Below are 57,671 nucleotides of genomic sequence, written 5' to 3' on the forward strand. Positions count from 1 at the left end.
ATTTGAACAAGAATTCGGATAAGACGATTTCGGATGCGGTTGCCAAGCAAGTGAAGGTTGAATTTGCCAAGCAATACAAACAAAATCCAAATTTCTTGAAGAATAAAAAAGCACAAAAGGCTGTACAAGAAAAAGTTGTGCAAACAGAGACACAAAAGTATAACGCAGCGTTGAACGCGCAAATTAGTCAGAAATTGAAAGATTGGCATGTTAAATAAATAAATGAACCAAGCAACTAGTCTGTTGTTTGGTTTTTTATTAGATATTAATGAGAAATGTGCTAAACTGGTACTATTATACAAAAACGAGGTGCTGATATGACTAAAGTTCGTAAGCAAGATGATTTGTACGAAGCTGTCAATGGAGAATGGCAAGCCCAAGCGGTGATTCCTGATGACAAACCCCGTACTGGTGGTTTCAATGATTTGAGTGATGAAATTGAAACGTTGATGTTAGACACAACAGATGAATGGTTAGCAGGCAAGAATGTGCCAAATGATCCCATTTTGCTAAACTTTGTAAAGTACCACAAAATGGCTAGCGATTGGGAAACCCGTGATGCCAAGGGTGCAGCACCAGTGACTGATTTGATTGAGCAATATAAGGCATTGGATTCTTTTGCTGACTACAATGCGCATTTGGTTGAATTGGAACAAGCCGGTTTACCGAATGGTGTGCCTTTTGGCATTGCGCCTGATTTTAAAGATGCCCAAACAAATGTTTTGTGGGCAGATAGCTTTGGCACAATTTTGCCAGATACAACATACTATGCCGATGATCATCCACAAAAGCAGGAATTGTTGGATAAGTGGCGTGAAACGCAAACAGCCCTATTCAAGTCTTTTGATTTCTCAGATGCTGAAATTGATGATATTTTGACGAAGAATTTAGCCTTTGATGCCCGGGTTGCTGCGCATGTCATGAGTAATGAAACGGCATCAGAAGTGACGAACGTTTATCATCCATATTCTTGGGACGAATTTGTAAAGTTAGCAGGACCTTTGGATGTGACGACATTGATTCAAGCACAATTAGGTCAAACACCAACTGACATTATTGTTTCAGAAGACGATTTCTGGAAAAATGCGGACCAATTCTATTCAGAAGAAGCATGGCCATTGTTAAAGGCACATTTGCTTGTTGCGATTGTAAATAGCTTTACGGCTTATCTTTCAAACGACATTCGTTTGTTAGCAGGTGCTTACGGTCGTTATGTCTCTGGTGTGCCCGAGGCTAGTTCACAACGTAAGTCAGCCTATTACCTTGCTGAAGCATTTTATGACCAACCATTGGGATTGTGGTATGCCAATGAAAAGTTCTCACCAGAGGCCAAAGCTGATGTTGAGCAAAAGGTTCAAACGATGATTGAAGTGTATAAGGTTCGCTTGAATTCAGTTGACTGGCTTCAACCTGAGACGAAAGAAAAGGCACAACTCAAGTTAAGTGTCATTAATCCACATATTGGGTACCCTGAAAAGTTGCCTGACCGTTTTGCTAAGCGCATGATTGCCAAAGATGATGATCTTGTTTCGGCAGCACGTCGTTTCCGTGAGCAAGCAACTCAAGAAGCATGGGGTCGTTGGAACCAACCAGTTGATCAATCAGAATGGAGTATGCCTGCAAACATGGTAAACGCCTATTATGATCCACAACAAAATCAAATTGTCTTCCCTGCTGCAATTTTACAAGCACCATTCTATAGTCTAGAACAAACATCATCACAAAATTATGGTGGGATTGGGGCAGTGATTGCGCATGAAATTTCGCACGCCTTTGATACAAATGGGGCTGAGTTTGATGAACATGGTAATTTGAATAATTGGTGGACGGAAGCGGACTTCGCGGCCTTTAAGGAACGCACCCAAAAGGTCGTTGATGAATTTGATGGTCTCGACGTTGAAGGCGTTTCCGTTAATGGTAAGCTAACTGTTTCTGAAAACGTCGCTGATTTAGGTGGTCTTGCTGACGCTCTGCAAGCGGCCCAGTTAGAAGAAGATTACTCCGCTGATGAATTCTTTACGAATTGGGCGCGAATTTGGCGTCAGAAGCGTCGCCCTGAATACGCTAAGATGGTGACTGCAATTGATGTCCATGCGCCAAATAATTATCGTGCAAATGTACCGGTAACTAATTTTGATGAATTCTATACAACTTATGATGTAAAACCAACGGATGGTATGTACCGTGCGCCAAGTGATCGCGTGATTATTTGGTAGGTTTTCTCGCTGAAACACGATTTCTTTACAATAGAAATCGTGTTTTTTTGTCGAGAAAGGTATAGACTGAGTGGTGAACAAGAGTATGCTAAATAGAAGTGTTATGTGATTAAAGTCACATACAGAACGCATGCACCGATATGGAATGGAAAAAGCCAGTTTAAACCGTTTTAAAAGAGATTGAAAAAAACTTCACAAGAACTGTTGACACCACTTTGTGAAATGTTATACTAAGTATTGTTGATAGAGATAAAGAAATAAAACCTACATAAAAGAGGAGATCTTACTGATGGCAGAAGCACCTAAGAATAAGAAAAAAGAATTAACTCCAGAAGAGAAGGCTCAAAAGAAGGCCGACGCCGAGGCGCAAACAGAAGCCTTGGTTGAAAAGGCCCAAGTTGCCTTTAACGAATTCAAGACATTTAGCCAAGAACAAGTCGACAAGATCGTTGCCGCTATGGCATTGGCTGGTTCAGAAAACTCATTGCTTCTTGCTCACGAAGCACACGATGAAACTGGTCGTGGAGTTGTTGAAGATAAGGATACAAAGAACAAGTTCGCTTCAGAATCTGTTTACAACGCTATCCGTAACGACCGTACTGTTGGTGTAATCAGCGAAGACAAGGTTAAGGGACAAGTTAAGGTTGCTGCCCCACTTGGTATTTTGGCTGGTATCGTGCCAACAACTAACCCAACATCAACGACTATTTTCAAGTCAATGATGGCGGCTAAGACACGTAACGTGATTATCTTTGCGTTCCACCCACAAGCACAACAATCATCAGTTCATGCTGCACAAATCGTTTACGATGCAGCCGTTAAGGCTGGTGCCCCAAAGAACTTTATCCAATGGATTGAAAAGCCATCAATTGATGCAACTAACGCATTGATTACAAACCATGGCATTGCTTCAATCTTGGCTACTGGTGGACCTGGAATGGTTAACGCTGCTTTGCACTCAGGTAACCCATCAATGGGTGTTGGTGCTGGTAACGGTGCTGTTTACATTGACGCCACTGCTAACATCGACCGTGCCGTTGAAGATTTGCTTATCTCAAAGCGTTTCGACAACAGTATGATCTGTGCCGCTGAAAACTCAGTTGTTATTGATGCATCAGTTTATGACAAGTTCATGGACCAATTGCAAAAGCAAGGTGGTTACTTGGTACCTAAGAAGGACTACCAAAAGATTGCTGACTACGCTTTCAAGCCAAATGCTGAAGGTTATGGTGTTGCTGGACCTGTTGCCGGACGTCCAGGACCTTGGATTGCTGAACAAGCTGGTGTTAAGGTTCCTGAAGGTAAGGATGTCTTGTTGTTCGAATTGGACAAGAAGAACATCGGTGAAGCTTTGTCATCAGAAAAGTTGAGCCCAATGCTTTCAGTATATAAGGCGGAATCACGTGATGAAGCCATCGAAATTGTACGTTCATTGCTCAACTACCAAGGTGCTGGACACAACGCCGCTATCCAAATTGGGGCGCAAAACGACCCATTCGTTAAGGAATATGCTGACGCCGTTGAAGCATCACGTATCTTGGTTAACCAACCAGATACACTTGGTGGAATCGGAGACGTTTATTCAGATGCTATGCGTCCATCATTGACGCTTGGAACTGGTTCATGGGGGAAGAATTCATTGTCACATAACTTGTCTACAGATGATCTATTGAATGTTAAAACTGTTGCTCGTCGTCGTAACCGTCCACAATGGGTACGTCTACCAGAGAACATTTACTACGAATCAAACGGAATTTCATACTTGCAAGATGTTGAAGGTGTAGAACGTGCCTTCATCGTTGCTGACCCAGGTATGGTACAATTCGGATTCGTTGACGAAGTGCTTGATCAATTAGCATTGCGTGAGAAGCCTGTTAAGACTTCAATCTACGGAACTGTTAAGCCTGATCCAACACTTGGACAAACAATCGAAATTGCTAAGCAAATGGCTGACTTCAAGCCAGATTCAGTTATCCTAATCGGTGGTGGATCAGCGCTTGATGCAGGTAAGATTGCCCGTTACATCTACGAATACTCACAACAACATGAAGGTGTCTTGGATGATCCTGAAGCAATGAAGGAACTCTTCCAAAAGTTGCAACAAAAGTTCATCGATATCCGTAAGCGTATCGTTAAGTTCGAAGAGCAACCATTGACAAAGATGATTGCTATCCCAACAACTTCAGGAACTGGTTCAGAAGTGACGCCATTCGCGGTTATCACTGATGATGAAACTCACGTGAAGTACCCATTGGCTGACTATGCTTTGACACCACAAGCTGCCATTGTTGACCCTGAATTCGTTATGACTGTGCCAAAGCGTACGGTTGCTTACTCAGGTTTGGATTCATTGTCACACGCTTTGGAATCATACGTATCAGTTATGGCTTCAGACTTCACACGTCCATGGGCTTTGCAAGCTATCAAGTTAATCTTTGATAACTTGGTTGAATCATACAACTATGATCCACAACACCCAACTAAGGAAGGTCAAACAGCCCGTGCTAACATGCACTACGCTGCAACATTGGCTGGTATGTCATTCGCCAATGCCTTCTTGGGATTGAACCACGCCATTGCCCACAAGACTGGTGGAGAATTCAACTTGCCTCACGGATTGGCCATCTCAATTGCTATGCCACACGTTATTAAGTTCAACGCGGTTACTGGAAACGTTAAGCGTACACCATTCCCACGTTACGAAACATACCGTGCCCAAAAGGATTACGCCGATATCGCACGTTACATCGGTTTGGAAGGTAAGGATGACGCAGCCCTTGTTGACGCATTGCTAGCAAAGATCAAGGAATTGACTGATGCTTTGGATGTTGATACTACTTTGACTGGAAACGGTGTTTCAAAGAAGGCTGTTGAAGAAAGTGTTGATCGTTTGTCTGACTTGGTTTACGATGACCAAACAATCGGAACAAACCCACGTCAACCATTCTTGGAAGAAATCAAGCAACTATTGTTGGATGAAATCTAAGCAAAATTAAAGTTAAACAAAAGCACTCGGAGTTTCCGGGTGCTTTTTTGTTTTTTAAAACCAATAAAAAAAGCTCAAGCAGATGCTTGGGCTTTTTGCTTTAGCTAAGGCTAAAATCTTTCAGGACTAATTGGATCGGGGCGTGATCTTGACGTGCGCCAGTGTCGATGACATCAAGACTAACTAAGTCGTCACCAAGTTGCTTTGAAATGAGGTAGTAATCAATCCGCCAACCGGCGTTGTTGATTTTTGATTGCTTGGCGATTTGTGACCACCATGTATAGACCCCAGTTGTTTCAGGATGCAAAGTCCGGAAAGTATCAAGGTAACCGGCATTCAGCAAATCAGTGAAATCAGCGCGTTCTTCGTCAGTGAAGCCAGCGCTGTGGTGATTGGTTTTAGGATTCTTCAAATCAATCTCTTCATGCGCAACATTAAAGTCACCAGAGAAGATAACCGGCTTTTGTGCATTGAGAGAATCGATATAAGCCATATAGGCTTTGTCCCATTCTTGACGCTCTTCAAGGCGGGCTAGTTCACGGCCTGAATTAGGCGTATAAACGGTCGATACGAACGCGTTTGGGAATTCAAGGGTAATAATCCGACCTTCTTGATCCATTTCGCCAGGTGCCCCAATTTCAGGCATTGTCACGGCGATTGGTTCTGCTTTGGTCAACATCATGGTTCCAGAATAACCAGTACGCGCCGTACTGAAGTTCAAGTAACGGTGGTAATCAGGGAATAGTTCATCTAATGCTGTTGCTTGTTTCTTGGTTAAGCCGGTTGGACGTAGCTTTGTTTCTTGGATGGCTAAGACGTCTGGGGCAAGCTCGGCTAAATGCTGCAAAGTCGCCCAGGTCATTTCGCCACGTGGTGATTTGTGTTCGACGGCAGCATTGATACTATCAATGTTCCATGAGATGAAAGTTGGCATAATATTCCGTCCTTTTTTTCTTATTGTGTTCATTGTAATGTATTTAGGCGATAAAGTGTTAGGAAAAATGATGTTGGGATGTGGGTGATGGATGCATGATTTCATGCGAGACCTTGTGTGAATTGATTTTTTGGCAAAATAAAAAGCGCAACCGAAATTGCGCTCACGTGAGTTGATGACTGATAGCCCAACAGGGAGTCGAACCCTGGATTCCGCGCTGAGAACGCGACGTCTTGACCACTTGACCATTGGGCCATGATGATAGTTTGTAGACTATACCCAAATCGATAGCCCAACAGGGAGTCGAACCCTGGATTCCGCGCTGAGAACGCGACGTCTTGACCACTTGACCATTGGGCCAAAATATCATCACAACAATAGTTAACTATAACAGATGGCATAAATTGTTGTCAATTAAAATTTGGCGGGACGTAGTTAGAATTATGCGCCGCAAAAATGCTATAATAGTGGTAACATACGACAACGAACAACGATGATGAGGAGTGAGCACAATGGCATTTAACTTATACTTAGTACGACACGGTCAAACATACTTAAACAAGTATGGACGGATGCAAGGATGGACGGATGCACCACTAACTGAAAGTGGTCTTTCAGATGCAGACGCAGCAGGAACACGCTTGGCTAATGTGCACTTTGATGCTGCTTATTCTTCAGATTTATCACGCGCGCGCATTACTGCTGAACATATTTTAGAAGCCAACCAAAACAGTGGGGACCTCTTTAAGCCTACTGAAATTTGGAACTTCCGTGAAGTTTTCTTTGGTAGTTATGAAGGCCTACGTGGTGATGTGATTGCACCAGAAATCGCAGAAAAGAAGGGGCTACCGAACGGACAAGTCGATACTTACAGTGATTTGGTGGCTGAATTAGGTGCAGATGGCACAATGGATGCGTGCCGTGAATTTGATGCCTTTAAGGATGCTGAAGATTCAGCAATGTTTTGGAAGCGTTTTGACGCAGGGATGGATCAATTACGTGCCAACCATACTGATGGTGAGAACATCTTGGTTGTCGCACACGGAACAGTTGTCCGCAATGTCGCAGCCCGCTTTGCTGACGAAGATACGGCTAAGGTTGCGCCAGAAAACGGCATGGTTTCAGTTTGGACCGTTTCAGAGGATGATCTAACCATGGAAGCCTATAACGATACAACAACAATTTGGTAAAGATAGGAATTTAAATGATAGAAAATGAAATGGACGAAAAACGCCCGGTAATCTTAGCTGGGTTAGATCGACAAAATGATGATTTCGATTATCAAATGGAAGAGCTGGCTAATTTAGTCGAAGCAAACCATATGGACCCAGTGGCAACCGTCACACAAAAGTTGGACCGTCCAAATCCGGGGACTTATTTTGGAAAAGGGAAAGTGGAAGCGCTAAAAGAAGCGGTTGATTACTATCAAGTTGACATGGTGGTAACCAATGATGAATTGACGCCTTCGCAAATTCGTAATTTAGAAGCAGGCACGGGTGTGACAGTAATTGACCGAACAGCGTTAATCTTGGACATTTTCGCTTCTCGTGCCAAGACGAAGGTTGCTAAGCTTCAGGTTGAAATTGCGCAATTACAGTACCAGTTGCCACGTCTACGTACCTCAATGAATGTGCGTTTGGATCAGCAAACTGGTGGTAATGGTGGTAGCTTTACCAGTCGTGGAGCTGGTGAGACGAAGCTTGAAATGAACCGTCGTCATATTGAACATCAAATTGGTGAATTGCGTAAGGAATTAGCTGAAATTGAAGCGGATGATGCAACGCGTCGTGCCCGTCGTGAAAAAGAAAATATTAAAAATGTGGCCTTGATTGGATATACTAATGCCGGTAAATCAACGATTATGAACGCGTTGGTGCGCCGCTTTGGTGAAAACCAAGATAAGACCGTCTTCCAAGCTGATATGCTGTTTGCGACTTTGGAAACATCAGTCCGTAAATTGAACTTGCCAGATAAGCAAAGTTTCTTGCTTTCTGATACGGTTGGTTTCGTGTCACACTTACCCCACGGTTTAGTTGCGGCCTTTAAGGCAACCTTAGCTGAAGCTGCTTCAGCAGATCTTTTGGTGCAAGTGGTCGACTATTCAGATCCAAATTACAAGGAAATGATGAAGACGACGGCTGATACGCTTAAAGAAATCGGGGTTGGCGATATTCCGATGATTGTCGTTTATAATAAAGCCGACAAGTGCGAAGATGTGCCATACCCTGAACGTGAAGGCGATGACCTCATTCTTTCAGCGCCTGAGGAAAGTTCACAAGATATGTTACTTGATGCGATTCGCCAACACATCTTTTCTGATTTGATTGAAAAGACTGTGTTGATTCCATTTGACCAAGGCCAAGTGGTTTCAGAATTGAACGATCAAGCAACGGTCTTATCAACTGAATATGTTGAGAACGGAACGCAAATGCAAGTGATTTTAACCCCAACACAATTGGGACGATTTGAAAAATACGTGATTGACTAATAAATCAAAACACACCTAATCTTAGGTGTGTTTTCGTTTTTTTAGCTTACAAATGATACAGATTTTTAAATGTGTTGATAACACTAAGGTTTTGCGTGATTTATTAAAATATTGTGATAGAATAAGAACACATGTTAAGGCGCGAAGTATAGGAGAACGATATGGTGAAATTTTTACTCCCATATATTGGGAAATATAGAAAGGATGTCATTTGGGCGGTAGTCACGATTGCTATCGCAGCGATTACATCTTTATGGCAACCAAAGTTGCTACAACAAGTTGTCCAAGCGATTGCTGAAGATAAGATGAATCTTATGATTCCATTGGGAATCCAGTTAATTGTGGTGGCGCTGATTGGACTAGTCGCGGGAGCGATTAATACGTTATTCGCGGTCAAAATTGGAACGGGAACAGCTGCGGATATCCGTGCTGCTGAGTATAAGAAAGTCCAAACTTTCTCATTTGGAAATATTGAACGTTTCTCAACGGGAAGCCTTGTTGTCCGCATGACCAACGATGTGCAGCAGGTCCAAACCATTGTCATGGTCTTTTTCCAATCTCTTTTACGTGTGCCAATTTTGTTTATTGGTGCGTTGGTATTGGCTTTAACGACTTTGCCACGTTTGTGGTGGGTGATTTTGGTCATGGTGGTGCTAGTCGTTTTGATTACCATGGGTGTTTTGTCACCAATGGGTAAGTTGTTTGCTAAGTTCCAAAACCTTTTGGATACAACCAACAACATGGCTAAAGAAAACCTACAAGGTGTTCGAGTGGTTAAGTCATTTAACCAAGAACAAAATGAGGAACGCCGTTTTGATGCCAATTCAAAGCAATTAACGGACATCAATATTAAGATTGGTTACCTCTTTGGTATTTTGATGCCAGCGTTTATGTTGATTGGTGAATTAGCGATTGCCGTGTCAATTATTTTTGTGGCCCGGAATATTGTTTCAGATCCAACAATGCTAGGTGCTTTGACGTCATTTGTGAACTACTTGATGCAAATCATGAATGCCATTGTCATGGCTGGATTTATGTCAATGTTTGCTGCCCGTGGAATTGAATCAACGAAGCGAATTAAGGAAGTGATGGATACCAAGCCTGACCTTACCTTTGATAACAATGCTCCTGAAGAAAAGTTGTCAGGTGATGTTGAATTTGATCACGTTTCATTTGCTTATCCCGGTGATGAGCATGAAGTTTTGAAGGATATTTCCTTTAAGGTCAAGCAGGGTGAGATGATTGGACTGGTTGGAGCCACTGGGTCAGGTAAGTCAACCTTAGCGCAATTGATTCCGCGTTTATATGACCCAACAGATGGTGTTGTTGAAGTAGGTCATGAAAATTTGAAAAAGGTGAATGAAAAGTCGTTACGTAAGGCCGTTGCCTTTGTCCAACAAAAGGCGATTTTATTCTCCGGTAAAATTTCAGATAACTTGAAGCAAGGAAAGTTTGATGCTGATGGTGCTGATATGAAGCATGCCGCCGATATGGCCCAAGCGTCTGAATTTATTGAAAAGTATGATGATCAGTATGAACACGAAGTCGAAGAGCGGTCGTCAAACTTTTCTGGGGGTCAAAAGCAACGTCTGTCAATTGCCCGTGGGGTGATTGGGGATCCATCTGTTTTGATTTTGGATGATTCAACGTCAGCTTTGGATGCACGTTCAGAAAAGTTGGTTCAAGAGGCGCTTGAAGCGGACTTACCTGATACAACAAAATTTGTGATTGCAGAAAAGATTTCATCAGTGATTAAAGCTGATCGTATCTTTGTCATGCAAGATGGTGAACTGATTGCTGCGGGAACGCATAGTGAATTAGTAGCTTCATCACCGGTTTATCGTGAAATTTACGAGACCCAAAAAGCACAGGAGGTGATTGACTAATGCAGAGTTTATGGCATGCAATAAAATTCTTTGCCCGATATTTTAAGCACTACAAGCTAGGGATGTTAATCATTGCTGTGTTTACAATTGTGGCAACGTATTTTCAAGTTAAAGCGCCCGTTTATATGGGAAAGGCGATTCAAGAAATTGCGAACTACCTGATGTTAAAGTCAAACCCAGCCACAGCTAAACAAGCGTCAATGACGCAGATTTACAATGCAGTGGAAATGTTTGTCCTCTTTATTGTGATGATGGGAGTCGGTTTCTTCATTGTTTCAATGGCTCAAGCCGTTGTTTCATCACGTTCAGTGGATGATATGCGAACTGGATTGTTTGCTAAGATTCAACGGATGACAGTGAAGTATTTTGATTCACATCGTGACGGTGAAGTGCTGTCACGCTTTACATCTGATTTGGACAATATCTTCAACGCAATGAATGAAGCCATTTTCCAGCTGTTCGCTCAATTAGTATTGTTAATTGGAGTTGTGATTATGATGTTCCACCAAAACGTACAGTTGGCATGGGTAACCATCGCATCAACGCCCGTTGCGGTATTATTATCAGTGATCATCATTACGAAGGCGCAACACTATGTGAACCTTCAACAGGATGAAGTTGGTCACTTAAATGGATACGTGAACGAACAAATCAATGGTGAAAAGGTGATTATCACGAATGGTTTGCAAGCTGGTTCAATTGATGAATTTATGGAACACAATGATAAGGTGCAACAAGCAACTTATCGTGGTCAAGTTTGGTCAGGAATCCTGAATCCATTGATGATGGGGATGAGCCTGGTTAATACGGCGATTGTGATTTTCTTTGGTGGTTACTTAGCATTGAACGGTAGTTTAGATCGTGCAACTGCCTTAGGGATGATTGTGATGTTCGTGAACTTCTCACAACAATTCTACCAACCAATCAGCCAAATCACGTCAACGTACAACATGTTGCAATTGGCTGTGACCGGAGCGCGTCGTCTTGACGAAGTCTTTGCACAAAAGGATGAAGTCAGTCCAGCCGAGCCCGTTGCTTTTGATGGGTTGAAGGATAAGGTGGAATTGGACGATATTCACTTTAGTTATAATCCAGGTAAAGAAATTTTGCATGGGATTTCAATTGGAGTGGATAAGGGCAAGATGGTTGCTTTGGTTGGTCCAACTGGATCAGGTAAGACGACGGTGATGAACCTATTGAATCGTTTCTACGATGTTGATTCGGGAGCAGTAAAGTTCGATGGTATCGACGTTCGTGATATGTCATTGAAGAATTTGCGTGACCATGTTGGGATTGTGTTGCAAGATTCAATCATTTTCACGGGAACCATTCGTTATAACATCACGTATGGAAAGCCTGACGCCACCGATGATGAAGTCGTTGCGGCAGCTAAGCAAGCAAATATTCATGATTTCATCATGTCATTGCCTGATCAGTACGATACAGAAGTGAGTGATGAAAACTCAGTCTTCTCAACCGGACAAAAGCAATTGCTTTCAATTGCTCGAACAATTTTGACAAATCCAGAACTCTTGATTTTGGATGAGGCCACTTCAAACGTGGACACAGTGACTGAAGCGAAGATTCAAAAGGCAATGGACAACGTGATTGCTGGACGAACAAGTTTTGTCATTGCGCACCGATTGAAGACCATTTTAAATGCTGATAAGATTGTTGTTTTGAAAAACGGAAATATTATTGAAGAAGGTACACATCAAGAGCTCTTAGCTCAAGACGGCTTCTATGCTGAGTTGTACCATAATCAAATGGTATTTGAATAAAATAAAAGGGGACTACAGCGATGCAGTCCCTTTTTTGTGGGGATGGGAAACGAAGATGGTGACAGAGAATCAAAACACGCATAATGGTAAAATTGAAAGCTATCAAACAAGTTTAAAGCGCAAGCAGGTGCCGGAAAAAATTGAAAGTTACGACACACAATTACAACGCCCGACTGTCGAAAATACGGTTGTAGACATGGATGAGTTGGAAATGATGCTGAATGCACCAGATTGCACGATGTATAACCCGCGTTTTACTCGGATGCTGTCAAATTTGAAGGTGTATATGCCTTGTAAGAATAATGGCTATTGAATGAGCCAATACCTTATTATTGGTAATAGTGATTTCTTTGAGGATGCGAATGTTAGTTATTGGGACTGCTACCTTGATAAATCAGAGTATGTTGGTCCACATAAGATGCTTCAATTTTCACTAAAGGGTATATTTTGTAGTTTAAAGCAAGAAAAGCGCTTGATTGATGGTATCTTATTACATATGCGTGGACAGATGTGGTTGATTAAAGCTGAAGAGTTCAGTATTCCTGGTGAGATGGTCGTCGTTCAGCAGGGGGTTTATAAGTTGAAAAAAAGCCTGAAGCCCATGGCTGAGGAATTACGACAATATACACCACACTTACATGACGCATTACTGGTAAATGATAATCATAGCGAAGGGGTAATGATTGCAGATTGTCAGACCAAGGAAGATTATTACGCTTTAGCAAAGTCCATAGAGCGTGTCTTAGGTAAAAATGATATCTTTAAAGGATTGCCTTTTAAAATATATCCATCCAAAAGCCAGATTGGTCGGGTAGTTTTGGAACGGGGTGAATGTATTTTTTAGCTATGTAACCCAGCATATGTGCTAGAATGATAGAAAGAACGCATGAGGAGCTAACATGAAACATTTAAAAGTTGAGCGGAAATGGGCGTTAGTCATTGCCTTGATTCTGACCTTAGCCGCGGTTGTACAAATTACATCAATGGATTTTTCCGATGGTGCGCGTGATGCTGGGAAGATTATTGGAACCTTTGTGATTCCTGGTGTCTTTTATCTACTGGCTTTTGCGCCTAAATCTGATGATAAAAAATAAAAGCAGCAGACCTAAAAGTCTGCTGCTTTTTATTTTGTATAATCGTCTGGATCATTATTTGGATCACGTAGTAGCTTTTCGATTAAATAAAAAACTAAGGCTTCAAATAATGCTAATATGACGAAAGTAATGCGCGCCCACGTCTGCGGAAAGACGAAAACGAGGGCAACGGTTGCAAGCGGTAAAATAATGGTGATAAAGCGCCAAATGACTTTTGCAATCATATTAATTCTCCTGGTATTGTGTAATGATTTTTTGAATCTGGGTCAGTGTCGAACTGCGATATGAACGTTGCGGTTGCATCAGCGCATTGATATCTGCCTTGGTCAGTGACGTTCTGGCTAGAATGATTGGAATTAGCTCTGGCTGTCGACGTAAGGCGTTTGTGATGTGCTGTTGTTGTTTCATATGTTGTGCTTCAAAATACGCAAAAAACAGCAAACATGCCCAAATCGTAATGAGGGTAATCAACAGATTTAATTGGAATAAATGTTGGCTGTTTTGTAACAGTAACAATAAACTAATTAGACTTGCATAAATACTAAAGCGTATATATGGGTTCGTTTTCATGGGTACTTCAACCTCGACATGTCTCTTTGCATTGATTGTAGCATATTTAACCATTGAACGTCTTGTTTGCTAAATCTGTGAGATTTTAAAGACAAAACCAAGTGAAAAGTGTATTATTAACATTATATTAGAATACGGTTAGCTATCATTCATAAACGATGCGGCAAGAGGTGTTAGGTGTGATTCATGTTAAAAAAATACAGAGATTTCAGATATTTATTTTCAGGTAGATTAATTTCCAATTGTGGGGATTCAATCTATATGTTGGTCCTATCATGGTACATCTTAGATGTTACGAAAAGTACGATGTTAGTTGGGGTACTAAACAGTATTATTTTCCTACCAACAGTCTTTGCATTTCTGTTTGGTAAAGCGATTGATCGTTGGAATAAGAAGAAAACGCTCATTTTGCTCGAATTTGTACAGTTGTTAGCTGTACTGGTGATTATTGGTGGTATGGCGATTCATCATCAAGCGCCAACACTTTCACTAGTGATTATTTTCATTGCGGTTTTTGTGGCAGCGACTGCTTCACTCAACACTTATACGGTGCAAGATGCCTATGTCCCTTCGATTATGCAAAAAGAAGATTTACCTAAAGCAGAAATGTATATGTCGTTTGCCTACAATGGAACGGACTATGTCTTTACGTCAATCGCTGGATTTTTATTGGCCGTAATGTCATACATGTCATTACTAGTTGTTGATATCATCACGTTCATCCTGTCAATTCTGACTTTCAGTCGCTTAGATAGTGATAGTGCAACTAAACATGTAGCTGAGCCAACAGCCTCAGATGAAAAAAGTGATATCTTATCTGGATTTAGAGCTTTGATGGACAACCGGTTATTACGGACATTTGCTTTTGGGGCTGCATTTGGAAACCTGATGTTTGGTGGCTTGAATGTGTATACGTTAACCATGGGGAAAGCTTTTGGTGGATCAGCTTACTTTGGTCTACTGACCGCCGGGAGTTCGATTGGCATTATGGTTGGTGGTACTTTCGTTGTGAACCACGTGTTGAAACGCTATAATGTCGGACGCATTCTATGGGTTGCCGATATTATTTTTGGGATGATTTTATTACCAATTTCAATTTTCTCGAATAAGTATATGTTATTGGTCGTTTGGTTTATTGCCTTTATTTTCTTGGGAGTGAGCCAAGTTGTCCAAAAGCCAATTCTTCAAGCCGAAATTCCTCATGAAAAAATGGGTGAAGTCCTCAGTGCCTTTTCAACCATCACGATTTCGACGTTATCAGTGGGTTCATTGTTGTTTGGATATCTCGCTAAATTTATGGATTGGAAAATCTTTATGGTGATTTTCGGAGTGAGTTATATCGGTATTGGTCTGTTATATTTCTCCAATAAGAAATTCAATAACTATTCCGTTAATCAATAACGGTTCTAAAAAAGTTCACCGGGCGCTACCAGTGAGCTTGAGCAAGATAAACTTTTATAACTGTATTACAGTTGATGCAACTTATTTTAGAAAGTATAACCACAAAAAAACCACTGCATGGATAGCAGTGGTTTTTTGTTTAACCTAGAATTTGGTTTGTGTAGTTCATAAAGCGATCAAGATAATCAGCAGTATCAACTTCAACGGCTGCAAAGTCTGTTTTAACAGGATCTAGCGCACGTTCAGGATCACCAATGGTACGTCCGTCTTCGTGGGTAACCATCATGTTAATTGGCAACAATGTCACCAACTTTGGATCAACCGCAACACCGACAGCTAGTGGGTCGTGCAAGGCGGCACCACGCTTATCGATATCCAAACGATCATAAGCCTCAATATAGTAGTCGAAAATGTCAGCAAAGACACGACCCTTCTCTGTCCCTAAGTCGCGCCACTCTTGGGTTTCCTTTTTTGTCAAAAGGGTTTGCATGGTGACATCAAGACCAACCATGACCAAGTGCTTGGCATGCTTATAAACATAATCAGCAGCTTCAGGGTCTTGGTTGATGTTCGCCTCAGTGTAAGGTGTCACATTACCAGGAACGGTCAAGGCACCACCCATGAGGGTAATGTTACCAATTAGGTCGACAATTTCAGGATCTTTTTGCATCGCTGCCGCAAGATTAGTTAATGGACCAGTTGGCACAATAATCAAATTGTCTTGGTAGGTATGCGCTGCTTCAATCATGAAATCAGCGGCTGGTGTTGATTCAACTGGGCGGGCTGCCGCAGCTAATTCAACGTTACCAATTCCGTTTTTACCATGAATATCCATTGAGATGTCCATCGTTTCAAAATCATCCGTTGTTGAAGAATGACTGAAGCCACGATAAACCGGAACGTCAGTAGCACCGAGCAATTCCAATAGCTTGAGGCTATTTTCAGCAGCGGTATCAACCAAAGTGTTTCCATAAGAAGCAGCGATTCCAATCAAATCAGCATCTGGTGTGGCTAGCGCATAAGCAATTGCTAATGCGTCATCAACCCCAGTATCTAAATCAAGAATCATTTTTTTACGAGCCATGGGTTTCTCCAATCTCTATTTGTTCATTGCAGCAACTTGTTCTAAGAACCAAGTATTGAAAGCATCAGCATCAATGCCAACGCCAACATTGACGTTCGTGTAGCCAGGTTCATGCCAACGATATTGAAAATCAGCAACCGTTGCGCCGATAGCCGGACCTTCAGTCACGACATCAACGGCAAATGGCTTGGTTTCAATCACGCTAGGATCAACAGCATACAAAATGGTGTTCACATCATGCATAGGCTTACCACCAACATGCACGTCTTCATAAGCTGTAACAATGCCGTACAACATTTCACCAGCTGGTCCCATATCACGCAAAGCGTTGGTACTTTCGGCAGTTAGTAGGGCATTTAGTGTCACGTCCAATCCAATCATGGTAATCGGAAGACCGCTTTGGAAAACGATTGATGCAGCATCTGGATCGGTGAAAACGTTAAATTCAGCGACTGAACTAACATTACCACCTGAGATTGACCCACCCATTAAGATGAATTCCTTAATTAATGGGGTATCTTCAGGATGTTGTTCCAAAAGTAAAGCTAAGTTCGTGTAGGCACCCGTACCAATGATGGTAATGGGTTCAGCACTTTCATTTAAAACTTGATGAATGGCTTCAACGGCGTCAATGGCGAGGGGCTTTGTTGTGACTTCAGGGAAGTCATAACCAGGCATACCAGATTCACCGTGAATATAAGAAGCGTCTTTGAATTCGCGCTTCAAAGGAGCCTTGGCTCCTTGCGCAACTGGAATATCAGTCCGGTCAAAAAATTCAAGTAGTTTAAGTGAGTTGTTGGTTGTTTTTTCAACACTGACATTTCCAGCAACTGCAGTAATTAATTTAACATCTAAATCGGGACGATTAACAGCAACCGCAATGGCGGCAGCATCATCGATTCCGGGATCCATATCTAAAATGACAGGTTTTGCCATGTTGGATGATTCCTCCTTAAGCAACGATTACCAAACGAATAGTCCGGCAGCAGCGGCTGAAAGCAATGATACCAAGATTCCTGAAAGAAGCATCTGTGGTACGTGAGCTGCGATATAATCGCTCTTTTCCTTTGAAACAAGACCCTTGAAGGCACCTAGAATCATACCAACGGTACTGAAGTTAGCAAAGCTAGTAAGGAAGACCGTCAAAACAGCCTTGGCGTGTTCGTTTGCGAACAATCCAGTTCCGGCCATGATGTCCTTAGAAACCTTACCCATAACAACGAATTCGTTAGTAACTAACTTTGTACCCATGTATTGCGCAATTTGGAAGGCTTGGTGTGGGTCGAAACCTAGCAACCAAGCGAATGGGAATAGCACAACTCCAAAGATGTTTTCCAATGACAACCAGTGCAAACCAGTTAAGGCAAAGACCTTGTCGATGAATCCAGCCAACGCAACGAAGGCAATAACAGTGGCAGTGATGATCAAAATCAAACGACCCGCGTTCAAGATTGAGTCACCCAAGAATGAGAAGAATGGTTCGCGCTTCTCACCTTCTTTATGAATTGAGGCAATTGTATCTTCTTCAGGTGAAACCTCAACTGGGTTAAGCAATGAAGAAATAACAATCGCACCCAAAATGTTTAGGGGTACAGCGGCCATAACATATTGACCAGGAACCATTGATGTATAAGCACCAAGGATAGCGGCCGTCACACAGCTCATTGACATCAATGCCAATGTGTAGTTACGACGAGCGCTCATGGCGTTCAATTGGGCACCAGAAACGGCAAGCACTTCAGTGTTACCAAGGAACATCATTTCAACTGAGAAGAAAGCTTCAAACTTTGGTTGTCCAGTAATGAATGACAATCCGCGTCCAATCCACTTAACTAACCATGGCAAGATACCAATGTAAGTCAAGATGTCAAACAATGGCACAACAAGCAACATTGGAAGCAATGCGCTTGTCACGAAGTTTGGCATACCAGTTGTTGGCTTCAACCAATCTGGTAGGGCAAAGGCAATACCGATGTTAGCGGCTTGAACAATCCAAGCGAAGGCATCAGCAGCACCCTTAACAATATCTTGACCGATACTGAACTTCATGAAGAACCAGGCCAACAACAATTCCAAAGCAACAACCAACAAGATGCGTGACCACTTCACGTTCTTGCGATCGTTTGAGAATAAGAATGCAATGCCTAAAAAGACAAAGATACTCAAAAAGTTAACGATAATGTAAAACATTATAAATAGTCCTCTCTGTACTCCTAAAAAGTAGAAAAAATAAAATAAGTTACACTTAAGATTATAGCAGAGAATGGCAGTCTATAAGGGTTTAGGGCTTAAATAACACAGTTCTGAAATATTATCTTAAATGTTTCTAAATATTAAAACGATTAACCCGTTTTTTTCCACAACTTTTCCACAAGAATGTTCGGTATTTAAATGCCATATGACTAGCCAAGAACCCGTATCCTTCCGGTTTTACGTGATTTATTGCACATTCTTGAAGACCAATTTCGGCTCTATGTAAAACTTTTCTTTACGTTTTTACATAGTGGGGTAGATAAGAAAACGCTACCAAACAATTTATATTCAAATATAAGCTTAGTAGCGCGGAATATAGCCACTTTTAAGGTTTTATGTATTTATAAAGTATGAATAAATTTAGTAACGTAACTGAATGCTATTTAAAAGTCATTGATTTGTAATTTTGGAAAGATTGTGTAAAGATAGATAATGTATAAGTGATGCGTTGAGCGAGATAAGCCTTAACGCTGAAAAATTTGGGACGAGGTAGAGTTTATGAGTGGTTTTATTGAATTTCAAAATGTTTCCAAAGTTTATGACGGCGCTAAAGTCGCAGTGGAAGACATTGATTTGAGTTTTAATAAGGGAGAGTTCATTTGTTTCATCGGTACCAGTGGTAGTGGTAAGACAACCCTAATGCGGATGATCAACCGAATGAACACACCGACTGCCGGGAAAATCTTGGTAGATGATAAAGACGTCGCAACCCTTAATCCGGTTGAATTACGTCGTCGGATTGGATATGTGATCCAAAGCATCGGTTTGATGCCCCACATGACAATTCGTGAAAATATCACCCTAGTCCAACGTCTCTTAAAAGTAGACGAAGTTGAACGTGAGAAGACCGCCAACAAGATGATTGATTTGGTTGAGTTGCCTCGCGAAATGTTGGATCGTTATCCATTTGAACTATCAGGTGGACAACAACAACGTATTGGGGTTGTGCGTGCTTTGGCTGCTGACCAAGATATTATTCTAATGGACGAACCTTTTGGCGCGTTAGATCCAATTACCCGTGAATCTTTGCAAGACTTGATTAAGTCATTGCAAGTGAAGTTGGGTAAGACGGTTATTTTCGTTACCCACGATATGGATGAAGCCTTGAAGCTTGCCAATCGTTTGGTTGTCATGAGTCATGGACATGTGATTCAATTTGATACGCCAGATAACGTTTTGCGTCACCCGGCAAATGAATTCGTTGAAGAGTTGATTGGTGAGGAACGTTTGTTGCAAGCACAACCAGACGATACGCAAGTTAAGTCTGTGATGAGTGATGGCGCGATTACGATTCACACCGACCGTTCATTGAGCGATGCGATTACCCTTATGAAGGAAAAGCGTGTTGACTCATTGATTGTCACTGATAATTCTGGTGTCCTCAAGGGTGTTGTTGATGTGCAAAACCTAAACAAGCAACGTGATCATGCATCAAGTGTCGGCGATATCATGGTTGATGTACCATTCGTTAAAGAAACAGATTTGCTTAAGAATACTTTGCAACGTATCTTGAACCTTGGTTTGAAGACGGTGCCAGTCGTCGACGATAAAAAGCGTGTTGTGGGTATTTTGACCCGTTCATCATTGGTTGACTTAGTTTACGATACGATTTGGGGAACTTCTGATTCCGACTTTGATGCTGATCAGGCAGCAAATGCTGACACTTCTACCTCTGCAACCGATGATGGAGCACCAGCTACTACTGACGCCAAGGAGGTATAGTCGATGCAATCCTTTATTTCAGAATATGGTTCACAAATCCTTACGAAGAGTGGCCAACATATTTATATTTCTGCAATTGCCTTGTTCTTTGGTATCATCGTGGCCGTGCCTGCCGGTATTGCGCTAACGCGTGCGAATAAATTAGCAAATCCCATCATTAACGTGGTGAGTGCGTTGCAAACGATTCCTTCTTTGGCGCTTTTGACGTTAATGCTACCAATCTTTGGTATTGGACGCACACCAGCGATTATTGCGCTATTCATTTATTCATTGCTTCCTATCTTGCGTAACACGTATTTGGGAATGAGTAACGTGAGTGATGAATATCGTGACGTTGCCCGTGGCATGGGAATGAGTAATATCCAATCGATCTTTATGGTTGAATTGCCAATTGCTTTGCCAACGATCATGGCTGGAATTCATTTGTCTGCAATTTATGTCATTTCTTGGGCAACCCTTGCTTCATATATTGGAGCCGGTGGATTAGGAGACCTAATCTTTAGTGGATTGTACAACTACCAACCAGAATTGATCTTCGCTGGTACCATTCCAGTTACCATCATTGCCTTGGTTGTTGACTTCCTATTGTCTAAGTTGGAACGCATTATGACGCCAAAAGCATTCCTTTTGCAAGAAGATAAAGACGAAAAACAACAAGCCCGTGAAGATGCAGAACGGAGGGCTCGCTAATGACCACTAAGAAAAAAGTCCGCAACATTGTGATTGGGGTCTTGGCATTTATTGTTTTGCTAGCCGGATATTTCTGGCTAATGCCACCCCAAACAGAAAACAAGCCCATTACAGTTACGGGTGGAATTACATCTGAAGCGCAAACTTTGGGAAGCATTAATGCTGATATGATTTCACACTATACTGGTCGTCCAACTCGTGTGATTAATAATTTGGCGACAACGACGATTAATCAAAAGGCGATGACCAATGGGGATGCGCAAGTTTCAGCCGCCCGTTATACGGGAACTGACTTAACAACCACGTTGGGCTTGCCAGCTGAAAAGAATCCACAAAAGGCCTTTAACACAGTCCATGATGAATTTGAGAAGAAATATAATGAGACTTGGTTCCCATCATATGGCTTTGAAAATACGTATGTGTTCTTGGTCCGTAAGGATACTGCTAAAAAGTATCACTTGAAGAAGGTCAGTGACATGGAAAAGGTTGCTGATAAGTTGAGTCTTGGAGTTGATACGGCCTGGGTTACGCGTCAAGGTGACGGATACGATGGCTTTAAGAAGACTTACTTCCCATTCAAGTCAATCCACCCAATGCAAATTGGTTTGGTTTATACGGCCGTGGCAAGTAAGAAGATGGATGTTGTGCTTGGTTATACCACCGATGGTCGTATCGGAAGTTATGATTTGACGATGCTTAAAGATGATCGTCACTACTTCCCTCCATATGACGCATGTCCTGTGGTCGATAACGTTACATTGAACACAACGCCTGGTTTGAAGAAGGCGTTGTCAAAGCTTGAAGGTAAGATTGATACCAAGCAAATGCAGCAGTTGAACTATCAAGTCGACAACAACTTGAAAGAACCTTCTGTGGTCGCAAAAGACTTCTTGCAAAAACATAATTATTTCGAAGGAGAGTAAAGCACAATGGATATGGCGAAGATGAACATTTTTCAACAATTTATTGCATATTTTGCTCAAAACGGAAGCTATGTGTTTGAGCAGTTTATGCGACATTTCTTGATGTCAGTCTACGGTGTGCTATTTGCCGCCGTGATTGCCATCCCACTTGGGATTTATATTGCCAACCGTCACACGCTTTCAAAGTGGGTGATTCGCGTGGCTAGTATTATCCAAACCGTGCCTTCATTGGCCATGGTTTCAATCTTGATGTTGGCGATGGGACTAGGAGTTAAAGTTGTCTTGATGGCAACGTTCTTGTACGCCCTTTTGCCAATCTTGAGTAACACGTACACTGGAATTAACCAGGTTGACCGCAACGTACTGGATGCCGGAGAAGGAATGGGGATGACCCGTTGGCAACAACTTTATATGATCAAGTTGCCCCTTTCAATTTCGGTTATCATGGCTGGTTTGCGTAACGCCTTAGTACTAGCCATTGGTGTGGTTGCCATTGGTGCCTTCGTTGGTGCCGGTGGTTTGGGAGATATCATCATCCGTGGTACGAACGCCACAAATGGTGGTGCCATCATCTTAGCTGGTGCCTTGCCAACTGCCTTTATGTCAATCATCGCTGATTGGGGTATGGGTAAAATTGAAAAGTTTTTGGATCCTGCGACACAAATTCGTCGTAAGCGGACACAAGGCTAATCAAAAAAGAGCCAATCGTTATGATTGGTTCTTTTTTTATAAATAAACAGGCGTGCCTCCCTACGGAAGCACGCCTTTATTTTATTCAGCGACGGGCAGCATTAGGCTGTATGCCCAGCGGATGTCGTTAATGTTGCCGTCCATACAAACCGTACAGTTGAACGTGAATCCAGCTTGCTGAATGAGTCGTTGCATCCGCTGGTTCAAGGGATGCGTATCGATGCGGACTGCTTGGAAACCAAGTTCGTTCGTCCAAGTGAACAGATTAGACATGAAAAGTTGACCGAGATGTTGACCACGAAAAGCGCTTGAAATCGCAATGCGATGCAAAGAGACATACGGCGTGACATCGTCAGACCACTTTCCTTCGAGCGGGGTGGTGTAATTTGGTTCTGGGGTTTGGCGGATGACGGCGTAGCCCACAACAGCGATGTCATTGGCCAGGACAAAGGCTTCACCACTTGCAATGTCCGTTTTAATTAAAGCTTCATCAGGATAACCATCTTGCCACTGCGGCACACCATCGGCTTTGAGGTTGTTTTGGGCCTCATGAATGATGGTCATAATTTGGGGTAAGTCTTGTGCGGTCGCGCGACGCGTCAATGGAAGCATAGGGATACCGGTCCTTTATAAAATTTGTAAGGTTTATTACTTACAATTATACAAAGAATGTGTGTTGACGTATAATTAAATTTGAAGCAAACTGCGGTAAAGTGTTGCTGGATTCGTTTTTATACGATTTAAAATACATGCAATAAAAGGAGTGGCTGATGGCAGAAATTGAATTAATGGGGATGCCAGTTTGGGTCTATACTAAAAATATTGATGATCAAAAACCAGTTGCGCCCAGCCGGTTAGTAACGGGACATGTTGGGGAACCTTATCAAGTTGAACCAACTGAAATCGAGGGGTACACCTTTGTTAAAGCCAAGGGTGACACAAGTGGTGTCTTGAACGACCAAATGCATACGGTCACGTTGTATTATCGTCCAGCACATTATTTGGAAGCGCAAAAGCTAAATGATAAGTATTTGCACATCAAGCAACCGGTGGCAACATACACTGAAATGAACGGCGAACCGGATGGGCCAAACTTGTGGGCTGATACGGTTGTCCCAGTCTCAAGTCGGGTGGCGACAAAAGACGGCACGTTCTGGTATGAACTGGCGGATTCGCGTTGGGTACCATTTTCAAGGAGAGATATGCAGTTGTCAGATGAGCGGGGGGATCGCTCAGATGATCAACCAGGTTGGTTAAAAAATAAAGTCTGGAACACACAGAAGATTTCAGTGATGGGGGTCATTGATTTTATTCCAAACCAGACGTTGAACGTTTATGACCAACCTTATGGTCAGGTTATCGGTCAAATTGCCGACGGGACACCCGTTAATTTGGTTGAAGAAATCACGGACGACGCTGGTAACCTCTGGTATCACCTTGACCAATACGGTTGGGTTTCTAGTTTGTACGTTAAAATTAAATAAGCATATTTAAACATTTGGGGAGATGAGAAATATGACAGAAGTTCTTGTATTAAAAGCTGATTTACACGAAAAGATGTGGGGCGGTACAGCATTACGTGATTTGTATGGTTTTGATATTCCAAGCGATCATACGGGGGAAGCTTGGGTTGTCTCAGGACATCCAAATGGGCCAACACGCATTCAAAATGGGCGCTTTCAAGGGATGACCTTGGTTGAAGTGTGGCGGCAACATCCCGAACTCTTTCAAAATCGACATGGTGTGCGTCCATTTCCACTGTTAGTGAAGATTTTAGATGCCCATGAAAATTTGTCAGTACAAGTTCATCCGGGCAACGCATATGCCGCTGCGCATGCGCACGAATTGGGTAAAACTGAGTCATGGTATATTTTGGCGGCTGAGCCTGACGCCCAGATTTACTTTGGACATAACGCTCAGACCCGGGCGGAATTTAGTCGATTAGTGGACCAACGAGACTGGGCAGATTTGTTGCGGACTGTTCCGGTTCACGCAGGTGATTTCTTCTATGTGCCAGCAGGGACGCTCCATGCTTTGGGGGCGGGCGTGGTTGCGCTTGAAATTCAGCAATCCTCTGATACCACGTATCGGGTGTATGACTTTGATCGCATTGATCAGACGACTGGGTTTAGGCGCCAACTTGATTTGCTTGATGCCAAAGCGGTGACCCAAGTGCCCTTTACACCTGTTACACCCACACCGGAAACCGTCCAGATTGGTGACGCAACGCGGACAACCTTAGTGCAGGCAGAATATTTTGAGGTCCAAGACTACCATCTTGATGGTATGTGCACCTTGGCATCAATTGATAGTTATCAATTGGGCGTCGTGGTTGCAGGTAAGGTCACCATTCAGAGCAGTACGGCTAGTTACAGCTTTACGCCCGGAATGAGTTTTGTCTTGCTGGACGATGGTCGTGATTGTACCGTGACCGGAACGGGTGAATTTGTGTTAGCTGCGCCCGGTCCGGCAGCGAAATAAAATAAAAATTTTAAAGAATAATGGTGTTCAGCAAATCGAACAAAATGTTACACTTAGTGCTAGCAATTTAAAGTGATTATGCTGCGGCATAATAAAAAGGAGTAAGACATGAGTTTAAGAAGTTCATTGGCAACCTTTGTCGGAAATAGTTCATATTTTGTGTTGCACAATGTGCTCCACCGCGGAGGCACATCATTACCTGGAAAATTAGCAATTAAAATTGATCCAGATGTTATGACGACATTGGCTGAAAAGTATGACGTCATCTTAGTAACTGGAACTAATGGTAAGACGTTAACCACCGCTTTGGCGACCCGTGTCTTGCGTGAAAAGTATACTGACGTCATTACGAATCCTTCGGGTTCAAATATGATGCAAGGTATCACTGGAACGATGCTTACAGCTAAGCCAAAGAAAAACGGCGAAAAGCCAGTGGCCATTCTTGAAGTCGACGAAGCCAATATGGAAGAGGTCGCCCGTCAATTAAAGCCGAAGGCGTTTGTCTTGACGAACATCTTCCGTGACCAATTGGATCGTTATGGTGAAATTTATACCACTTATGAAAAGATTTTGAAGGGAATTCGCTTATTCCCTGAAGCAACGGTGATTGCCAATGCGGATTCACCAATCTTCATGCGTGGTAATTTGCCAAATCCAAAGGTTTACTTTGGTTTCAAGACGGAACCAGAAACCGGTGATATTCGTGCGCCATATAATACAGATGGTGTTTTGTCACCAACTGACAATTCAATTTTGCACTATCACTATATTACCTTTGCGAACCAAGGGTCATATTTCAGTACGACTGATGATTTCAAGCGTCCTGAACTAGATTATGCCGTAACCAAGTTGAACGAGTTAACGCCACGTTACTCTAACTTTGACATTGACGGTCAAACTTACCAAATCGAAATTGGTGGGGAATATAACATCTATAACGCTTTGGCAGCTTACGCCATTGGCCGTTACATGGGTGTTTCTCAAGCACAAATCAAGCATGCTTTTGAATCAAATGCGCAAATCTTTGGACGTCAAGAAGCCGTTAAGGTTGACGATAAGGATGTGACAATTGTTTTGATTAAGAACCCAGTTGGGGCTAACCAAGTGATTCAAATGATGGGGTCAGACGATCAACCTTTCTCAGTCATTGCTTTGCTAAACGCGAACTACGCGGATGGTATTGATACAAGTTGGATTTGGGATACTGAATTTGAAGACTTGGCCAAGACAAAGATGCAAGCCATTTCAACTGGTGGGGAGCGTTACAAGGATTTGTATGTCCGCATTAAGATGGCCGGCTTTGGTGACCAACCGGTATATCAAGACCTATCTAAGATTGTGGCGGCCATTAAGGCGCAGCCAACGGAACACGTTTATGTTGCTGCAACGTACACAGCGATGTTGCAATTACGTGAGCAATTGAAGCAAGCTGGTTACATTAAAACTGGAATGGAGGGCTAACCGATGGCGGAATACACTTTACAAACAGCGCACCTTTACGGTGACTTGATGAATACGTATGGCGATTACGGAAATATCGTGGCCCTAACTTTCTATGCTAAGCAACTTGGTGTACAGGTTGAAACGGACATGGTTTCGCTTGGTGATGATTTTGATGATACCAAGTACGATTTTGTCCTCTTCGGTGGTGGACAAGACTACGAACAAATGGTCGTTACCAAGGACTTGCCAAGTAAGTCAGCAGCGATTAAGCGTTACATTGAAGCCGGCGGAACATTCCTTGGGGTCTGTGGAGGTTTCCAACTCCTTGGGGATTACTTCGTTTTAGCTGATGGTACCCGTGTTGAAGGGATCAAGGCGATGATGCATTACACTTTGAACCAACCAAATGGTCGTTTCATTGGTAATGTCACCATCGAAGATCCAACTAATGGTGATATTTACCATGGCTTTGAAAACCATCAAGGTCGAACATTCCTTGATGATAAGGAACGTCCTTTGGGGATGGTTAAGCAAGGTAAGGGTAACAATGGTGAAGATGGAGGAGAAGGTTTGGTCTATAAGAATACTTATGGGACTTACTTCCACGGACCTATCTTGACGCGTAATGGAAATCTCGCCTTACGGATGTTGCAAAAGATGCTTGAGCGTCGCTATCCCGATGTTGATTGGGCTAGTCGCGTTTCTGAAATCGAACCTGAATTCTATTAATAAAGACGAAAAACGCGCACAAATTTGTACGCGTTTTTTTTATAAAAAATTTTAGATGAAAGATATGAACACGGCATGAACTTTGTTTGCTAAAATGATATCTATACATTAATATATCTATATTATTTTGCAATTGATAGGAGAAACAATGGAATTTTTACATTTGATTGGTCGTTTTTGGACCAAAATGTTTACTTATAGTGAAGATGACTCACGAACTGAATTCTTCGTGGGATTCATTATGAATTTAATCTTGCTTATGTTGCTTTTCACCATTGTCTTAATCGTCGGTGATGAGCTATTGATTGACACTGATTTTTATGATGGCTTTTATGAAGCGTACGTGATTGCAGTCCCAATCGCTCAATTGGTATTCTTTATGGCATATATCAGTGCAGTTTGGCGCCGTTTACGGGATACACGTTTTAGTCCGTATTGGACTTTTGCAGTCATTGTACCCGTTTTGCAATTCGTGCCGTGGATTATGACGTTTTGGCATTCCGAATATTTAACAGATGAAAGTGACAATGTTTTTTTAGATGATGCCAGACAGGAAATTGATCCAGTTGTTTTTGATCGGCTTCAGTTGCAAGACGTTTATCCTGATGAGTTAGGTGCCGAGGTACTGGCTATTTATATCTATGGAATGCTGGAAGAGCTAAGTGATTACTATCGGGGTGTGGATACTGGTGACTTATCCACAGCGCTATACCACATGATGGTTGAGCATTTTGAATTAAAACAAGTGCGTATTCTGGACTTCATAAAGGAACTTGAAGAACACATCACGGAGGACGACGATCCATTTACCAAACGTGCCATGTCACGTGGACGTGAAAGTTATGTGTTGAGTTTGAATGACACTGACATTGAGATTATGGATAAGTATGTTAAGTTGTACAAAAGTGCTTTAGAACGTTATGGTGCAACGCAACAAGGTGGTTTGTCTACATACCATGAGAAGATGTATGCGCAATCTGACGTGCAAAAAGTGGCAGACGTTTCGGTAGATGATAAGGGTGGGATTCTGGATGTGACGTTTACCCCCTATGATGCAGATGTAGCAAGTGCGACGGTAGATGACGACGAATCCGATGAGTTTATCGAATCAGAATTGTTTGCGGAGCCAACCAATGATGGCGCTGATATAGAACAACAAACAAATGATTTGTTAGTTTCAGCGCTAGACTTAATTGATGGAATTGACATGACTTGGCAGGATATGTGGATTTTGTTCGATGATGCGATTGATGACGACGATTTAGCAGTGGATATTTGGAAACGTCAAGCTGATGGCCAAATTGTTTTGCTGACGCAACCGGCTAGTAAAGTACAGAATGGCAATATCCCAAGTATTCAAGCAAAGTTACGCCATGATGCTGAATTACTGAACTTGGAGGTTCAAGAAACGCAAACTGAACCATTCACGACGGCTTTATTACACTATGTTATGAAGGAAGGTGACGACGTTTCTGGTCGTTTGCAGTACGACTATACGCCTTGGCAAGATGCTGAAAATTTCACACAAAAAGATATTTTTAATTACTATTTGAATCAGACAACTGGGGCATTGTATGTTGAAGATACTACCCAGGATGAAGCTGCTATCACAGTTAAAGTAATGCAAGCATTTGATAATGCGCATAAGGCAGCCGAGAACAAAACGGTTGGGAATGAGCTTACTCCAAAGACTGAAGCGGAAGAAAATGGCGTTGATCAAGCCTTAAATGCGGTAGCGGTGCAAGGTGAAAAACGGATTAATGCGATTAGTAAAGATTGGCAAGAAGTCTGGTTGCTGTTCTTAACACATGAAGATGAGCGGTCAATCACACTCTGGTGGAAAAATTCAGAAGGGAAAGTGCTGTCTTTCCCACACTATGCCTATACCAGCGGCATGTCATTTGATGATCAGATGGATGTGAATATGGACTTGTCTGATATGTTGACCGAAGCGACAATTGCTTTAGCTGAGGCACAACAACCGGAGTTTGAAAATATGATGATCCATTGGGATAAAGATGATCGCGACAGGGTGCACGTAGAGTATTATTGTGATGATGTCGATTGGCATTCAGCACAATACAGTGACTATGATGTTACGAACTATTATATGGTTCAGACGGTTGGAGCAAACGCCATTGCTTATTTTACCAATGACTGGTCAAAGGATATGAAGAAAATACCTGAGTTAACAAGTTATGCCGAACGTTTTGCATCGCGTTGGTATAGTGTAAAGTAATCTAGGTCAACTGGAACATAAAAATAAAGACATTAAAGATGGATAACAAAATCATCGATGTTACGTATATAAAAATAGATGGGGGGTAAAAGTGAGTGATGGATGGATCCGATAAAAAAGCTTTTAGAACGTATGTTGAGGATGCTGAATTTGAAAAAGCCTACAGTATTGCTAGGAAGCTATCTAATGATATCGTGGAAGAGACTTTGACAAATATTTGTGCGGAAGAGACTGGTAATACAACTCATGCTATTGCATCTTCAGTTCTAGTGGTTTATTTTTATGTGCAATATTCTTTGTTCAAAGAAAAGAAGGCAGAGAAATATCATTATATCGATTTCTTAACGGCGGCCTTTCCGGCAGATTTTTTAATAGGCGATGGGTGTTATGCCATTGGCTGTTCTAGTATGAAGGAGGCATGTAAATTGGATCCGGACAATGTTGCTTATAAAGAGGACTTATTACACTATTACGATAGGGTTCCAGGGGATAAAGGGACATATTTAAGTGAAGAAGAAGCTAAAAGCATCAGGGAAGAAATTAACGCGCTTAATGGGTGATGAGGCTAATCGGCAATGCCCAGAAGCGCTTCGACCGATGCAGTTATGCCGAACGTTTTGCATCGTGTTGGTATAGCGTAAAGTAATCTAGGGTAGCAGAATCAATAAAAATAAAGCAGTTAAACAGATTGGGTGTTTAACTGCTTTTTTTCTATCCACAATTTGGTTATACTGTTAAATGAGTGTTAATCGGCAAAATTATCTATTAACACCGAAAGGAGTCAGGATGGCACAGTTGTTTTTCCGCTATGGCGCAATGGCCAGCGGTAAGAGTATTGAAATTTTAAAGGTCGCTCATAATTATGAGGTCCAACAACGCAATGTCTTGTTGTTAACGAGTGCGCTCGATAACCGGACTGAAGTCGGGGAAATTGCATCACGCATTGGTTTAACCCGACCAGCCGTTGCAATTACAGATCAAGATGATTTGTTTGCGTTGATTGATCAACAAGATGATATTGCGGCTGTGCTGATTGACGAAGCACAATTTATGACCAAGGAACAAGTTTTACAATTAACTCATGTGGTTGATGAATTGAACATTCCAGTGCTTACTTTCGGTTTGAAAAATGATGCCTTTAACAATTTATTCCCAGGATCAGAAGCACTTTTGATTTATGCGGATAAGATTGAAGAAATGAAGACGCTATGTTCATTTTGTGGTCGCAAAGCGACGATGAACTTGCGTTTAAATGATGGCTTGCCAGTTTATCAAGGGGCTCAAGTACAGATTGGTGGGGATGATTCATACTTACCGGTATGTCGCCGTCACTATAACCACCCGGATTTAGAGGCGATTGCCCGTCGCTCACAAGATACTGGTTTTACAGCAGCTGCAGAATTTAAATAGGAGAACAAACGATGGATGAAATTTTTGAACGACTACAGTCAGTCGTAGATCGTTATGATGAAGTGAATGAAATGCTTTCTGATCCAGATATCATTTCAGATACCAATCGTTTTATGGAATTGTCAAAGGAAGAAGGACAATTGCGTGAAACTGTTGAAGTCTTTAAGCACTACCAAGACGTTATTCAAGAAATCGCAGACGACAAGGAATTGTTGAATGAAGATTTGGATGCCGACATGGAAGAATTGACTAAGGGTGAGCTAAAGGAACTTGAAAGCGAAAAGTCTGAATTAGAAGAACGCTTGAAGATTCTATTGCTCCCTAAGGACCCCAATGATGATAAGAATATTATCATGGAAATCCACGGTGCGGCCGGTGGTGATGAAGGAGCTTTGTTTGCTGCGGACTTATACGAAATGTACAGCCGTTATGCTGAACGCCAAAACTGGAATGTTGAAGTCATTGATGAAAACAAGACTGAAATTGGTGGCTACAAAGAAATCGTTTTGATGATCACAGGAAACAATGTGTATTCAAAGTTGAAGTATGAAAACGGGGCGCACCGTGTGCAACGTGTGCCTGAAACTGAATCAGCTGGACGTGTTCACACATCAACTGCCACAGTTGGGGTAATGCCTGAATATGAAGACGTTGATATTGAAATTGAAGACAAAGACTTGCGTGTCGATGTTTATCGTTCATCAGGGGCTGGAGGACAGCACATTAACAAGACGTCATCTGCCGTGCGTATGACCCACTTGCCAACGGGAATCGTTGTGGCGATGCAAGACCAACGTTCACAACAACAAAACCGTGCCAAGGCGATGGAAATTTTGAAGACACGTGTGTACGATTACTATGCCTCACAAAACGAAGCTGAATATGCCGAAGAGCGTAAGACAGCCGTTGGTACTGGTGATCGTTCTGAACGTATCCGAACTTACAACTATCCTCAAAACCGTGTGACGGATCACCGCATTGGTTTGACTTTGAATAAGTTGGATCGCATTATGAACGGTGAATTAGACGACATCATTGATGCGCTTGTGATTGCTGATCAAACGGCTAAGCTTGAAGATTTGAAGCAAGGTTAAGCTATGTTTGATGAACAATGGACAATTCAAGCCGTCAGTGACTGGGGAAATTGGCAACTCGAACCATATGTCCATGACCAAGATGAACGCCAAGCGCAAATTGACTATCTCTTAACGGGGATGCTCGATTGGAACTATAATCAATTGGCGAATAATGCGAATACGATTTTGGAAGACGAACTTCGGCTACGTTTCATGGTCGCGGTGGATGCGATTAAAGGTGGTCAACCGGTGCAATATGCGCTCGGACACGCCGCTTTTTATGGTCGCGAATTCCAAGTCGATCGTCGCGTTTTGATTCCACGTCAAGAAACTGAGGAATTGGTGGATTGGGTTTTACGTGATCAACCAAAGAATTCAGCGCGAACGGTTTTGGACATTGGTACGGGTTCCGGCGCAATTGCTGTGACTATCGCAGCCGAACGACCAACATGGGAAGTAACAGCCAGCGATATTTCTAGCGAGGCCCTTGAGGTGGCGCAAGCCAATGCTAAACAATATGCACCGCAAGTTGGCTTTCTTCAAAGTGACCTTTTTGAAAATATTGAGGGTCAGTATGACGTGATTATTAGTAATCCGCCATACATCGCGGAAGATGAACGGGCTGTGATGGATGAAAGTGTGTTGAACTTTGAACCGGAACAGGCTTTGTTTGCTGAGGACCAAGGGTTGGCAATTTACGAAGCGATTGCTCCGGAATTGTTGGCGCATTTGAAGCCAAATGGGGAGGCTTACTTTGAAATTGGGTATCAGCAAGGACCAGCGCTCGTTGATCTCTTTAGTCAATTGCCAGTAACACAAGTAACATTGCAACAAGATATGAGCGGACATGACCGCATGTTGAAGGTTGCAAGAAGGGGGTAAGTATGGAAACTAAGATTTGGACACCAGACGAATTGCCAGCCGCAGTCCGAGCCATTAAGCGCGGATCGTTGGTCGCTTTTCCGACGGAAACCGTCTATGGCTTAGGCGCCGACGCTTTCAATGAGAAAGCCGTCGGAAAGGTCTACGCTGCTAAGGGACGCCCATCAGATAATCCGTTGATTGTCCATGTGGCTGACCCAGAGCAAATCGACACATTCGCGCAACGCAATGAATGGGCCGATAAGTTGATTAAGGCCTTTTGGCCGGGACCTTTGACGATGATTTTGCCGGTTAAACCTGGTGCTTTGTCATCAACGGTTACGGGTGGTTTGGACACTGTCGCCATTCGGATGCCGGATAATGACTTAACAAGAAGTTTGATCCGGGAAGCAGGCACACCTATCGTTGGGCCGTCAGCCAATACGTCTGGTCGTCCTTCACCAACAATTGCCCAACACGTCTACCATGACTTGCATGGAAAGATTTCGGGGATTTTGGATGGTGGGAGCACGCGCATCGGGGTTGAATCAACGGTGATTGACCTTTCTACAGATGTACCGACGGTTTTGCGTCCAGGGAAAATTACACCCGAGCAAATCGAAGCCGTGTTAGGCACGGAAGTGGAAGCCGGACAACACGCGGTGAAAGCTGATGAAGTGCCTAAAGCGCCTGGGATGAAGTATCGCCACTATGCACCAGATAAAGATGTGTATATGGTGACGGAAGATGAATGGACGCAAGCCATTATTTGGGCCCAATCACAATTGGAGCCGGTGGGCTTAATGTTGACGAATGATTTAATTGCTGAACATCAACTTTCAGGCATGGATTTTGTATGGTCATTAGGACCAGATACGGATTCAGCCGCAGCCAAGTTGTTCGCCGGATTACGTCATTTTGACGCACAGCCAAATGTGAACACGATTTTGGTCGCCAAAATGCCAGAGACATCAGCGAATGCTGCTTACAATAACCGTTTGAATAAAGCGGCCGGTGGGCAAGATGTTTCTGAATTGTTAGAAGACTAACGCACCTTTAGAGATAACGTACGGAAATAGCTGTATTTATTGCAGAAACATTGTATAATGTACGTATATTAATCTTTGGAGGGCTGATGCCAATATGACAAATTACCGTAGCTATGATCCTGAATTGTGGGAAGCCGTTGATCGAGAAGCAGATCGACAAGAACATAATATTGAATTGATTGCCTCTGAAAATATTGCCTCTGCTGGCGTTCGCGCTGCGCAAGGAAGTATCTTGACCAATAAGTACGCCGAAGGATATCCTGGAAAGCGTTACTATGGTGGAACTGAATTCATTGACCAAGTGGAACAACTTGCCATTGATCGTGCCAAGGAATTATTTGGTGCAGAATATGCGAATGTTCAACCTCACTCTGGTTCACAAGCCAACGCTGCGGTTTATGCGGCTTTGCTTGAAACGGGGGATGAAGTGCTTGGCATGAGTCTTGATGCCGGTGGGCACTTGACTCACGGGGCTGCGGTAAACTTCTCTGGTAAAGTTTACAACTTCCATGAATATGGATTGGATGAAAACGAATTGTTGGACTATGATCAAGTGCAAGCTTTAGCTGATGAATACCAACCAAAGTTGATTGTTGCTGGCGCGTCAGCTTACTCACGGATTATCGATTTTGATCGTTTCCGTAAGATTGCTGACTCAGTTGGCGCATACTTGATGGTTGATATGGCGCATATTGCCGGACTTGTTGCGGCTGGTGTACACCCATCACCAATCGGGATTGCCGATGTTGTGACAACGACAACCCACAAGACATTGCGTGGACCACGTGGTGGCTTGATCTTAGCCAACGAAGAACTTGGTAAAAAGTTGAATTCTGCAATCTTCCCTGGAACGCAAGGGGGACCTTTGGAGCACGTGATTGCTGGTAAAGCGGTTGCCTTCAAGGAAGACCAAGATGACAGCTTCAAGGCCTATGGCCGACAAATTATTGCGAATGCCTCAGCTATGGCTGAAGTATTCAATGCATCAAAAACGATCCGCGTTGTTTCGGGCGGAACTGACAACCACTTGTTTAACCTCGACCTAACTGAAACAGGCATTTCAGGTAAGAAGGCGCAAAACTTGTTGGATTCAGTTCACATTACAACAAACAAGGAAGCCATTCCAAACGATCCACGTAGTCCATTTATCACATCTGGTATCCGTATTGGAACGCCAGCGATTACAACACGTGGGTTCAAAGAGGCTGAAGCAGCACAAGTCGCTGAACTTGTGGTACGTGCTTTGGAGAATTCTGAGGATGCCGCTATTCTTGCCGAAGTTGCCGATGACGTACGGGCTTTGACGGATCGTTTTCCATTGAGTAAAATTGAACATGCTGAGTAGTGGCATGTAAAAACTAAAAAAGTTTGGAGAATGAACGTAATGAGTAATTTAACTGTGTTTGAACATCCTTTGATTCAACATAAACTAAGTATTATCCGTAACAAAGAGGTGGGAACAAAAGAATTCCGCGAGATCGTTGATGAAATTGCTTCATTGATGGCCTACGAAGTAACCCGTGACTTGCCAATGACGGAAGTGACGATTGAAACACCCGTAGCCACAACGGAACAAAAGACGTTAGCAGGTAAAAAGTTGGCGATTGTGCCAATTTTGCGTGCGGGTCTAGGGATGGTTGATGGAATTATGAAGTTGATTCCAGCGGCGCGTATTGGTCACATTGGTATGTACCGTGATGAAGAAACGCTTGAACCAGTTGAATACTTCGTTAAGTTGCCAGATGACATTGATCAACGTGAAGTTTTGCTTGTTGACCCAATGTTGGCAACTGGTGGATCAGCTGATATGGCGATTGACGCGTTGAAGAAGCGTGGTGCCAACAAGATTAAGCTGATTACACTTGTTTCTGCTCCAGAAGGGGTTGCGGCTGTCCAAAAGGCGCACCCGGATGTGGATATTTTCACAGCTAGTGTAGATGATTATTTGAATGAAGATGGTTACATCGTCCCTGGTTTGGGTGACGCTGGAGACCGTTTGTTCGGTACGCACTAATAAAAAATGCTTAAAAGCTTATCTCCTTGAGGTAAGCTTTTTTGAATTCTAAGCAACATTAAAGGCATAAACTGGTAGAATAGACCATATTAAGCAAACGAAAGAAGGATGTATAATGGCAGATTTTCAAGAATATGTAGCTGAGGCAAAACAACTTTTGGTATTGGCAACAGCCGTGAATGACCAACCTTCAGTGCGTGTGGTTGGTTTTGGACAAGATCCGGAGGTACCGAACCGTTTCTATGTCGTTTCAAAGCCTGATGTCGCTAAGGTGGCCCAAATTCAAGCCAATGATAAGGTTGCCTTTACAACCATGCCTGGTGCTGGTGGTAAGCGTATGTCATCAAACAAGGTGACGGCAAAACTTTCAGATAAGACTTGGTCAGATATTGAACCACTTTTTGCGGATAATAAGGGTTGGCATGCTGGTCATCCACACCCAGAAACTGAAACCATTTTGGAATTGAATTTTGATTCTGTGCTTTTGGATTCATTTGTTGAAGCCCCACAAGCAGTTGAATTTAAATAATTTTCTCTTGTACTTGTAAATCGGTTAACGTATACTCAATAGTAATGAAATGTGTCTTTAATTCAGCCCAGTGAGACTGAAAAGTTCAATACTCGAGTCCTGCTTTTTGCGTGGAATAAAATCGATTTGAATTTTAAGCTGGTGTTGTGTAAACGACACCAGTTTTTTTAGGCGCAAAAATAGGAGGAAGTTTTAAAAATGGCGGAAAATCAAAAAGATGTCGTTTTGGACGTCGATGACAAGCCCAAATTCGGACAGTGGATTGGACTTTCATTACAACACATGTTCTCAATGTTTGGATCAACAGTCTTAGTACCATTGTTGGTCGGCTTGAATCCCGGAATCGCGTTGTTCAGTTCGGGTGTCGGAACCCTTTTGCACATCTTGATTACCAAGAAGGAAATCCCTGCATACATGGGATCTAGTTTTGCCTTCATCGTGCCGATGATGTCACTGATGAAGACGACCGGGTATCCAGGTGTTGCCGCGGGAGTTATCTCTGTCGGGGTAATTTACTTAATTATCGCTGGGATTGTTGCGATGATTGGGACAAACTGGATTGATCGGCTTTTGCCCCCAATCGTGGTGGGCCCAATTGTCATGGTGATTGGATTGTCATTGGCGCCATCTGCGGCCCAATCAGCAACGTTGTTGAATGGCAAGTATGATATTCGTGTCTTTTTGGTTGCCATGTTAACGCTAGGTATTACGATTTTCTTCAATATGAAGCTCAAAGGTTTCTTGGGATTGATTCCTATTCTACTGGGGATTGTATGTGGTTATATTTTTGCCGTAATGTTTGGTTTGGTTGATTTCCAACCAGTTACGCAAGCAAAGTGGTTTGCGCTTCCAGCCTTTGATATTCCATTTGTTGACTACAAGCCACATATGTATTGGAATGCCATCATTGTCATGGCGCCGTTGGCTTTGGTAACGATTACTGAGCACATGGGTCACTTGATGGTCTTGGATGATCTAACTGGTCGTAACTACTTCAAGGAGCCAGGTTTGCAACGTACGCTGGCTGGTGACGGAGCTGCTTCAATCTTCGCTGGATTAGTTGGAGGACCTTCTGTGACTTCTTACGGTGAAAATATTGGGGTAATGGCCATTACTAAGGTCCACTCGGTTTATGTTTTGATGGGCGCAGCCATGTTTGCCATCTTGTTTTCCTTCGTTGGAAAGCTATCTGCATTGATTCAATCAATTCCAGGTGCCGTTACGGGTGGTATTTCATTCCTCTTGTTTGGCGTTATCGCTGCGTCAGGATTGCGTATCTTGGTCGACAACAAGATTGACTTCGATAAGAAGCGTAACTTGATGATTGCTTCTTCAGTTTTGGTTATCGGAATTGGAAATGCCTACCTTCAAGTTGGAACAGGTTCAGAAGTTGTGCAATTCTCAGGTGTTGCCATTGCGACGGTTTTGGGAATTATCTTGAACTTAATTTTGCCAAAGGAAGCTGCTTCAGAAGCTGACATGTAGCAAATTGCTTACAATCTATAAGAATAGAAAGGGCTTACATATTTGTAGGCTTTTTTTTATTGAAAAAAAGTTTGTGAAATAAATCACTAAAAACCTTGATGCTATCAACTTTCCAATATTCTTGGACATTTTTTGGCATTTTAGTCATTGAATTGCCAAGCAAATGGGCATAATATAGTGGTGTATTGCAGATGTGTGTGTGTTTCGGCGCCCGTGTGTCGGCGATTAAATTGGGAAAAAGGAGGTAACGTTCTGTGGACGAAAAAACCGCATCATTTGTTATTGCGGGACTGAAATTTGATCTGCCGGTTATCATTTCGATTACGGTGGCTATGGCGCTGGTATTTATTATCTGTGTCTGGATGGCGCACCGTCTCACAATGAAACCAACTGGTAAACAAAATGCGTTAGAAATGCTGATCGAATTCACAAATGGAATTGTTGATGGTAATCTACCTAATCAAACAGGTCGTGAGCTGAAATTCTTCTCATTTGTCCTATTCTCATTTGTGTTTGTAACAAATCAGTTAGGTTTAATTCTTCATGTGAATGTTGGAGGCGTAACTTTCTTAAAGAGTGCCACCTCTGACCCGCTGGTTGCATTTACCTTAGCGCTGATATCAATTGGGTTGTCCCATTTTTTGAGTGTTGATAAGGGTGGATTCAAAAAGTACGTGAAAAGCGTATACTTTAGTCCTTATGCTGCTTTGATGCCAATCAATTTAATCGATCAATTCACAAGCTTTATGACCTTAGGGCTTCGACTCTTCGGAAATATTTTCGCGGGTGAAATTGTGATGGGATTGATTTGGGAATTAGCCAAGTCATACGGTATCTTAACCATGGTGCCAGGTCTCATTTTGGCAGTCATTTGGATGGCCTTTTCATTCTTTATTGGTGCTATTCAAGCATATGTTTTCGTCGTTTTGACCAATGTCTATGTTGGCGAAAAGTTAGAATAGTTGTCTAGTCGTTTTTATATAAATCTCAGGAGGATGTTTTCATGACAGGAAGTATTGCAACAATCGGTGTAGGTCTTGCCGCAGCTGGAGCCGCCATTGGTGGAGGTATTGGTAACGGACTTATTATCTCAAAGATGCTTGAAGGGATGGCTCGCCAACCTGAACTTGAAGGAAAGCTACGTTCAAACATGTTCATTGGTGTTGCGTTGGTCGAAGCCGTGCCAATCATCACTATCGCGATTGCGTTCATGTTGTTTAGTAAGTAATTCAGTTATTGCGTGGAGGCCAACTAATTATGTTAAATCAAGTATTTTTCGCTGGTGCTAGCGATGGGTTGGCTTTGGGGAATATGTTATTTTTGTTAATTGCCTTTGTGATCTTGATGCTACTTCTTAAGAAGTTTGCATGGGGACCGGTAGTTAAGATGATGGATGACCGTGCAAATAAGGTTGCTCACGATTTGGACTCTGCAGAAGATGCTCGCCAACAAGCTGAAAAGCTTTCAAAGGAACGACAAGCCCAATTGACAGCAGCTCGGACTGATGCCAACACGATTGTCGCTGATGCGAAAAAGTCAGCTGACGCACAAGGTAAGCAAATTGTCGCAGACGCCCAAACAAATGCACAAACGATTAAAGATCGTGCTGCAACCCAAATTGAACAAGATCGTTCAGAAGCAATGACATCTGCTAAAAATGATGTTGCCGAACTGTCGGTAACGATTGCACAAAAGATTATTCAAAAGGAATTAAAGCTGGATGATCAAAAAGCATTGATTGATGCTTACATTGATGGGTTAGGAGAAAAATAATGGCCAAATTAACGAGCACCACTGTTGGTAAACGTTATGCAAAGGCTTTATTTGAACTAACACAACCGGAAGGCACGAGTGATGCAACATTAGCTGAGCTAATGACGATTGCCGATGTTTTTTCCGAAAATCCAGATTTAATGTCAGTTTTGACTTCAGTTAACATTCCTGAACCAGATAAACAGGCTTTGTTAAAGAGTTTAACGAAAGATGCGAGTGCCTTGGTACAACATCTTTTCGACTTAGTTTACGAAAATCGACGCATTGCCGATTTACCAATGATTATTCAACAATATAAAGTGTTGGTGGACCGTGAAAACGAGGTTGTTACAGCCAAAGTAACCACGGCAATTCCATTAGATGATGCCCAAACAGCGCGTCTATCTGATAAGTTGAAAGCATTATTTAAAGCACAAACGGTTGTGATTGAAAATGATGTTGATCCAAAAATCATTGGTGGCGTAAAAATTGAAGCAAATGATCGCGTTTTAGATGGCACGATATCGACAAAGTTAGCAAATATTCGCCAAAGCATTACTGACTAATAGAAAAGCACGAATGAATTAAGTAGAAAGAGGAACTGTTGAAATGAGCATTAAAGCTGAAGAAATCAGTTCTCTCATCAAAGAGCAATTAGCCAACTACGAAGATAAGCTAGATGTCAAAGAGACAGGAACTGTTACCTATGTTGGTGATGGGGTTGCCCGTGTCAATGGCTTAGATAACGCCCTTGCTGGTGAACTAGTGACCTTTGAAAGTGGCACTTACGGTATGGCACAAAACCTTGAATCAGACGATGTTGGAATTATTGTTTTGGGTCGTTATGATGATATTCATGAAGGTGATACCGTTACTCGTACAGGCCAAGTTATGGAAGTGCCTGTTGGTGAGGAACTAATTGGACGTGTTGTGAATACGTTGGGTCAACCAGTGGATGGATTGGGACCAATCCATACAACTAAGACTCGTCCGATTGAAGCCAAAGCCCCAGGGGTTATGGATCGTCAATCGGTTTCAGAGCCTTTGCAAACTGGAATCAAGTCAATTGATGCCTTGGTACCAATTGGCCGTGGACAACGTGAATTGATTATTGGAGATCGTAAGACTGGTAAGACATCAATTGCGATTGATACGATTTTGAACCAAAAGGATCAAGACGTGATTGCGATTTACGTGGCAATCGGTCAAAAAGATTCAACTGTTCGTACGCAAGTGGAAACTTTGCGTCAACTAGGTGCCTTAGATTATACAATTGTTGTGACTGCCGGTCCTTCTGAACCTGCACCACTATTGTATCTTGCACCATATGCTGGTGCTGCTATGGGTGAAGAATTCATGTACAACGGAAAGCACGTGTTGATTGTGTATGATGATCTATCAAAGCAAGCAACGGCTTACCGTGAGCTGTCATTGATTCTTCGTCGTCCACCTGGCCGTGAAGCCTATCCTGGTGACGTGTTCTATTTGCACTCACGTTTGCTAGAACGGGCTGCTAAGTTATCAGATGATTTGGGTGGTGGGTCAATGACGGCCTTGCCAATCATCGAAACACAAGCTGGAGACGTTTCAGCCTATATTCCAACGAACGTTATTTCTATCACTGATGGACAGATTTTCTTGGATGCTGATGCGTTCTACGCTGGTAATCGTCCAGCCGTTGATGCGGGAACTTCTGTTTCTCGTGTTGGTGGAGATGCGCAAATTAAGGCCATGAAGAAGGTTGCGGGAACGTTACGTTTGGATTTGGCTTCATATCACGAATTGGAATCATTCGCGCAATTCGGTTCTGATTTGGATGAGGCAACGCAAGCTAAGTTGGCTCGTGGACGTCGTACTGTTGAATTGCTTAAGCAACCATTGCATGCGCCAATGCCTGTTCAAGATCAAGTTATTGTCTTGTACGCTTTGACTCATGGTTACTTGGACGATGTTGCAGTTGATGATATCCCACGTTTCGAATCAGAATTGATTAGTGCAATGCACGCCTCACACAGTGATTTAGTCGATACGATTGTGCAAACATCACAACTACCTGATACAGATCAGTTGGATGCAGCAATGAAACAATTTAAGTCAACTTTTACTGCAAGTGAGAGTGAGCAATAGTGAAGGAGGGCAATTATGGCAGCTTCTTTGCAAGAAATTCAACATCGCATTGAATCAACGAAAAGCACCCGTCAAATCACGAGTGCGATGCAAATGGTCTCGACATCAAAATTGTCAAAAATCCAACGTTCTGGGAATGGTTACCGCGTGTACGCAAAACGTCTTTCTGACGTTGTTGCTCACTTGGCTAACGCTAACATTTCCAACGTTAAAGGGACTTTACTAGATAAGCGTGACGTTAAAAAAGTCGGCTTTTTAGTGATTACATCAGATCGTGGTTTGGTTGGGGGTTATAACTCAACTTTGATCAAAGCGGTCATGAGCGAATTGGAAGCACGTCATTTGTCAAAGGATGATGTTGTGATTCTCGCCGTTGGTGGGAATGGGGCTGACTTCTTTAAGAAGCGTGGTTTCAATGTTGCTTATGAATATCGTGGTGTGTCAGATGTTCCTGATTTCGTGGAAGTAAGTGAAATCGTAAAGATGGTTACGGCCATGTACGATAACGAAGTGTACGATGAGCTTGTGATTGCTTATCAACACTTTGCAACACGTATTTCAAATGAAGTTAAGATGGAACAAATTTTGCCGGTTGATACGACAAAATTGACGGCTGATGGCAACGAGTTGAGCGCAGAATATGACATGAATCCATCACCTGAAAAGATTTTGGAAACTGTCTTGCCCCAATATGCCCAAAGCTTAGTCTATGGTGCCATTTTGGATGCCAAGACGGCGGAACATTCTGCATCAGTTAACTCAATGTCTTCAGCATCTGATAATGCTAAAGACGTGATTGATAGTTTGGAATTGCATTATAATCGTGCACGTCAAGCTGCTATCACGACTGAAATTACCGAAATTACCGGTGGTATGGCAGCGCTTGAATAGCTGTCACCAAGGTGTGTAGCAGTTACAGAAAGGAAACGACAATGAGTACCGGACAAATTGTTCAAATCATTGGGCCTGTGGTCGATGTTGCTTTCCCATCAGGTACGGATTTGCCTGCTATCAACAATGCCTTAAAGGTTGATCGTGGTGCAGACAAAGAAGACCTTACAGTTGAAGTATCTTTGGAACTTGGAGATGGTGTTGTACGTACAATTGCCATGGATTCAACTGATGGTTTGCAACGTGGTATGCAGGTTACCGATACAGGGGCGCCAATTGAAGTCCCTGTTGGAGATGATACGCTTGGACGTATGTTCAACGTGTTAGGTGAAACAATCGACAAAGGACCACAATTTAGTCCTGATGCCGAGCGTATGCCAATTCATCGTGAGGCACCCGCCTATGATGAACTTGCCACTTCAACAGAAGTTTTGGAAACAGGAATTAAAGTTATCGATTTGCTAGCCCCATACATTCGTGGTGGAAAGACCGGATTGTTTGGTGGAGCTGGAGTTGGTAAAACAGTTTTGATCCAAGAATTGATTCACAACATTGCCCAAGGGCATAATGGTATTTCTGTCTTCACTGGTGTCGGAGAACGTACCCGTGAAGGTAATGATATGTACCACGAAATGAAGGATTCAGGAGTGCTTAAGCAAACGGCCATGGTTTATGGTCAAATGAATGAGCCTCCTGGTGCTCGTATGCGTGTTGCGTTGACTGGTTTGACCATGGCGGAATACTTCCGTGATGAGAAACATCAAGACGTTTTGTTGTTCATCGACAACATCTTCCGTTTCACACAAGCCGGATCTGAAGTGTCAGCCTTGCTAGGTCGTATTCCATCAGCCGTTGGTTACCAACCAACATTGGCTACTGAAATGGGACAATTGCAAGAGCGAATCACTTCAACCAAGAATGGGGCGATTACATCAATCCAAGCCGTCTATGTCCCAGCGGATGATTATACTGACCCCGCTCCGGCCACGACATTTGCGCACTTGGATGCAACCACTAACTTGGAACGTTCTTTGACACAACAAGGAATTTATCCAGCCGTTGATCCGTTGGCTTCTACGTCAACTGCCTTGACGCCTGAAATTGTTGGTCAAGAACACTACGAAGTGGCAACCGAAGTGCAACACACTTTGCAACGTTACCGTGAATTGCAAGACATCATTTCTATTTTGGGAATGGATGAATTGTCTGATGAAGAAAAGACAATTGTTGGACGCGCACGTCGTATCCAATTCTTCTTGTCACAACCATTCTCTGTTGCGGAAACCTTCACTGGAATCCCAGGAGAATACGTTAAGGTTGAAGATACTGTACGTAGCTTTAAGGAAATTTTGGAAGGTAAGTATGACCAATATCCTGAAGATGCGTTCCGTAACGTGGGAGCAATTGAACAAGTTCCAGAAAAAGCCAAGCAAATGGCGCAAAATTAGATAGGCGGAGTTGACTATGGCAGAAGATAAACACAGCTTTAAAGTAGCCGTTGTCACGCCTAATGGTGAAGTTTATGATTATCCGAATGCGACATTGGCCGTGTTACACACGACTGATGGGGCACTGGGAATCATGGCGAACCATAATCCGGTTATCTCAGCATTGTCAACAAACGAAATGAAAATTGAAAATAAGGATGAAAACTACGAAGAACGCCTAGCGGTCAACGGTGGTTTTGCTGAGTTTTCAAACAACACATTGACGATTGTTGCGGATGCAGCTGAAAAGGCAGAAGAGATTGACGTTCATCGTGCTGAAGAAGCACGTGATCGCGCTCAACGTCGACTTCGGGAGGCACACGATCAACGTGATCAGCAATTAGCTGAAGCTGCGTTGTTGCGTGCGGTGACGCGAATTCATGCGGCAACTGGAAAATAAATTTATAGCAAAGGTTTCTCTAACTTTAGAGAAACCTTTTTTGTTTGGGTGTATACTAGGATTTAGAAAAAGGGAGGTACCTATGAAAAATAAAGGTATGTTAGCAATTGGCATTGGTCTGGTTGTGTTATTTGTTGGTGGATGTGTTGCGGCATATTCATTAGGTGCCACCAAACCACAAGATCAAGTGAAGACAAAGCATGCAGCGCAACTCCCTAAGTCGGCAACGCCAGATAATTCAAATCTAATTCTGGTAAATAAAAAGCACCCATTAAAGCATGAATTAGGGTTTAAGCAAGCTGAGATGAACGGTATTACCATTAGTCAAACCATTCAACAACCCTTGGAAAACTTTATGAATGGTGCTAAAGCGGCGGGATATCCAGCAACACTGGTGTCCGGATATCGTTCCAAAGCCTATCAAGAACAGGTGTTTAATCAAAACTATGAGCAAAATCTTAGTCAAGGAATGTCACATGATGAAGCCTTGAAGGCAACCAAGGGAGTTATTCAAACGCCTGGTTCCAGTGAACATGAGACCGGCTTAGCAGTAGATGTGATGACCAATCAATATTGGGATAAGTACCATAACCTAGAGGCAAAATCAGATCAGACGGCCGGTCAAAAATGGTTAATTAAACATGCACCTGAATATGGGTTTGTTTTACGTTACGTGAAAAGACCTGAAGGTCGTAAAAGCACGGGAATTGATTATGAAAGTTGGCATTTCCGTTACGTGGGCGTAGAAAACGCCAAGTATATGACAAAACACCATTTGACCCTGGAACAATATGATCAAATGATTAAAGACCAACACCAAAATTAGATTCAGCGACAAAACTATCTCGCATGTTTCTTTTTTTTGGTAGAATGGTAAACATAGTATTAGCGAGAAAGTAGGACGAAATCAATGATTGTATTATCGGGAACAATTGGAGCTGGGAAAACCAGTCTCACCACAATGCTAGCTGAGCATTTGGGTAGCAATGCCTACTACGAATCAGTGGATGACAATCCAATTTTGCCATTGTTTTATGATGATCCAAAGCGCTACGGTTTCTTATTGCAAAATTATTTTTTGAATAAGCGTTTGGAAAGCATTAAAGAAGCACAAACGAGTCCTTTGAATGTCATCGACCGGTCCATTTATGAAGATCGGCTTTTGTTTCAGTTAAACGCTGATTTAGGACGTGCCACACAAATCGAAGCTAGTACCTATAGCGATTTGTTGAACAACATGATGGAACAAGTCGACACATCCTCCGATGCACACACTAAGGATCCAGATTTGTTGATTCATATTTCAGTGAGCTTTGAAACCATGCTTGAACGCATTAAGCGTCGCGGACGTGATTTTGAACAAATTGAAAATGATCCATCATTGTACGAGTACTACAAAGAACTCACTGAACGTTATGCGAAGTGGTTTGAAGAGTACGACCGCTCACCAAAGTTACAAATTGACGGTGACAAATATGATTTCGTTGAAGATGAAGCCGCAGCTCAAGCAGTCTTAAAGCAAGTTGATGATGCTTTAGCTGAGTTAAATCTAAAGGTCTAAAGCCAAAGGAGAAGAGTAGATGATTGATTTAAAATATATCCGTAATAATCCAGAATTCGTTAAAGAACGTTTGGCAACTCGTGGAGTTGATCCAGAACAAATCGATGAATTGCTAGCAGCAGATGCAAAGCGACGTGAAATTTTGGTCCAAACTGAAGAACTAAAGGCGCGTCGTAACAAGGTTTCTGATGAAATTGGTCTTAAGAAGCGGAACAAGGAAGATGCTTCAGACGTTATTGCTGAAATGCAAAGTGTTTCTGCCGAAATCAAGACGTTGGATGAACAAGTTGAACAATTGGATGAAAAGATTGAACACATTGCATTGCGCTTGCCTAACATGCCAAATGAATCAATTCCTGTTGGTCCAGATGAAGACGCCAATGTTGAAGATTACAAGGTTGGTGAAACCACAACCTTTAACTTTACACCAAAGCCTCATTACGAAATCGGTGGAGATCTTGGTATTTTAGACTTTGAACGTGCCGGTAAGGTTTCAGGATCACGTTTTGTCTATTACGTAGGTCAAGGGGCTCGTTTGGAACGTGCCGTTTATAACTTCATGTTAGACGAACACGAAAAAGAAGGTTACACCGAAATGATTCCACCATACATCGTCAAAGACGAAGCAATGTATGGAACTGGACAATATCCAAAATTCCGTGACGATGCTTACCGTGTCGGTGCCGAAGAAGGAATGACGTTGATTCCAACGGCGGAAGTGCCATTGACAAACTACTACCGCGATGAAGTGATTGATGCGGATAAGTTGCCAATTTCAGTCACTGCTTTGACACCAGCCTTCCGTGAAGAAGCTGGATCAGCTGGACGTGATACGCGTGGCTTGATTCGTATGCACCAATTCAACAAGGTTGAAATGGTTAAGTTTGCTAAGCCAGAACAATCATATGCTGAATTAGATAAGATGGTGGCGAATGCTGAAAACATCTTGAAGAAGCTTGATTTGCCATATCATGTGATTACACTTTCAACTGGAGATATGGGATTCTCAGCGGCAAAGACACATGATTTGGAAGTCTGGATGCCAGGGCAAGATCAATACCGTGAAATCTCATCTGTTTCAAATACAGAGAGTTTCCAAGCTCGTCGTGCACACATCCAATATCGTGATGAAAATGGTAAGTTACAATATGTACACACGTTGAACGGATCAGGTTTGGCTGTTGGACGTGCGGTCGCAGCTATTCTTGAAAACTACCAAAACGAAGATGGTACAGTGACTGTACCGGAAGTGTTGGTACCATACTTTGGCGCTGAAAAGATTGTGCCAGAAGCTGAATTACACTAAAATGCAAAAGCATCCTGTTTTCAGGGTGCTTTTTTGTGTTTTAAAAAATAAATCAACAAAAGTTATTGACTTTGATTGGTGGGCTTGGTATGATAATTAAGTTGTTTCGGGGAGTGCCTTGAAAAAACAAATGCCATGCGGATGTGGCGGAACTGGCAGACGCGCTGGATTTAGGTTCCAGTGCCTTCGGGCGTGCAGGTTCGATTCCTGTCATCCGCATTTTGATGCCGACTTAGCTCAGCTGGCAGAGCACTTCACTAGTAATGAAGGGGTCGCTGGTTCGAATCCAGTAGTCGGCATTTTCATATTTATCATATGAATGGTATTTGCACCTATAGCGCAATTGGATAGAGTGTCTGACTACGAATCAGAAGGTTGCAGGTTCGACTCCTGCTAGGTGCATTACAACGATTAACGTCGTTGTCTATAATTGAATATTTTGCACCTATAGCGCAATTGGATAGAGTGTCTGACTACGAATCAGAAGGTTGCAGGTTCGACTCCTGCTAGGTGCATATCATTCTCAAAACCATCAAGTTACTTGATGGTTTTTTGTTGTCGTGTTTGAAGTTGAGTTTGACTAATGTTGACATTAAAGAAATAGATGCTTATAATTGTTGTCAATCTTAGTCAAAGGAGGCATGATGATGGCTGATCGCAGTATGGCTGATTGCATCGAAGATTATTTAAAAGAGATCTTAAGTGATGTCGATCAAATCGAACTAAAACGTTCTGATATTGCAACACGTTTCAACGTTGTGCCTTCGCAAATCAACTATGTGATTAAGACGCGGTTTACCTTGCAAAATGGCTATTTGGTCGAATCTAAACGTGGCGGTGGTGGTTATATCCGCATTGCCAAAGTGACGATGGGACCAGATGCTCACTTCATTGAGGAACTTTTGCAAGATTTACCAAGTCAGGTGACGGTCAAACAGGCTAATGATATTTTGACGTGTCTCACACGGGAACATGTCTTAACTGAACATGAAAAATGTTTGGTCGAGACATTATTGAGTAAGGAGACATTAGGAGTGCTGGCCATGCATGATGCACAGGCACAGTTACGGGCACGTTTATTGAGTCAACTACTAAATCGGTTACGATTTGAAAGTGAGCGTGAATAATATGGAAAAAGAATTAACAGAAAGCGCCAAGACAGTTCTGATTTTAGCGCAAGAACAAGCAAAGTATTTTAGACATCAAGCGGTCGGGACCGAACATTTGTTGTTGGCCCTTGCCATGGAACGTCAAGGAGTTGCCGGTAAGGCCCTTGAAAAAGCAGGCGGATATGAAGATGAAATCCGTGAAGAAATTGAATTAAACATCGGTTATGGTAATTTGAACCGTGCCGCCGAAGCTGGTTACTTACCATATTCACCAAAAGCAGCCGAAATGTTGCAATTGGCAGCCCAACAAGCTGATGAATATGGGCAAGAACGTGTTGGAACTGAAGATATTTTGTTGGCCCTTTTGTCTGACGAAACGATTTTAGCGACACGGATGTTGCATAATCTTGGTGTGAATAATGCTGAGTTACGCCGTTCATTAATTAGCCAACTCGGTTTAACACCTAAGGAACGTAAACACGGGCGTCAAAACCGTGGTAACCGCAACCAACAAGCTCAAGAAGAAGGAACGCCACTCTTGGATTCGCTTGCGCGTGATTTAACGGCACAAGCGCGTGAGCAAAAGATGGACCCGGTTATTGGTCGTGATGAAGAGATTAAACGCACGATTCAAATTTTGTCACGTCGTACCAAGAATAATCCAGTTCTTATTGGAGAGCCTGGTGTGGGTAAGACGGCAATCGCTGAAGGGTTAGCCCAAAAGATGGTTGCCCATGAAGTGCCTGATGATTTGGCCAACAAGCGTTTAATGATGCTTGATATGGGATCATTAGTTGCTGGAACGAAATTCCGTGGGGAATTTGAAGAACGTGTTAAAAAGATTCTGGATGAAGTTCGTGAAGACGGACATGTTGTGTTGTTCATTGATGAATTACACACGTTGATGGGTGCTGGTGGCGCTGATGGTGCGATTGAAGCTTCTGATATTTTGAAGCCAGCTTTGGCACGTGGTGAATTGCAAACCATTGGGGCAACCACGTTAGATGAATACCAAAAGTATGTTGAAGCAGATGCAGCTTTGGAACGTCGCTTTGCCAAGGTGCAAGTCGAAGAACCATCTGTATCTGAATCAATTGAAATTTTGAAGGGTCTTCGTCCGCGTTACGAAGAGTATCATCAAGTGGCGATTACCGATAAGGCGATTGAGAATGCTGCTAGCTTATCAGATCGCTATGTCAGTGACCGTTTCTTACCAGATAAGGCAATTGATTTGATGGATGAAGCGGCAGCTAAGGTCCGGATTGAAGAATCTGGACACAAGACGCCATTAGCTATGCTTCAAGATGAATTGAAAGAAATTCAAAAGACAAAGACGCAGGCCATTGAAGACCTTGATTTTGAAACCGCAGCTAAACTTCGCCAAGATGAATTAGATCAAAAAGCGGCTATTGAAGATTATCAAGAAAAGCATGCTGCACCTGAAGGAGTAACACCGCAGTATGATTTGAAGGTAACAGAGCATGATGTTAACGAAATTTTAGCCGAACAAACTGGCATTCCGTTGACTCAAATGGAAGAGTCTGAGCAGGCACGCTTGTTGAACTTGGAAAAGGTTTTGCATGAACACGTGGTGGGGCAAGATGAAGCAATTTCAGCTGTCTCTCGTGCCATTCGTCGAGCACGTTCAGGTTTGAAAGATCCAAATCGTCCAATCGGAACCTTTATGTTCCTTGGGCCAACCGGAACGGGTAAGACTGAGCTTGCCAAGACGTTAGCTGAAGCCATGTTTGGGTCTAAGGAAAACATGATTCGGGTTGATATGTCTGAATATCGTGAAGCGTACTCATCAAGTCGGTTGGTTGGTTCTGCGCCAGGATATGTTGGTTACGATGAGGGTGGCCAATTGACTGAACAAGTACGTCGTCACCCATACTCAGTTGTATTGTTAGATGAAGCTGAAAAAGCGCATCCTGATATTTACAACTTGATGTTGCAAGTCTTTGATGAAGGTTTCTTGACGGATGCCAAGGGACGTAAGGTCGACTTTAGAAATACCATTATTATCATGACGTCAAATCTTGGGGCAACTCGGATTCGTGATGAAAAGAAGGTTGGTTTCGGTGCGACATCAGCTAGTGATGACTATGAAGCCATGAAGCAAATGGTGAATGAATCAGTGAAGGAGTCATTCCGTCCTGAATTCATCAATCGAATTGATGAAGTGGTGGTCTTCCACAGTTTGACGAAGCCACAAATTCACCAAGTCGTTAAGTTGATGGCTGATGAATTGTTGGATCGTGTTAAGGAACAAGGTGTTGATGCTAAGATGACGCCCGCCGCCATTGATGTCGTAGCTGAAGCTGGATACGATGAAGAGTATGGTGCGCGCCCAATTCGCCGTGCCTTACAAACGCAAGTTGAAGATAAACTGTCTGAAGAGTTACTTTCTGGTAAGGTAACGACTGATGATCAAGTTGTGATTGGTGCCAAGCAGGGTGCAATTACAATTACGGTAAAAGCAAAAAATAAGGTAAAAACACCAGTTGAAGCCTAAATTTCCCAAAGAGCAAATGAAGATGACCAGAGCTTGTCTTTATTTGCTTTTTATTGTACAATAACAGTTAGTTTTAATTGTGTATAAAAAATGTAGCTCGGTTGGAAATATTGTCCCAATCAAGTTAACGAATAGAAAGACGGAAGCATTTTTAAAAATTGGGGATGCTTCTTGTCTTTTTTGCGCTTAAAATGCGATTTTTCGGGGTCGTTTCGGTGCATTGTAACACAATTGTAAGAAACGATCGCACACAATTAGCCAAATCAAAGTGAGGTGGAGAACTTGGTAGGAACGCTTGTAAAATACGGTAAGCACCGTGTTCGTCGTAGTTATGCGCGAATTAAGGATGTCCTTGATTTGCCAAACTTGATTGAAATTCAAACGGATTCATATAACTGGTTCTTGGATGAAGGATTGCGCGAAATGTTCACAGATATTTTGCCAATTGAAGATTTCCAAGGAAAGTTGTCATTGGAATTTGTGGACTATAAGCTCATGGAGCCTAAGTACACAGTTGAAGAAGCACGTAACCACGATGCAAATTATTCAGCACCATTGCACGTAACGCTACGTTTAACGAATAAAGAGACTGGTGAAATCAAATCCCAAGACGTTTTCTTTGGTGATTTCCCATTAATGACACCTCAAGGAACCTTCATTATTAATGGTGCCGAACGTGTTATTGTTTCTCAATTAGTACGTTCTTCAGGTGTTTATTATAATGAAGAAGCTGATAAGAACGGTCGTCCAATCTTTGGTACAACTTATATTCCAAGCCGTGGTGCATGGCTTGAATATGAAACAGATGCCAAGGGTCTTGACTATGTTCGTATCGATCGTACGCGTAAGTTGCCTATGACTGAATTGGTCCGTGCCCTTGGATTCGGTTCTGACTCAGAAATCTTGCAACTTTTGGGGGATCAATATGATTCAATTAATTTGACCCTTGATAAGGATGTTCATAAGGACATCAATGATTCACGTGTTGAAGAAGCTTTGAAGGACGTTTACGAACGTTTGCGTCCAGGTGAACCTAAGACAGCGGATTCATCTCGTTCATTGCTAACAGCCCGTTTCTTTGACCCACGTCGTTATGACTTGGCGCCAGTGGGACGTTACAAGATGAACAAAAAGCTTTCATTGAAGTCACGTTTGATCGGTTTGACGCTTGGTGAAACATTAGCTGATCCAGATACTGGTGAAATTTTGTTCGAAAAGGGTACTGTTATCGATAAGAAGGTTATGGGCGTTTTGGCACCATACCTTGATCGTGAAGACTTCAAGATTGAAGAACATATTCCTTCTGATGATGCCGTTGTGACAAAGCCTATGCTTGTACAACGTATCTTGGTTCAAGATCCTAACGATCCTGAAAATGTCCTACCTATGATTGGTAACGGACACTTTGACGAATCAGTTCGTGATCTACAACCTGCTGATATTATTGCCGGAATGAACTACTTCTTGAACCTACAAATGGGTATCGGTCAAACTGACGATATCGATCACTTGGGTAACCGTCGTGTTCGTCGTGTTGGAGAATTGCTCCAAAACACATTCCGTATCGGTTTGAGCCGTATGGAACGTGTGGTTCGCGAACGTATGTCAATTCAAGATCCTGACACTGTGACACCACAACAATTGATCAACATTCGTCCAGTTGTTGCGGCAACCAAGGAATTCTTTGGTTCATCACAATTGTCACAATTCATGGATCAAACGAACCCATTGGGTGAATTGACTAACAAGCGTCGTTTGTCAGCCCTTGGACCTGGTGGTTTGACACGTGACCGTGCCGGATATGAAGTTCGAGACGTTCACTATACACACTATGGTCGTATGGACCCAATTGAAACGCCTGAAGGACCTAACATCGGGTTGATCAATTCATTGGCCACATATGCCCGTGTTAACCGTTATGGTTTCATCGAAACACCATACCGTCGTGTTTCATGGGATAACCATAAGGTGACTGATAAGATTGATTACTTGATGGCCGATGAAGAAGATAACTTCGTCGTGGCACAAGGTAACTCAGTCTTGAATGATGATGGTTCATTTGCAACTGACACTGTTTTGGCCCGTCATGGTGACGAAAACATGGAAGTTTCAATTGAAGATGTCGACTATATGGACGTTTCACCTAAGCAAATGGTTGCCGTTGCCACGGCCGCAATTCCTTTCTTGGAAAACGATGACTCAAATCGTGCCTTGATGGGAGCCAACATGCAACGTCAAGCGGTTCCTTTGATCAATCCACATGCACCATTAATTGGTACTGGGATTGAATACAAGGCTGCCCACGACGCTGGTGTTGCCGTTGTTGCTGCTTACTCTGGAACTGTTGAATACGTTGATGGACGCGAAATCCGTATCCGTCGCGAAGATGGTTCACTAGATAAGTACAAGTTGATGAAGTTCCGTCGTTCAAACGCTGGAAAGAACTATAACCAACGCCCAATCGTTAAAATTGGCGACAAGGTTGATGCTGATGAAGTAATTGCTGACGGTCCATCAATGGAACAAGGTGAATTGGCATTGGGACAAAACCCATTAGTTGCCTTTATGACTTGGCAAGGATATAACTTCGAAGATGCCATCATCATCAACGAACGTTTGATTCGTGATGATGTTTATACGTCAATTCACATTGAAGAATATGAATCAGAGGCCCGTGATACAAAGCTTGGCCCTGAAGAGTTTACACGTGAAATTCCAAATACTGGTGAAGAACAACTTCGCGATTTGGATGAACGTGGTATTATCCGTATCGGAGCTGAAGTTGAAGATGGTGACATCTTGGTTGGTAAGGTAACACCTAAGGGTGTGACTGAACTTTCAGCTGAAGAACGATTGCTTCACGCTATCTTTGGTGAAAAGGCCCGTGAAGTCCGTGATACATCATTGCGTGTTCCTCACGGTGGAGGCGGAGTCGTTCAAGACGTTCGTATCTTCACACGTGAAAACGGTGATGAACTGTCACCTGGTGTTAACATGATGGTTCGCGTCTACATTGCCCAACGTCGTAAGATTCAGGTTGGTGACAAGATGGCCGGACGTCACGGTAATAAGGGTACAGTTTCAATGGTTGTTCCTTCAGAAGATATGCCATACCTACCAGATGGTACCCAAGTTGACATTATGTTGTCACCAATGGGTGTGCCTTCTCGTATGAATATCGGACAAGTGCTTGAATTGCACTTGGGAATGGCTGCTCGCGAACTTGGTATCCACGTCGCTTCTCCTGTCTTTGACGGGGCGCGTGACACAGATATCTGGGATGCCGTTGAAGAAGCTGGTTTGCCAGGAGATGGTAAGACAGTCTTGTACGATGGTCGTACTGGTGAAGCCTTTGACAAGCGTATTGCTGTCGGAGTTATGCACTATATGAAGTTGGCCCACATGGTCGACGATAAAATTCACGCCCGTTCAATCGGACCTTACTCACTTGTTACGCAACAACCACTTGGTGGTAAGGCGCAATTCGGGGGACAGCGTTTCGGTGAAATGGAAGTTTGGGCGCTTGAAGCTTATGGTGCTGCACACACCCTTCAAGAAATCTTGACTTACAAGTCCGATGACGTTGTTGGACGTGTAAAGACTTATGAAGCCATCGTTAAGGGTGAACAAATTCCAAAGCCAGGTGTACCTGAATCATTCCGAGTTTTGGTTAAGGAATTGCAAGCCCTTGGTCTTGATATGAAGGTCCTTGATGCAAATGAATCTGAGATTGATTTGCGTGATTTGGATGAAGAAGAAGGTGACGACGCGGTTGTTGATTTAAAGAAGAAGCGCGTTGAAACTGATGATGCAGAAGATGCTGCTGAAACTTCTCCTGATGCGCAAGGTGTTGCAAACACTAACGATCAAGAAGATTAATGTCTAATCGACTAAATTAATGTCTTCTGGTTTAGCGAGAGCTAAGCCTGTAGGCATGAGCGTTGCCATTATGTCAGCATTCATGCTTGCAGGTTTAGTCCGCTAAACTGGATTGTCTATGAACCTATGAAAGGGGTCAAACCATTGATCGATGTCAATAAGTTTGAAAGCATGCAAATTGGGTTGGCAAGTCCCAACAAAATTCGTAGCTGGTCTTATGGTGAAGTAAAAAAGCCCGAGACAATCAATTATCGTACGTTAAAGCCCGAAAAAGATGGGCTTTTCGATGAACGTATCTTTGGACCTACTAAAGATTACGAGTGTGCCTGTGGTAAGTATAAGCGTATCCGTTATAAGGGTGTCGTTTGTGATCGTTGTGGTGTCGAAGTCACAACTTCTAAGGTCCGTCGTGAACGTATGGGTCACATTGAATTAGCCGCTCCCGTATCACACATCTGGTACTTCAAGGGAATTCCATCACGTATGGGATTGGTTTTGGATATGTCACCACGTTCATTGGAAGAAATCATTTACTTTGCGTCATACGTTGTTACTGAACCTGGTGATACACCTTTGACTGAAAAGCAAATTATTTCAGAACGTGAATACCGTGAATTAAAGCAAGAGTACGGTAACGGCTTTGAAGCCGGTATGGGTGCTGAAGCAATTAAGACACTGTTGTCTCACGTTGACGTAGATGCTGAAGTTAAGCAACTTAAGGCTGATCTACGTGAAGTGACTGGTCAAAAGCGTGTGCGTGCGGTTCGCCGTTTGGACATCTTGGAAGCCTTTGCCACTTCTGGAAACAAGCCAGAATGGATGATTATGGATGTTATTCCAATTATCCCACCTGACTTGCGTCCAATGGTTCAACTTGAAGGTGGCCGTTTTGCCACTTCTGACTTGAACGACTTGTACCGTCGTGTTATCAACCGAAATAATCGTTTGAAGCGTTTGTTAGAGTTGAACGCGCCTGGTATTATCGTACAAAACGAAAAGCGTATGCTGCAAGAAGCGGTTGATGCCTTGGTCGATAACGGTCGTCGTGGACGCCCTGTTACTGGTCCTGGTAACCGTCCATTGAAGTCATTGTCACACATGCTTAAGGGTAAGCAAGGACGTTTCCGTCAAAACTTGCTTGGTAAGCGTGTTGATTATTCTGGACGTTCAGTTATCGACGTTGGTCCTTTCTTGAAGATGAACCAAATGGGACTTCCTGTACCTATGGCCATCGAATTGTTCCGTCCATTCATCATGCATGAATTGGTTGAACGTAACTTAGCTGGTAACATTCGTGCCGCTAAGCGTAAGATTGACCGTCGTGATGACGACGTTATGGACGTTGTGGAAGACGTTATCAAGGAACACCCAGTTCTTTTGAACCGTGCCCCAACGTTGCACCGTCTTGGTATTCAAGCCTTTGAACCAGTTTTGGTTTCAGGTAAGGCGATGCGTTTGCACCCATTGGTCTGTGAAGCTTATAACGCCGACTTTGATGGGGACCAAATGGCCATTCACGTGCCTTTGTCAGATGAAGCCCAAGCTGAAGCACGTTTGCTAATGCTTGCCGCTGGTCACATCTTGGCACCTAAGGACGGAAAGCCAATCGTTACACCATCACAAGACATGGTTATCGGAAACTACTACCTAACGACTGAAGAAGCTGGTCGTGAAGGTGAAGGTATGGTCTTCAGTAGTGTTGATGAAGCTCGCACAGCTTACCAAAACGGTTATGTACACCTACATTCTCGTGTTGGAATCCAAACGTCTTCATTCCCTGCTGAAAAGCCATTTACTGATGATCAACGTCAAAAGATTATGGTAACTTCAGTTGGTAAGTTGTTCTTTAACGAAATCCTACCATCTGACTTCCCATACTTGAACGAATCAAACCCTGCCAACTTTGAAAAGATCGACGAACGTTTCTTCTTAGATGCCGGAGCCGATATCAAGGATTACTTTGCTAACACAAAGATTTTGGCACCATTCAACAAGGGTTACTTGTCAGACATCATTGCACAAATCTACAAGATTTATAAGGTTACTGAAACTTCATTGCTTTTGGACCGTATGAAGGATTTGGGTTATGACATCTCAACTAAGTCAGGTTTGACTGTTGGTATGGCTGACGTTACTGAATTGAAGGAAAAGCCTGCGATTGTTGAAGCTGCTCACAAGCAAGTTGCAACAGTTACTAAGCAATTCCGTCGTGGTTTGATTACTGATGACGAACGTTATGAACGTGTTATTGCAATTTGGAATAAGGCTAAGGATGATATTACTGAGCAATTGATTGCCCACTTCGAACCTGATAACAACATCTTCATGATGTCTGACTCAGGAGCCCGTGGTAATATCTCTAACTTCTCTCAACTTGCTGGAATGCGTGGATTGATGGCTGCTCCTAATGGACGTATCATGGAATTGCCTATCATCTCAAACTTCCGTGAAGGTCTATCTGTGTTGGAGATGTTCTTCTCTACCCACGGAGCTCGTAAGGGAATGACCGACACGGCCTTGAAGACGGCCGATTCTGGTTATATGACACGTCGTTTGGTTGACGTTGCGCAAGACGTTATTATCCGTGAAGATGATTGTGGAAGCGATCGT

At 42.7% G+C, this 57,671-nt stretch carries 51 protein-coding genes and 6 tRNA genes (2 of these 57 running past the window's edge); 48 read left to right on the plus strand and 9 right to left on the minus strand.

Annotated elements, in window-relative coordinates:
- The 3 genes from D3P96_RS00575 to adhE form a co-directional block, all read left to right on the plus strand.
- Window positions 1–218, plus strand: the end of a protein-coding gene (locus D3P96_RS00575; RefSeq protein ID WP_124942492.1) for a DUF4811 domain-containing protein. It extends 502 nt beyond the left edge of the window; the window shows 218 of its 720 coding nt (coding positions 503–720); its start codon lies beyond the left edge, outside the window; the stop codon is at window positions 216–218.
- 99 nt (window positions 219–317) lie between these two features.
- Entirely contained in the window at window positions 318–2,216 is a 1,899-nt protein-coding gene (locus tag D3P96_RS00580) for a M13 family metallopeptidase (protein ID WP_124942493.1), read from the plus strand.
- A gap of 289 nt (window positions 2,217–2,505) precedes the next feature.
- The gene (adhE, locus tag D3P96_RS00585) at window positions 2,506–5,202 is read left to right on the plus strand and encodes a bifunctional acetaldehyde-CoA/alcohol dehydrogenase (protein WP_124942494.1); all 2,697 of its coding nucleotides are present in this window, start codon (window positions 2,506–2,508) and stop codon (window positions 5,200–5,202) included.
- A 100-nt stretch (window positions 5,203–5,302) separates the two neighbouring features.
- On the opposite strand, the gene D3P96_RS00590 is transcribed toward adhE, so the two are convergent.
- From D3P96_RS00590 to D3P96_RS00600, 3 genes are all read right to left on the minus strand, one after another.
- On the minus strand, window positions 5,303–6,136 hold the full coding sequence (locus D3P96_RS00590) for an exodeoxyribonuclease III (protein WP_124942495.1): 834 nt from the start codon (window positions 6,134–6,136) through the stop codon (window positions 5,303–5,305).
- A 183-nt stretch (window positions 6,137–6,319) separates the two neighbouring features.
- A tRNA-Glu gene (locus D3P96_RS00595) sits at window positions 6,320–6,391 on the minus strand.
- 33 nt (window positions 6,392–6,424) lie between these two features.
- A tRNA-Glu gene (locus D3P96_RS00600) sits at window positions 6,425–6,496 on the minus strand.
- A 152-nt stretch (window positions 6,497–6,648) separates the two neighbouring features.
- Here D3P96_RS00600 and D3P96_RS00605 point away from each other — a divergent pair.
- From D3P96_RS00605 to D3P96_RS00635, 7 genes are all read left to right on the plus strand, one after another.
- Window positions 6,649–7,326 (plus strand): histidine phosphatase family protein, encoded by a 678-nt coding sequence (locus D3P96_RS00605; protein ID WP_124942496.1) that lies wholly within the window; start codon window positions 6,649–6,651, stop codon window positions 7,324–7,326.
- A 14-nt stretch (window positions 7,327–7,340) separates the two neighbouring features.
- Entirely contained in the window at window positions 7,341–8,624 is a 1,284-nt protein-coding gene (hflX, locus tag D3P96_RS00610; RefSeq protein WP_124942497.1) for a GTPase HflX, read from the plus strand.
- Between the two features lie 164 nt (window positions 8,625–8,788).
- The gene (locus tag D3P96_RS00615; RefSeq protein WP_221621567.1) at window positions 8,789–10,510 is read left to right on the plus strand and encodes an ABC transporter ATP-binding protein; all 1,722 of its coding nucleotides are present in this window, start codon (window positions 8,789–8,791) and stop codon (window positions 10,508–10,510) included.
- Window positions 10,510–12,291, plus strand: a complete 1,782-nt coding sequence (locus D3P96_RS00620; protein ID WP_124942499.1) for an ABC transporter ATP-binding protein — start codon at window positions 10,510–10,512, stop codon at window positions 12,289–12,291. The genes D3P96_RS00615 and D3P96_RS00620 overlap by 1 nt, the downstream gene beginning before the upstream one ends.
- Window positions 12,292–12,346: 55 nt before the next feature.
- Complete coding sequence (locus D3P96_RS00625) at window positions 12,347–12,604, plus strand: hypothetical protein (RefSeq protein WP_124942500.1); 258 nt, start codon at window positions 12,347–12,349, stop codon at window positions 12,602–12,604.
- A complete protein-coding gene (locus D3P96_RS00630) occupies window positions 12,605–13,135 on the plus strand; it encodes a hypothetical protein (RefSeq protein WP_124942501.1) in 531 nt (176 codons plus the stop codon).
- A gap of 55 nt (window positions 13,136–13,190) precedes the next feature.
- Window positions 13,191–13,385 carry a hypothetical protein gene (locus D3P96_RS00635; RefSeq protein ID WP_124942502.1) on the plus strand — a complete coding sequence of 65 codons (195 nt, stop codon included), beginning with the start codon at window positions 13,191–13,193 and terminating at the stop codon, window positions 13,383–13,385.
- A gap of 29 nt (window positions 13,386–13,414) precedes the next feature.
- Here the strand turns inward: D3P96_RS00635 and D3P96_RS00640 are convergent, their stop codons facing one another.
- Window positions 13,415–13,609 (minus strand): hypothetical protein, encoded by a 195-nt coding sequence (locus tag D3P96_RS00640; protein ID WP_124942503.1) that lies wholly within the window; start codon window positions 13,607–13,609, stop codon window positions 13,415–13,417.
- Window position 13,610: 1 nt separating this feature from the next.
- Window positions 13,611–14,009 (minus strand): hypothetical protein, encoded by a 399-nt coding sequence (locus tag D3P96_RS08290; protein ID WP_185696037.1) that lies wholly within the window; start codon window positions 14,007–14,009, stop codon window positions 13,611–13,613.
- A gap of 132 nt (window positions 14,010–14,141) precedes the next feature.
- On the opposite strand from D3P96_RS08290, the gene D3P96_RS00650 reads away from it, so the two are divergent.
- Window positions 14,142–15,356 (plus strand): MFS transporter, encoded by a 1,215-nt coding sequence (locus D3P96_RS00650; RefSeq protein WP_124942505.1) that lies wholly within the window; start codon window positions 14,142–14,144, stop codon window positions 15,354–15,356.
- Between the two features lie 139 nt (window positions 15,357–15,495).
- Here D3P96_RS00650 and D3P96_RS00655 read toward each other — a convergent pair whose 3' ends face one another.
- Genes D3P96_RS00655 through D3P96_RS00665 form a run of 3 tightly spaced genes read right to left on the minus strand, consistent with a single transcriptional unit; the run spans window position 15,496 to window position 18,630 of the window.
- On the minus strand, window positions 15,496–16,440 hold the full coding sequence (locus tag D3P96_RS00655) for a nucleoside hydrolase (RefSeq protein ID WP_124942506.1): 945 nt from the start codon (window positions 16,438–16,440) through the stop codon (window positions 15,496–15,498).
- A 15-nt stretch (window positions 16,441–16,455) separates the two neighbouring features.
- Window positions 16,456–17,376, minus strand: a complete 921-nt coding sequence (rihC, locus tag D3P96_RS00660; RefSeq protein ID WP_124942507.1) for a ribonucleoside hydrolase RihC — start codon at window positions 17,374–17,376, stop codon at window positions 16,456–16,458.
- 27 nt (window positions 17,377–17,403) lie between these two features.
- On the minus strand, window positions 17,404–18,630 hold the full coding sequence (locus D3P96_RS00665; RefSeq protein ID WP_124942508.1) for a NupC/NupG family nucleoside CNT transporter: 1,227 nt from the start codon (window positions 18,628–18,630) through the stop codon (window positions 17,404–17,406).
- A gap of 561 nt (window positions 18,631–19,191) precedes the next feature.
- Here D3P96_RS00665 and D3P96_RS00670 point away from each other — a divergent pair.
- The 4 genes from D3P96_RS00670 to D3P96_RS00685 are packed head-to-tail and all read left to right on the plus strand — an operon-like array spanning window position 19,192 to window position 22,718.
- On the plus strand, window positions 19,192–20,415 hold the full coding sequence (locus D3P96_RS00670) for a betaine/proline/choline family ABC transporter ATP-binding protein (protein ID WP_124942509.1): 1,224 nt from the start codon (window positions 19,192–19,194) through the stop codon (window positions 20,413–20,415).
- Between the two features lie 3 nt (window positions 20,416–20,418).
- Window positions 20,419–21,105 carry an ABC transporter permease gene (locus D3P96_RS00675; protein ID WP_124942510.1) on the plus strand — a complete coding sequence of 229 codons (687 nt, stop codon included), beginning with the start codon at window positions 20,419–20,421 and terminating at the stop codon, window positions 21,103–21,105.
- The gene (locus tag D3P96_RS00680) at window positions 21,105–22,028 is read left to right on the plus strand and encodes an osmoprotectant ABC transporter substrate-binding protein (protein ID WP_124942511.1); all 924 of its coding nucleotides are present in this window, start codon (window positions 21,105–21,107) and stop codon (window positions 22,026–22,028) included. Before D3P96_RS00675 ends, D3P96_RS00680 begins: the two co-directional genes overlap by 1 nt.
- Before the next feature lie 12 nt (window positions 22,029–22,040).
- Window positions 22,041–22,718 (plus strand): ABC transporter permease, encoded by a 678-nt coding sequence (locus D3P96_RS00685; RefSeq protein ID WP_280524489.1) that lies wholly within the window; start codon window positions 22,041–22,043, stop codon window positions 22,716–22,718.
- A gap of 81 nt (window positions 22,719–22,799) precedes the next feature.
- On the opposite strand, the gene D3P96_RS00690 is transcribed toward D3P96_RS00685, so the two are convergent.
- Window positions 22,800–23,330, minus strand: coding sequence for a GNAT family N-acetyltransferase (locus tag D3P96_RS00690; protein WP_124942513.1), 531 nt, complete (start codon window positions 23,328–23,330; stop codon window positions 22,800–22,802).
- A gap of 158 nt (window positions 23,331–23,488) precedes the next feature.
- Between D3P96_RS00690 and D3P96_RS00695 the strand changes: the two genes are divergently transcribed.
- The 33 genes from D3P96_RS00695 to rpoC all read left to right on the plus strand — a co-directional run.
- A complete protein-coding gene (locus D3P96_RS00695; protein WP_124942514.1) occupies window positions 23,489–24,202 on the plus strand; it encodes a MucBP domain-containing protein in 714 nt (237 codons plus the stop codon).
- A 31-nt stretch (window positions 24,203–24,233) separates the two neighbouring features.
- The gene (locus D3P96_RS00700; protein ID WP_124942515.1) at window positions 24,234–25,199 is read left to right on the plus strand and encodes a type I phosphomannose isomerase catalytic subunit; all 966 of its coding nucleotides are present in this window, start codon (window positions 24,234–24,236) and stop codon (window positions 25,197–25,199) included.
- A gap of 108 nt (window positions 25,200–25,307) precedes the next feature.
- Window positions 25,308–26,660 carry a Mur ligase family protein gene (locus D3P96_RS00705; RefSeq protein WP_124942516.1) on the plus strand — a complete coding sequence of 451 codons (1,353 nt, stop codon included), beginning with the start codon at window positions 25,308–25,310 and terminating at the stop codon, window positions 26,658–26,660.
- A 3-nt stretch (window positions 26,661–26,663) separates the two neighbouring features.
- Window positions 26,664–27,371, plus strand: coding sequence for a type 1 glutamine amidotransferase (locus tag D3P96_RS00710; protein ID WP_124942517.1), 708 nt, complete (start codon window positions 26,664–26,666; stop codon window positions 27,369–27,371).
- Between the two features lie 148 nt (window positions 27,372–27,519).
- Entirely contained in the window at window positions 27,520–29,610 is a 2,091-nt protein-coding gene (locus D3P96_RS00715; RefSeq protein WP_124942518.1) for a DUF805 domain-containing protein, read from the plus strand.
- A 98-nt stretch (window positions 29,611–29,708) separates the two neighbouring features.
- Complete coding sequence (locus D3P96_RS00720; RefSeq protein WP_124942519.1) at window positions 29,709–30,170, plus strand: hypothetical protein; 462 nt, start codon at window positions 29,709–29,711, stop codon at window positions 30,168–30,170.
- A gap of 226 nt (window positions 30,171–30,396) precedes the next feature.
- A complete protein-coding gene (locus D3P96_RS00725) occupies window positions 30,397–31,020 on the plus strand; it encodes a thymidine kinase (RefSeq protein ID WP_124942520.1) in 624 nt (207 codons plus the stop codon).
- Window positions 31,021–31,031: 11 nt separating this feature from the next.
- Window positions 31,032–32,114 (plus strand): peptide chain release factor 1, encoded by a 1,083-nt coding sequence (prfA, locus tag D3P96_RS00730; RefSeq protein WP_057745025.1) that lies wholly within the window; start codon window positions 31,032–31,034, stop codon window positions 32,112–32,114.
- A gap of 3 nt (window positions 32,115–32,117) precedes the next feature.
- The gene (gene prmC, locus D3P96_RS00735) at window positions 32,118–32,978 is read left to right on the plus strand and encodes a peptide chain release factor N(5)-glutamine methyltransferase (protein WP_124942521.1); all 861 of its coding nucleotides are present in this window, start codon (window positions 32,118–32,120) and stop codon (window positions 32,976–32,978) included.
- A gap of 2 nt (window positions 32,979–32,980) precedes the next feature.
- On the plus strand, window positions 32,981–34,006 hold the full coding sequence (locus D3P96_RS00740; protein ID WP_124942522.1) for an L-threonylcarbamoyladenylate synthase: 1,026 nt from the start codon (window positions 32,981–32,983) through the stop codon (window positions 34,004–34,006).
- 94 nt (window positions 34,007–34,100) lie between these two features.
- Complete coding sequence (glyA, locus tag D3P96_RS00745) at window positions 34,101–35,351, plus strand: serine hydroxymethyltransferase (protein ID WP_124942523.1); 1,251 nt, start codon at window positions 34,101–34,103, stop codon at window positions 35,349–35,351.
- Between the two features lie 39 nt (window positions 35,352–35,390).
- Window positions 35,391–36,020, plus strand: coding sequence for a uracil phosphoribosyltransferase (gene upp / locus D3P96_RS00750; protein ID WP_124942524.1), 630 nt, complete (start codon window positions 35,391–35,393; stop codon window positions 36,018–36,020).
- A 115-nt stretch (window positions 36,021–36,135) separates the two neighbouring features.
- Entirely contained in the window at window positions 36,136–36,549 is a 414-nt protein-coding gene (locus tag D3P96_RS00755; RefSeq protein ID WP_124942525.1) for a pyridoxamine 5'-phosphate oxidase family protein, read from the plus strand.
- Window positions 36,550–36,747: 198 nt separating this feature from the next.
- Entirely contained in the window at window positions 36,748–38,034 is a 1,287-nt protein-coding gene (locus tag D3P96_RS00760) for a solute carrier family 23 protein (RefSeq protein WP_124942526.1), read from the plus strand.
- A gap of 254 nt (window positions 38,035–38,288) precedes the next feature.
- Entirely contained in the window at window positions 38,289–38,996 is a 708-nt protein-coding gene (gene atpB, locus D3P96_RS00765) for a F0F1 ATP synthase subunit A (RefSeq protein WP_124942527.1), read from the plus strand.
- A gap of 41 nt (window positions 38,997–39,037) precedes the next feature.
- On the plus strand, window positions 39,038–39,262 hold the full coding sequence (gene atpE / locus D3P96_RS00770; protein WP_124942528.1) for a F0F1 ATP synthase subunit C: 225 nt from the start codon (window positions 39,038–39,040) through the stop codon (window positions 39,260–39,262).
- A 29-nt stretch (window positions 39,263–39,291) separates the two neighbouring features.
- On the plus strand, window positions 39,292–39,807 hold the full coding sequence (gene atpF, locus D3P96_RS00775) for a F0F1 ATP synthase subunit B (RefSeq protein WP_124942529.1): 516 nt from the start codon (window positions 39,292–39,294) through the stop codon (window positions 39,805–39,807).
- Window positions 39,807–40,352, plus strand: coding sequence for an ATP synthase F1 subunit delta (atpH, locus tag D3P96_RS00780; protein ID WP_124942530.1), 546 nt, complete (start codon window positions 39,807–39,809; stop codon window positions 40,350–40,352). The genes atpF and atpH overlap by 1 nt, the downstream gene beginning before the upstream one ends.
- A 43-nt stretch (window positions 40,353–40,395) precedes the next feature.
- Window positions 40,396–41,913 (plus strand): F0F1 ATP synthase subunit alpha, encoded by a 1,518-nt coding sequence (gene atpA, locus D3P96_RS00785; RefSeq protein WP_124942531.1) that lies wholly within the window; start codon window positions 40,396–40,398, stop codon window positions 41,911–41,913.
- Between the two features lie 15 nt (window positions 41,914–41,928).
- Window positions 41,929–42,804 carry a F0F1 ATP synthase subunit gamma gene (locus D3P96_RS00790; RefSeq protein WP_124942532.1) on the plus strand — a complete coding sequence of 292 codons (876 nt, stop codon included), beginning with the start codon at window positions 41,929–41,931 and terminating at the stop codon, window positions 42,802–42,804.
- Between the two features lie 41 nt (window positions 42,805–42,845).
- Window positions 42,846–44,252 (plus strand): F0F1 ATP synthase subunit beta, encoded by a 1,407-nt coding sequence (atpD, locus tag D3P96_RS00795; protein WP_124942533.1) that lies wholly within the window; start codon window positions 42,846–42,848, stop codon window positions 44,250–44,252.
- 16 nt (window positions 44,253–44,268) lie between these two features.
- Complete coding sequence (locus D3P96_RS00800) at window positions 44,269–44,691, plus strand: F0F1 ATP synthase subunit epsilon (RefSeq protein ID WP_124942534.1); 423 nt, start codon at window positions 44,269–44,271, stop codon at window positions 44,689–44,691.
- Window positions 44,692–44,773: 82 nt separating this feature from the next.
- Window positions 44,774–45,517 carry a M15 family metallopeptidase gene (locus tag D3P96_RS00805; protein ID WP_185696038.1) on the plus strand — a complete coding sequence of 248 codons (744 nt, stop codon included), beginning with the start codon at window positions 44,774–44,776 and terminating at the stop codon, window positions 45,515–45,517.
- A gap of 84 nt (window positions 45,518–45,601) precedes the next feature.
- On the plus strand, window positions 45,602–46,252 hold the full coding sequence (locus D3P96_RS00810; protein WP_124942536.1) for a deoxynucleoside kinase: 651 nt from the start codon (window positions 45,602–45,604) through the stop codon (window positions 46,250–46,252).
- A gap of 19 nt (window positions 46,253–46,271) precedes the next feature.
- Window positions 46,272–47,558, plus strand: a complete 1,287-nt coding sequence (gene serS, locus D3P96_RS00815) for a serine--tRNA ligase (RefSeq protein WP_124942537.1) — start codon at window positions 46,272–46,274, stop codon at window positions 47,556–47,558.
- A gap of 137 nt (window positions 47,559–47,695) precedes the next feature.
- A tRNA-Leu gene (locus D3P96_RS00820) sits at window positions 47,696–47,777 on the plus strand.
- A gap of 7 nt (window positions 47,778–47,784) precedes the next feature.
- Window positions 47,785–47,857, plus strand: a tRNA-Thr gene (locus D3P96_RS00825).
- A gap of 29 nt (window positions 47,858–47,886) precedes the next feature.
- A tRNA-Arg gene (locus D3P96_RS00830) sits at window positions 47,887–47,960 on the plus strand.
- Window positions 47,961–47,999: 39 nt separating this feature from the next.
- Window positions 48,000–48,073, plus strand: a tRNA-Arg gene (locus D3P96_RS00835).
- A gap of 132 nt (window positions 48,074–48,205) precedes the next feature.
- Window positions 48,206–48,685, plus strand: a complete 480-nt coding sequence (locus tag D3P96_RS00840) for a CtsR family transcriptional regulator (RefSeq protein ID WP_185696039.1) — start codon at window positions 48,206–48,208, stop codon at window positions 48,683–48,685.
- A gap of 1 nt (window position 48,686) precedes the next feature.
- Window positions 48,687–51,182, plus strand: a complete 2,496-nt coding sequence (locus D3P96_RS00845; protein ID WP_124942539.1) for an ATP-dependent Clp protease ATP-binding subunit — start codon at window positions 48,687–48,689, stop codon at window positions 51,180–51,182.
- Window positions 51,183–51,455: 273 nt separating this feature from the next.
- A complete protein-coding gene (locus D3P96_RS00850; RefSeq protein WP_124942540.1) occupies window positions 51,456–55,061 on the plus strand; it encodes a DNA-directed RNA polymerase subunit beta in 3,606 nt (1,201 codons plus the stop codon).
- 126 nt (window positions 55,062–55,187) lie between these two features.
- Window positions 55,188–57,671, plus strand: partial view of a DNA-directed RNA polymerase subunit beta' gene (gene rpoC, locus D3P96_RS00855; protein ID WP_185696040.1) — the 5' portion only. Its footprint extends 1,188 nt past the window's final position; 2,484 of the gene's 3,672 nt are visible here — the first part of the coding sequence; the start codon lies at window positions 55,188–55,190; its stop codon lies beyond the right edge, outside the window.

Origin of the sequence: Weissella viridescens (genome assembly GCF_003862435.1) — a bacterium.
Classification (GTDB): Bacteria; Bacillota; Bacilli; order Lactobacillales; family Lactobacillaceae; genus Weissella; species Weissella viridescens_A.

Coding starts and splice junctions, on each gene's coding strand:
- D3P96_RS00605 (WP_124942496.1), top strand. CDS start 6,649: ATGGCATTTAACTTATACTTAGTACGACACGGTCAAACATACTTAAAC.
- glyA (WP_124942523.1), top strand. CDS start 34,101: ATGACAAATTACCGTAGCTATGATCCTGAATTGTGGGAAGCCGTTGAT.
- D3P96_RS00670 (WP_124942509.1), top strand. CDS start 19,192: ATGAGTGGTTTTATTGAATTTCAAAATGTTTCCAAAGTTTATGACGGC.
- D3P96_RS00635 (WP_124942502.1), top strand. CDS start 13,191: ATGAAACATTTAAAAGTTGAGCGGAAATGGGCGTTAGTCATTGCCTTG.
- D3P96_RS00720 (WP_124942519.1), top strand. CDS start 29,709: ATGGATGGATCCGATAAAAAAGCTTTTAGAACGTATGTTGAGGATGCT.
- D3P96_RS00665 (WP_124942508.1), bottom strand. CDS start 18,630: ATGTTTTACATTATCGTTAACTTTTTGAGTATCTTTGTCTTTTTAGGC.
- D3P96_RS00710 (WP_124942517.1), top strand. CDS start 26,664: ATGGCGGAATACACTTTACAAACAGCGCACCTTTACGGTGACTTGATG.
- D3P96_RS00755 (WP_124942525.1), top strand. CDS start 36,136: ATGGCAGATTTTCAAGAATATGTAGCTGAGGCAAAACAACTTTTGGTA.
- D3P96_RS00650 (WP_124942505.1), top strand. CDS start 14,142: ATGTTAAAAAAATACAGAGATTTCAGATATTTATTTTCAGGTAGATTA.
- D3P96_RS00740 (WP_124942522.1), top strand. CDS start 32,981: ATGGAAACTAAGATTTGGACACCAGACGAATTGCCAGCCGCAGTCCGA.
- D3P96_RS00845 (WP_124942539.1), top strand. CDS start 48,687: ATGGAAAAAGAATTAACAGAAAGCGCCAAGACAGTTCTGATTTTAGCG.
- D3P96_RS00790 (WP_124942532.1), top strand. CDS start 41,929: ATGGCAGCTTCTTTGCAAGAAATTCAACATCGCATTGAATCAACGAAA.
- atpH (WP_124942530.1), top strand. CDS start 39,807: ATGGCCAAATTAACGAGCACCACTGTTGGTAAACGTTATGCAAAGGCT.
- prfA (WP_057745025.1), top strand. CDS start 31,032: ATGGATGAAATTTTTGAACGACTACAGTCAGTCGTAGATCGTTATGAT.
- D3P96_RS00800 (WP_124942534.1), top strand. CDS start 44,269: ATGGCAGAAGATAAACACAGCTTTAAAGTAGCCGTTGTCACGCCTAAT.
- D3P96_RS00580 (WP_124942493.1), top strand. CDS start 318: ATGACTAAAGTTCGTAAGCAAGATGATTTGTACGAAGCTGTCAATGGA.
- rihC (WP_124942507.1), bottom strand. CDS start 17,376: ATGGCAAAACCTGTCATTTTAGATATGGATCCCGGAATCGATGATGCT.
- D3P96_RS00840 (WP_185696039.1), top strand. CDS start 48,206: ATGGCTGATCGCAGTATGGCTGATTGCATCGAAGATTATTTAAAAGAG.
- D3P96_RS00715 (WP_124942518.1), top strand. CDS start 27,520: ATGGAATTTTTACATTTGATTGGTCGTTTTTGGACCAAAATGTTTACT.
- hflX (WP_124942497.1), top strand. CDS start 7,341: ATGATAGAAAATGAAATGGACGAAAAACGCCCGGTAATCTTAGCTGGG.
- D3P96_RS00640 (WP_124942503.1), bottom strand. CDS start 13,609: ATGATTGCAAAAGTCATTTGGCGCTTTATCACCATTATTTTACCGCTT.
- D3P96_RS00810 (WP_124942536.1), top strand. CDS start 45,602: ATGATTGTATTATCGGGAACAATTGGAGCTGGGAAAACCAGTCTCACC.
- D3P96_RS00700 (WP_124942515.1), top strand. CDS start 24,234: ATGACAGAAGTTCTTGTATTAAAAGCTGATTTACACGAAAAGATGTGG.
- D3P96_RS00725 (WP_124942520.1), top strand. CDS start 30,397: ATGGCACAGTTGTTTTTCCGCTATGGCGCAATGGCCAGCGGTAAGAGT.
- upp (WP_124942524.1), top strand. CDS start 35,391: ATGAGTAATTTAACTGTGTTTGAACATCCTTTGATTCAACATAAACTA.
- D3P96_RS00590 (WP_124942495.1), bottom strand. CDS start 6,136: ATGCCAACTTTCATCTCATGGAACATTGATAGTATCAATGCTGCCGTC.
- D3P96_RS00705 (WP_124942516.1), top strand. CDS start 25,308: ATGAGTTTAAGAAGTTCATTGGCAACCTTTGTCGGAAATAGTTCATAT.
- D3P96_RS08290 (WP_185696037.1), bottom strand. CDS start 14,009: ATGGTTAAATATGCTACAATCAATGCAAAGAGACATGTCGAGGTTGAA.
- D3P96_RS00685 (WP_280524489.1), top strand. CDS start 22,041: ATGGCGAAGATGAACATTTTTCAACAATTTATTGCATATTTTGCTCAA.
- prmC (WP_124942521.1), top strand. CDS start 32,118: ATGTTTGATGAACAATGGACAATTCAAGCCGTCAGTGACTGGGGAAAT.
- atpD (WP_124942533.1), top strand. CDS start 42,846: ATGAGTACCGGACAAATTGTTCAAATCATTGGGCCTGTGGTCGATGTT.
- serS (WP_124942537.1), top strand. CDS start 46,272: ATGATTGATTTAAAATATATCCGTAATAATCCAGAATTCGTTAAAGAA.
- D3P96_RS00805 (WP_185696038.1), top strand. CDS start 44,774: ATGAAAAATAAAGGTATGTTAGCAATTGGCATTGGTCTGGTTGTGTTA.
- D3P96_RS00625 (WP_124942500.1), top strand. CDS start 12,347: ATGGTGACAGAGAATCAAAACACGCATAATGGTAAAATTGAAAGCTAT.
- D3P96_RS00675 (WP_124942510.1), top strand. CDS start 20,419: ATGCAATCCTTTATTTCAGAATATGGTTCACAAATCCTTACGAAGAGT.
- atpE (WP_124942528.1), top strand. CDS start 39,038: ATGACAGGAAGTATTGCAACAATCGGTGTAGGTCTTGCCGCAGCTGGA.
- D3P96_RS00620 (WP_124942499.1), top strand. CDS start 10,510: ATGCAGAGTTTATGGCATGCAATAAAATTCTTTGCCCGATATTTTAAG.
- D3P96_RS00690 (WP_124942513.1), bottom strand. CDS start 23,330: ATGCTTCCATTGACGCGTCGCGCGACCGCACAAGACTTACCCCAAATT.
- atpF (WP_124942529.1), top strand. CDS start 39,292: ATGTTAAATCAAGTATTTTTCGCTGGTGCTAGCGATGGGTTGGCTTTG.
- D3P96_RS00680 (WP_124942511.1), top strand. CDS start 21,105: ATGACCACTAAGAAAAAAGTCCGCAACATTGTGATTGGGGTCTTGGCA.
- D3P96_RS00630 (WP_124942501.1), top strand. CDS start 12,605: ATGAGCCAATACCTTATTATTGGTAATAGTGATTTCTTTGAGGATGCG.
- D3P96_RS00695 (WP_124942514.1), top strand. CDS start 23,489: ATGGCAGAAATTGAATTAATGGGGATGCCAGTTTGGGTCTATACTAAA.
- D3P96_RS00655 (WP_124942506.1), bottom strand. CDS start 16,440: ATGGCTCGTAAAAAAATGATTCTTGATTTAGATACTGGGGTTGATGAC.
- D3P96_RS00760 (WP_124942526.1), top strand. CDS start 36,748: ATGGCGGAAAATCAAAAAGATGTCGTTTTGGACGTCGATGACAAGCCC.
- atpA (WP_124942531.1), top strand. CDS start 40,396: ATGAGCATTAAAGCTGAAGAAATCAGTTCTCTCATCAAAGAGCAATTA.
- adhE (WP_124942494.1), top strand. CDS start 2,506: ATGGCAGAAGCACCTAAGAATAAGAAAAAAGAATTAACTCCAGAAGAG.